This window comes from Rhizobium sp. NZLR8, from assembly GCF_019685025.1.
In the GTDB taxonomy this organism is placed as follows: Bacteria; Pseudomonadota; Alphaproteobacteria; order Rhizobiales; family Rhizobiaceae; genus Rhizobium.
This window is the reverse complement of the sequence record NZ_JABDVY010000014.1, coordinates 115,042-170,984: the sequence shown is the minus strand read 5'-3', so window position 1 is coordinate 170,984 and position 55,943 is coordinate 115,042. Positions and strand designations below refer to the sequence as shown.

The 55,943-nt window shown below is 60.3% G+C and carries 53 protein-coding genes and 1 tRNA gene (1 of these 54 running past the window's edge); 29 read left to right on the top strand and 25 right to left on the bottom strand.

The features are described 5' to 3' along the window. The first annotated feature begins 7 nt into the window (after positions 1-7). From tpiA to HJB89_RS26145, 4 genes are all read left to right on the top strand, one after another. On the top strand, positions 8-778 hold the full coding sequence (gene tpiA / locus HJB89_RS26160) for a triose-phosphate isomerase (RefSeq protein WP_207580540.1): 771 nt from the start codon (positions 8-10) through the stop codon (positions 776-778). Between the two features lie 119 nt (positions 779-897). Beyond that, complete coding sequence (gene secG, locus HJB89_RS26155) at positions 898-1,389, top strand: preprotein translocase subunit SecG (protein WP_221116011.1); 492 nt, start codon at positions 898-900, stop codon at positions 1,387-1,389. Positions 1,390-1,533: 144 nt separating this feature from the next. After that, positions 1,534-3,162 carry a CTP synthase gene (locus HJB89_RS26150; protein WP_221132639.1) on the top strand — a complete coding sequence of 543 codons (1,629 nt, stop codon included), beginning with the start codon at positions 1,534-1,536 and terminating at the stop codon, positions 3,160-3,162. Positions 3,163-3,236: 74 nt separating this feature from the next. Then, positions 3,237-3,707, top strand: a complete 471-nt coding sequence (locus tag HJB89_RS26145) for an SRPBCC family protein (protein WP_221150761.1) — start codon at positions 3,237-3,239, stop codon at positions 3,705-3,707. A gap of 41 nt (positions 3,708-3,748) precedes the next feature. Here the strand turns inward: HJB89_RS26145 and HJB89_RS26140 are convergent, their stop codons facing one another. After that, positions 3,749-4,837, bottom strand: coding sequence for a citrate synthase/methylcitrate synthase (locus HJB89_RS26140; protein WP_221150758.1), 1,089 nt, complete (start codon positions 4,835-4,837; stop codon positions 3,749-3,751). Between the two features lie 84 nt (positions 4,838-4,921). On the opposite strand from HJB89_RS26140, the gene HJB89_RS26135 reads away from it, so the two are divergent. The 5 genes from HJB89_RS26135 (at position 4,922) to HJB89_RS26115 (ending at position 11,506) form a co-directional block, all read left to right on the top strand. Then, positions 4,922-6,067 carry a citrate synthase gene (locus HJB89_RS26135; RefSeq protein WP_221150757.1) on the top strand — a complete coding sequence of 382 codons (1,146 nt, stop codon included), beginning with the start codon at positions 4,922-4,924 and terminating at the stop codon, positions 6,065-6,067. Positions 6,068-6,198: 131 nt separating this feature from the next. Continuing rightward, a complete protein-coding gene (locus tag HJB89_RS26130) occupies positions 6,199-6,717 on the top strand; it encodes a FecR domain-containing protein (RefSeq protein WP_207580536.1) in 519 nt (172 codons plus the stop codon). A gap of 3 nt (positions 6,718-6,720) precedes the next feature. Then, positions 6,721-8,577 carry a CHASE2 domain-containing protein gene (locus tag HJB89_RS26125; protein ID WP_221150756.1) on the top strand — a complete coding sequence of 619 codons (1,857 nt, stop codon included), beginning with the start codon at positions 6,721-6,723 and terminating at the stop codon, positions 8,575-8,577. A gap of 97 nt (positions 8,578-8,674) precedes the next feature. Next, positions 8,675-10,690: a DEAD/DEAH box helicase gene (locus tag HJB89_RS26120; RefSeq protein WP_221150755.1), complete on the top strand. Its 2,016-nt coding sequence runs from the start codon at positions 8,675-8,677 to the stop codon at positions 10,688-10,690. A gap of 147 nt (positions 10,691-10,837) precedes the next feature. After that, a complete protein-coding gene (locus tag HJB89_RS26115; protein ID WP_221150754.1) occupies positions 10,838-11,506 on the top strand; it encodes a methyltransferase in 669 nt (222 codons plus the stop codon). Between the two features lie 10 nt (positions 11,507-11,516). On the opposite strand, the gene glp is transcribed toward HJB89_RS26115, so the two are convergent. From glp to HJB89_RS26090, 5 genes are read right to left on the bottom strand one after another with little or no spacing between them, the layout of a single operon-like run. Further along, positions 11,517-12,740: a gephyrin-like molybdotransferase Glp gene (gene glp, locus HJB89_RS26110; protein ID WP_221150753.1), complete on the bottom strand. Its 1,224-nt coding sequence runs from the start codon at positions 12,738-12,740 to the stop codon at positions 11,517-11,519. After that, entirely contained in the window at positions 12,737-13,234 is a 498-nt protein-coding gene (moaC, locus tag HJB89_RS26105) for a cyclic pyranopterin monophosphate synthase MoaC (protein ID WP_221132633.1), read from the bottom strand. Before moaC ends, glp begins: the two co-directional genes overlap by 4 nt. Position 13,235: 1 nt before the next feature. Beyond that, on the bottom strand, positions 13,236-14,048 hold the full coding sequence (gene trpC / locus HJB89_RS26100; RefSeq protein ID WP_221150752.1) for an indole-3-glycerol phosphate synthase TrpC: 813 nt from the start codon (positions 14,046-14,048) through the stop codon (positions 13,236-13,238). Between the two features lie 10 nt (positions 14,049-14,058). After that, positions 14,059-15,075, bottom strand: a complete 1,017-nt coding sequence (gene trpD / locus HJB89_RS26095) for an anthranilate phosphoribosyltransferase (protein WP_207580529.1) — start codon at positions 15,073-15,075, stop codon at positions 14,059-14,061. A 9-nt stretch (positions 15,076-15,084) separates the two neighbouring features. Beyond that, on the bottom strand, positions 15,085-16,977 hold the full coding sequence (locus HJB89_RS26090; protein ID WP_221150751.1) for a peptidylprolyl isomerase: 1,893 nt from the start codon (positions 16,975-16,977) through the stop codon (positions 15,085-15,087). A 219-nt stretch (positions 16,978-17,196) separates the two neighbouring features. Here HJB89_RS26090 and HJB89_RS26085 point away from each other — a divergent pair, with 219 nt between their 5' ends. Beyond that, a complete protein-coding gene (locus HJB89_RS26085) occupies positions 17,197-17,478 on the top strand; it encodes a hypothetical protein (RefSeq protein ID WP_026188395.1) in 282 nt (93 codons plus the stop codon). A 73-nt stretch (positions 17,479-17,551) separates the two neighbouring features. Here the strand turns inward: HJB89_RS26085 and HJB89_RS26080 are convergent, their stop codons facing one another. Both HJB89_RS26080 and HJB89_RS26075 read right to left on the bottom strand, forming a co-directional pair. Then, positions 17,552-17,806, bottom strand: coding sequence for a GlsB/YeaQ/YmgE family stress response membrane protein (locus HJB89_RS26080; RefSeq protein WP_207580527.1), 255 nt, complete (start codon positions 17,804-17,806; stop codon positions 17,552-17,554). Positions 17,807-18,352: 546 nt separating this feature from the next. After that, positions 18,353-18,490, bottom strand: a complete 138-nt coding sequence (locus HJB89_RS26075) for a hypothetical protein (RefSeq protein ID WP_207580526.1) — start codon at positions 18,488-18,490, stop codon at positions 18,353-18,355. A gap of 87 nt (positions 18,491-18,577) precedes the next feature. Between HJB89_RS26075 and HJB89_RS26070 the strand changes: the two genes are divergently transcribed. The 3 genes from HJB89_RS26070 to HJB89_RS26060 all read left to right on the top strand — a co-directional run bounded on the left by HJB89_RS26070 (position 18,578) and on the right by HJB89_RS26060 (position 21,058). Then, a complete protein-coding gene (locus tag HJB89_RS26070) occupies positions 18,578-18,733 on the top strand; it encodes a hypothetical protein (protein ID WP_018495827.1) in 156 nt (51 codons plus the stop codon). Positions 18,734-19,236: 503 nt separating this feature from the next. Then, on the top strand, positions 19,237-20,109 hold the full coding sequence (locus tag HJB89_RS26065; protein ID WP_207580524.1) for a transglutaminase family protein: 873 nt from the start codon (positions 19,237-19,239) through the stop codon (positions 20,107-20,109). A 106-nt stretch (positions 20,110-20,215) separates the two neighbouring features. Beyond that, complete coding sequence (locus tag HJB89_RS26060; protein ID WP_207580523.1) at positions 20,216-21,058, top strand: transglutaminase family protein; 843 nt, start codon at positions 20,216-20,218, stop codon at positions 21,056-21,058. Here the strand turns inward: HJB89_RS26060 and HJB89_RS26055 are convergent. Both HJB89_RS26055 and HJB89_RS26050 read right to left on the bottom strand, forming a co-directional pair. Continuing rightward, on the bottom strand, positions 21,045-21,269 hold the full coding sequence (locus tag HJB89_RS26055; protein ID WP_207580522.1) for an alkylphosphonate utilization protein: 225 nt from the start codon (positions 21,267-21,269) through the stop codon (positions 21,045-21,047). The two genes, HJB89_RS26060 and HJB89_RS26055, sit on opposite strands and share 14 nt — an antisense overlap. A gap of 119 nt (positions 21,270-21,388) precedes the next feature. Continuing rightward, entirely contained in the window at positions 21,389-22,282 is an 894-nt protein-coding gene (locus tag HJB89_RS26050) for a LysR family transcriptional regulator (RefSeq protein ID WP_221116005.1), read from the bottom strand. Between the two features lie 132 nt (positions 22,283-22,414). Here HJB89_RS26050 and HJB89_RS26045 point away from each other — a divergent pair, with 132 nt between their 5' ends. Together HJB89_RS26045 and HJB89_RS26040 are read left to right on the top strand one after the other, a co-directional pair. After that, complete coding sequence (locus HJB89_RS26045; protein ID WP_221116004.1) at positions 22,415-23,851, top strand: MFS transporter; 1,437 nt, start codon at positions 22,415-22,417, stop codon at positions 23,849-23,851. A 569-nt stretch (positions 23,852-24,420) separates the two neighbouring features. Further along, positions 24,421-25,515, top strand: a complete 1,095-nt coding sequence (locus HJB89_RS26040; protein ID WP_221150750.1) for a site-specific integrase — start codon at positions 24,421-24,423, stop codon at positions 25,513-25,515. A 30-nt stretch (positions 25,516-25,545) separates the two neighbouring features. Here the strand turns inward: HJB89_RS26040 and HJB89_RS26035 are convergent, their stop codons facing one another. The 7 genes from HJB89_RS26035 to HJB89_RS26005 form a co-directional block, all read right to left on the bottom strand. Beyond that, positions 25,546-27,402 carry a nuclease-related domain-containing DEAD/DEAH box helicase gene (locus tag HJB89_RS26035; RefSeq protein WP_259672131.1) on the bottom strand — a complete coding sequence of 619 codons (1,857 nt, stop codon included), beginning with the start codon at positions 27,400-27,402 and terminating at the stop codon, positions 25,546-25,548. 112 nt (positions 27,403-27,514) lie between these two features. Next, complete coding sequence (locus HJB89_RS26030) at positions 27,515-28,693, bottom strand: GIY-YIG nuclease family protein (protein WP_221150749.1); 1,179 nt, start codon at positions 28,691-28,693, stop codon at positions 27,515-27,517. Continuing rightward, a complete protein-coding gene (locus HJB89_RS26025; RefSeq protein ID WP_221150748.1) occupies positions 28,686-30,755 on the bottom strand; it encodes a DEAD/DEAH box helicase in 2,070 nt (689 codons plus the stop codon). The genes HJB89_RS26030 and HJB89_RS26025 overlap by 8 nt, the downstream gene beginning before the upstream one ends. A gap of 3 nt (positions 30,756-30,758) precedes the next feature. Next, positions 30,759-33,536 (bottom strand): DNA methyltransferase, encoded by a 2,778-nt coding sequence (locus tag HJB89_RS26020; protein ID WP_221150747.1) that lies wholly within the window; start codon positions 33,534-33,536, stop codon positions 30,759-30,761. 192 nt (positions 33,537-33,728) lie between these two features. Further along, positions 33,729-34,328 carry a hypothetical protein gene (locus tag HJB89_RS26015; protein ID WP_221150746.1) on the bottom strand — a complete coding sequence of 200 codons (600 nt, stop codon included), beginning with the start codon at positions 34,326-34,328 and terminating at the stop codon, positions 33,729-33,731. Next, the gene (locus HJB89_RS26010) at positions 34,325-35,500 is read right to left on the bottom strand and encodes a relaxase/mobilization nuclease domain-containing protein (RefSeq protein WP_221150745.1); all 1,176 of its coding nucleotides are present in this window, start codon (positions 35,498-35,500) and stop codon (positions 34,325-34,327) included. Before HJB89_RS26010 ends, HJB89_RS26015 begins: the two co-directional genes overlap by 4 nt. After that, on the bottom strand, positions 35,497-35,820 hold the full coding sequence (locus tag HJB89_RS26005; RefSeq protein ID WP_221150744.1) for a plasmid mobilization protein: 324 nt from the start codon (positions 35,818-35,820) through the stop codon (positions 35,497-35,499). The genes HJB89_RS26010 and HJB89_RS26005 overlap by 4 nt, the downstream gene beginning before the upstream one ends. Before the next feature lie 764 nt (positions 35,821-36,584). Between HJB89_RS26005 and tnpB the strand changes: the two genes are divergently transcribed. From tnpB to HJB89_RS25990, 3 genes are read left to right on the top strand one after another with little or no spacing between them, the layout of a single operon-like run. After that, positions 36,585-36,725, top strand: coding sequence for an IS66 family insertion sequence element accessory protein TnpB (gene tnpB / locus HJB89_RS33845; protein ID WP_221150743.1), 141 nt, complete (start codon positions 36,585-36,587; stop codon positions 36,723-36,725). A gap of 60 nt (positions 36,726-36,785) precedes the next feature. Beyond that, positions 36,786-37,727: a patatin-like phospholipase family protein gene (locus tag HJB89_RS25995; protein WP_221150742.1), complete on the top strand. Its 942-nt coding sequence runs from the start codon at positions 36,786-36,788 to the stop codon at positions 37,725-37,727. Positions 37,728-37,739: 12 nt separating this feature from the next. Further along, a complete protein-coding gene (locus HJB89_RS25990; protein ID WP_221150741.1) occupies positions 37,740-38,624 on the top strand; it encodes a nucleotidyltransferase in 885 nt (294 codons plus the stop codon). Positions 38,625-38,824: 200 nt separating this feature from the next. Here the strand turns inward: HJB89_RS25990 and HJB89_RS25985 are convergent, their stop codons facing one another. The 5 genes from HJB89_RS25985 to HJB89_RS25965 form a co-directional block, all read right to left on the bottom strand. After that, on the bottom strand, positions 38,825-39,175 hold the full coding sequence (locus HJB89_RS25985) for a hypothetical protein (RefSeq protein ID WP_221150740.1): 351 nt from the start codon (positions 39,173-39,175) through the stop codon (positions 38,825-38,827). A gap of 346 nt (positions 39,176-39,521) precedes the next feature. Further along, the gene (locus tag HJB89_RS25980; RefSeq protein ID WP_221150739.1) at positions 39,522-40,589 is read right to left on the bottom strand and encodes a hypothetical protein; all 1,068 of its coding nucleotides are present in this window, start codon (positions 40,587-40,589) and stop codon (positions 39,522-39,524) included. Positions 40,590-41,085: 496 nt separating this feature from the next. Then, positions 41,086-41,175: transfer RNA gene (locus HJB89_RS25975), tRNA-Ser, on the bottom strand. A gap of 193 nt (positions 41,176-41,368) precedes the next feature. Further along, positions 41,369-42,544: a GGDEF domain-containing protein gene (locus HJB89_RS25970; protein WP_221116003.1), complete on the bottom strand. Its 1,176-nt coding sequence runs from the start codon at positions 42,542-42,544 to the stop codon at positions 41,369-41,371. Between the two features lie 207 nt (positions 42,545-42,751). After that, positions 42,752-42,955 (bottom strand): hypothetical protein, encoded by a 204-nt coding sequence (locus tag HJB89_RS25965; RefSeq protein ID WP_207580518.1) that lies wholly within the window; start codon positions 42,953-42,955, stop codon positions 42,752-42,754. Between the two features lie 413 nt (positions 42,956-43,368). Between HJB89_RS25965 and HJB89_RS25960 the strand changes: the two genes are divergently transcribed. The 4 genes from HJB89_RS25960 to HJB89_RS25945 all read left to right on the top strand — a co-directional run bounded on the left by HJB89_RS25960 (position 43,369) and on the right by HJB89_RS25945 (position 47,684). Then, entirely contained in the window at positions 43,369-44,463 is a 1,095-nt protein-coding gene (locus HJB89_RS25960) for a septal ring lytic transglycosylase RlpA family protein (RefSeq protein WP_221116002.1), read from the top strand. A gap of 185 nt (positions 44,464-44,648) precedes the next feature. Continuing rightward, complete coding sequence (locus tag HJB89_RS25955) at positions 44,649-45,806, top strand: D-alanyl-D-alanine carboxypeptidase family protein (protein ID WP_221116001.1); 1,158 nt, start codon at positions 44,649-44,651, stop codon at positions 45,804-45,806. 147 nt (positions 45,807-45,953) lie between these two features. Next, a complete protein-coding gene (tmk, locus tag HJB89_RS25950) occupies positions 45,954-46,634 on the top strand; it encodes a dTMP kinase (RefSeq protein ID WP_207580515.1) in 681 nt (226 codons plus the stop codon). A gap of 24 nt (positions 46,635-46,658) precedes the next feature. Next, entirely contained in the window at positions 46,659-47,684 is a 1,026-nt protein-coding gene (locus HJB89_RS25945) for a DNA polymerase III subunit delta' (protein ID WP_207580514.1), read from the top strand. 22 nt (positions 47,685-47,706) lie between these two features. Here the strand turns inward: HJB89_RS25945 and HJB89_RS25940 are convergent, their stop codons facing one another. Beyond that, the gene (locus tag HJB89_RS25940) at positions 47,707-48,495 is read right to left on the bottom strand and encodes a sulfite exporter TauE/SafE family protein (protein ID WP_207580513.1); all 789 of its coding nucleotides are present in this window, start codon (positions 48,493-48,495) and stop codon (positions 47,707-47,709) included. A 234-nt stretch (positions 48,496-48,729) separates the two neighbouring features. Here HJB89_RS25940 and metG point away from each other — a divergent pair, with 234 nt between their 5' ends. The 3 genes from metG to HJB89_RS25925 are packed head-to-tail and all read left to right on the top strand — an operon-like array spanning position 48,730 to position 51,895. Continuing rightward, the gene (gene metG, locus HJB89_RS25935) at positions 48,730-50,280 is read left to right on the top strand and encodes a methionine--tRNA ligase (protein ID WP_221150738.1); all 1,551 of its coding nucleotides are present in this window, start codon (positions 48,730-48,732) and stop codon (positions 50,278-50,280) included. A gap of 4 nt (positions 50,281-50,284) precedes the next feature. Then, entirely contained in the window at positions 50,285-51,067 is a 783-nt protein-coding gene (locus HJB89_RS25930) for a TatD family hydrolase (protein WP_221150737.1), read from the top strand. 3 nt (positions 51,068-51,070) lie between these two features. Further along, positions 51,071-51,895 (top strand): MBL fold metallo-hydrolase, encoded by an 825-nt coding sequence (locus HJB89_RS25925; protein WP_221115997.1) that lies wholly within the window; start codon positions 51,071-51,073, stop codon positions 51,893-51,895. A gap of 95 nt (positions 51,896-51,990) precedes the next feature. Here HJB89_RS25925 and HJB89_RS25920 read toward each other — a convergent pair whose 3' ends face one another. Continuing rightward, on the bottom strand, positions 51,991-52,596 hold the full coding sequence (locus HJB89_RS25920; RefSeq protein WP_207580509.1) for a TerC family protein: 606 nt from the start codon (positions 52,594-52,596) through the stop codon (positions 51,991-51,993). 254 nt (positions 52,597-52,850) lie between these two features. Here HJB89_RS25920 and HJB89_RS25915 point away from each other — a divergent pair, with 254 nt between their 5' ends. After that, on the top strand, positions 52,851-53,531 hold the full coding sequence (locus HJB89_RS25915; protein WP_221132628.1) for a hypothetical protein: 681 nt from the start codon (positions 52,851-52,853) through the stop codon (positions 53,529-53,531). A gap of 78 nt (positions 53,532-53,609) precedes the next feature. Next, positions 53,610-53,990, top strand: a complete 381-nt coding sequence (locus HJB89_RS25910; protein WP_207580507.1) for a hypothetical protein — start codon at positions 53,610-53,612, stop codon at positions 53,988-53,990. A 66-nt stretch (positions 53,991-54,056) separates the two neighbouring features. On the opposite strand, the gene HJB89_RS25905 is transcribed toward HJB89_RS25910, so the two are convergent. Further along, on the bottom strand, positions 54,057-54,545 hold the full coding sequence (locus tag HJB89_RS25905) for a PAS domain-containing protein (RefSeq protein WP_207580506.1): 489 nt from the start codon (positions 54,543-54,545) through the stop codon (positions 54,057-54,059). Positions 54,546-54,821: 276 nt separating this feature from the next. Here HJB89_RS25905 and HJB89_RS25900 point away from each other — a divergent pair, with 276 nt between their 5' ends. Further along, a complete protein-coding gene (locus HJB89_RS25900) occupies positions 54,822-55,514 on the top strand; it encodes a DUF599 domain-containing protein (protein ID WP_207580505.1) in 693 nt (230 codons plus the stop codon). Positions 55,515-55,592: 78 nt separating this feature from the next. Further along, positions 55,593-55,943 carry the start of a LysR family transcriptional regulator gene (locus tag HJB89_RS25895; protein WP_207580504.1) on the top strand. It continues 564 nt past the right edge of the window, so 351 of the gene's 915 nt are visible here — the first part of the coding sequence; its start codon is at positions 55,593-55,595; its stop codon lies off the right edge, out of view.

Here is a 55,943-nt window from a genome sequence, read left to right as displayed (position 1 = left end):
GGCTGGCATGACACCTGACGTGCGCCCGCTCGTGGCGGGAAACTGGAAAATGAATGGCATGCGTGCCTCCCTGGATCAGATCAAGACGATCGCCGAGGGTGTTTCCTCGCCGCTGGCCGACAAGGTCGAAGCGCTGATCTGCCCGCCGACGACGCTGCTTTACGTGGCGACGGCGCTCTGCACCGACAGCCCGCTGGCGATCGGCGCCCAGGACTGCCATCAGAACCCGTCAGGCGCGCATACCGGCGACATCTCGGCCGAGATGATTGCCGATTGTTTCGGCACGTATGTCATCGTCGGCCACTCCGAGCGGCGCACCGACCATGCTGAAACGGATCATCTGGTCCGCGCCAAGGCGGAGGCTGCCTTCGCCGCCGGGCTGACGGCGATCATCTGCATCGGCGAGACGGCGGATGAACGCCGGACCGGCCAGGCGCTCGACGTCATCAAGCGTCAGCTTTCCGCCTCGGTTCCGGACGGCGCCATCGCCGAGAGCACGGTCATCGCCTACGAGCCGATCTGGGCGATTGGCACCGGTGTGACGCCGACATCAGGCGATGTCGAAAAGGCGCATGCCTTCATGCGCGCCGAGCTAGTGGCCCGCTTCGGCGATGAAGGCCGCAAGATGCGCCTTCTCTACGGCGGCTCGGTCAAGCCGGCCAATGCCGGCGAGCTGATGGGCATCGCCAATGTCGACGGTGCGCTGATCGGCGGGGCGAGCTTGAAAGCAGCCGACTTCCTCGCCATCTACCGGGCCTATGAGGCGCTGCTCGCCTGAGGCATTGTGAATTCCCAAGTTTATTCCGGGCCGAAGGGCTTGGAATAGATCAAAGCCTCATGTAAAGAGCCGCCAGAATTCTTACTTATGTCCGTCTCCAGGCGGGCAGGACTGGACCCATGCAGACCGTATTGATTGTCATTCATCTCATGATCGTGCTCGCGCTCGTCGGCGTCGTGCTCATCCAGCGCTCTGAAGGCGGCGGCCTCGGCATCGGCGGCGGTTCGGGCTTCATGTCGGCCCGCGGCACGGCCAATGCGCTGACGCGCACCACCGCGATCTTGGCGACGCTGTTCTTCCTGACCTCGCTCGGCCTCGGGATACTGACGCGTTACCAAGGCCGTCCGAGCGATATTCTGGACCGCATTCCGGCAACGGGCGGGCAGGGCAACGGCATTCTCGATTCGCTCGGCGGCGGTGCGAAGGCGCCGGCAGGTCAGCCGGCCGGCAACGGCGTTCCGAGCAGCGGGGCGGCAACGCCTGCCGCACCAGCGCCGGCAACTCAGGCTCCGGCAGCGCAGGCCCCCGCGGCTACCGCACCTTCCACGACGGCTCCGGCCGCAACCGCGCCGGCACCGGCTCAGCCCGCCGGCGTCCCGACGGGACAGTAAGCCGGTCTTCGACATAAACCGCCGGCAGGCCCTCGGGTCTGCCGGTTTTCTTTTGTTCAGATTCCTTCGCCACGCTTCGAAAATTCCGGAAAAGAATTTTTGGGGCTGGTGGAATCGTTTTTGAAAAGGTATCCGGTGAATCCCATGGCGCGATACGTATTCATCACTGGCGGCGTGGTTTCCTCTCTCGGAAAAGGAATTGCGGCCGCGGCTCTCGGAGCGTTGCTACAGGCCCGTGGATATCGGGTCCGGCTTCGCAAGCTCGACCCCTATCTGAACGTGGACCCGGGCACGATGAGCCCGACCCAGCACGGCGAGGTCTTCGTCACCGACGACGGCGCGGAAACCGATCTCGATCTCGGCCACTACGAACGCTTCACGGGGCGTTCGGCGACCAAGACCGACAACATCACCACCGGCCGCATCTACAAGAACATCATCGACAAGGAACGGCGCGGCGACTATCTCGGCGCGACGGTGCAGGTCATCCCGCACGTCACCAACGAGATCAAGGATTTCGTCATCGAGGGCAATGACGAATACGACTTCGTCATCTGCGAGATCGGCGGCACGGTCGGCGACATCGAGGCGATGCCCTTCATGGAGGCGATCCGCCAGCTCGGCAACGACCTGCCGCGCGGCACCGCCGTCTACGTCCACCTGACGCTGATGCCCTACATTCCGGCGGCCGGCGAACTGAAGACCAAGCCGACCCAGCATTCGGTGAAGGAATTGCAGGCGCTCGGCATTCATCCCGATATCCTGCTGGTGCGCGCCGACCGCGAAATTCCGGAAGCAGAGCGCCGTAAGCTCTCGCTGTTCTGCAACGTGCGCCCGTCCGCCGTCATCCAGGCGCTCGACGTAGCCAACATCTACGATGTGCCGATCGCCTACCACAAGGAAGGCCTGGACGACGAAGTGCTGGCTGCCTTCGGCATCGAGCCGGCTCCGAAGCCGCGTCTCGACCCGTGGGAAGAGGTCTGCAACCGCATCCGCACGCCGGAGGGCGAGGTGACGATCGCGATCGTCGGCAAATATACCGGCCTCAAAGATGCCTATAAATCGCTGATCGAGGCGCTGCATCACGGCGGCATCGCCAATCGCGTCAAGGTCAAGCTCGAATGGATCGAGTCCGAGGTCTTCGAAAAGGAAGATCCGGCGCCCTATCTCGAAAAGGTGCATGGCATCCTCGTGCCGGGCGGATTCGGCGAACGCGGTTCGGAAGGCAAGATCCACGCAGCCCGCTTCGCCCGCGAACGCAAGGTGCCATATTTCGGCATCTGCTTCGGCATGCAGATGGCCGTCATCGAGGCGGCGCGCAATCTCGCCGACGTATCGGGCGCGTCCTCGACCGAGTTCGGCCCGTCCAAGGAGCCGGTGGTCGGCCTGATGACCGAATGGGTCAAGGGCAACGAGTTGCAGAAGCGCACGGCAGCCGGCGATCTCGGCGGCACGATGCGTCTCGGCGCTTACAAGGCGGCGCTGAAGAAGGGCACGAAGATCGCGGATATCTACGGTTCCACCGATATTTCCGAGCGTCATCGCCACCGCTACGAGGTCAATGTCGACTACAAGGACCGGCTCGAGAGCTGCGGCCTCGTCTTCTCCGGCATGTCGCCGGATGGTGTGCTGCCGGAGACGATCGAATATGCCGATCACCCTTGGTTCATCGGCGTGCAGTATCACCCGGAACTGAAGAGCCGGCCGCTCGACCCGCATCCGCTGTTTGCCAGCTTCATCGAAGCGGCAACGGAACAGAGCCGCCTCGTCTAATCACAATGATGATCCAGATCGCGCGATTTCAGGCGCGATCTGGGCAAGTGCTTGTGGTGCTCTATTTTGCCGGCATGGCCACCCAACGCAGCACGACCGTTTCGCGCTTCATCGCCGCGCCGCCTGAGCGCATCTACCGTGCCTTCCTGGATGCGGAGGCGGTCGCCACCTGGCTTCCGCCCGGTTCGATGCGCGGGATCATCCATGCTTTCAAAGGCAGGGAAGGCGGCGCATTCAGCATGTCGCTCGTCTATCCTGATGACGAGACGTCGCAGCCGGGCAAGACCTCCGACAAGACCGACAGGTTCGAAGGCCGTTTCGCAAGACTCGTGCCTGATGAGCGGATCGTCTGGGCTACAGTCTTCGATTCCGAAGATGAAGGCTTTTCCGGCGAGATGATGGTCAGCACGACATTGTCACCGGTGGATGGTGGCACCGATGTGACGATGGCCTGCGACAACATTCCCTCCGGCATCCGCCTTGAAGACAATGAGGAAGGGTGCCGTTTGACGCCAGACAACCTGGCTGCTTTCGTCGGCGGTTGACGGTTGGTGGCGGGGACACGCCCCGCCGCCCATTTCAGTCTTCAGGCAGCGGCCGGCAGCGGGCCGATATAGACCGATCGCGGGCGAATCAGCCGACCGTCGAGCGCCTGTTCGCGGGCATGCGCCAGCCATCCGACCGTGCGGCCGATCGCGAAGACGCCGGTGAAGGCCTGCCGCGGGAAGCCGAGCGTTTCCAGCAGAAGCGCCGTGTAGAACTCGACATTGACGTCGAGCGGCCGGTTGGGCTTGCGCAGCTTCAGGATCGCCAAGGCGGCCGCTTCCACGGCTTCCGCCAGCGCGCCGCGGGCGCTGTCGACCTGCCCGGTGGCGAGCAGCTGCTTCAGGGCGCCCTTCAGCGCATCGGCACGCGGATCGCGGACGCGGTAGATGCGGTGGCCGAAGCCCATCAGCCGTTCGCCGCGATCAAGCGCTTCGCCTAGCCATAGCCCGGCATTCTCGGCCGTTCCGATCGCGTCCAGCATGTCCAGTACCGGACCGGGCGCGCCGCCATGCAGCGGCCCCTTCAGCGCGCTCAGCGCCGCCAGGACCGAAGAGGTGAGGCCGGCTTGAGTGGAGGCGATGACGCGCGATGCGAAGGTCGAGGCATTGAGGCCATGGTCCGATATCGTCACGAGGTAGGCGTCGAGCGCCGCCGTCTGCTCCCTGGTCGGCAATTTGCCGGTCAGCATGCGCAGGATATCGGCCGCCTGCGGCAGCGAGGCGTCGGGCCTGATCGGTTTTTCGCCGCGCTGCAGGCGCAGAACCGCCGGCAGGAAGACGGCGGGCGCTGCCAGAAGGCTGAGCGCTGTATCGAAATCCTCACCGTCTGGCAGCCGGGCGATCAGTGCCCGCATCGCATCGACCGGGGGCAGGGCGAGCAGGGCGGTATCGGCAGCCTTGATATGATCGAACACCCCAGTTCGGGCTTTCGCCAGCCAGCCGCGCAATTCTGTTTCACCGAAGCTTCGTTCCATCAGCCCGTCGAGCAATAGCGCGGCGACACCTTCATAGGTGCCGTCTAAGACCAGATGATCCAGCGATATGCCGCGGATGACCAGTCGCCCCGCTTCGCCATCCACATCCGAGAGCTGCGTTTCGGCGGCGATGACATCTTCCAAGCCGTTTTTCATAGTGTTTTCTCCTTTACGGCCGGGATGATCCAACCTAGTCTCATTGACGTCAATCTTGACGTAATTGATCAATATGAGGCTCCGATGTCGTGGCTGACCGCCGAGGAGGCGCTACGGGCGCTGAAGACCAAGCCGCAGACGCTCTACGCCAATGTCAGCCGCGGTCGCATCCGTGCCAAGGCCGATCCCACCGACCCACGCCGCAGCCTCTACCAGGCGACCGACGTGCAGCGGCTTGCCGAGCGTCATGCCGGCCGCCGCAAGACCGAAACCGTTGCCGCCGAGGCGATAAAGTGGGGCGATCCGGTTCTCTCGTCGGCAATCTCCACCATTATCAATGGGCGGCTTTCCTATCGCGGACTCGATGCGGCCGTTTTTGCCGAGGCAGCGACGCTGGAGCAGACGGCGGCACTGCTTTGGAACGGTGCGGAAGCGGTGTTCTCCGGCGCCGGCGCCGGGTACGCCGCTCCGTCGCTTCAGGCTGCTTTCCTTGCGCTGGCAGGGCGGGTGACATCGGATCTGCCGTCGCTCGGCCGATCGCAGGCGGCACTTCGCCGCGAGGCGCAGGGAGTCCTCTCCACCGTCGCCGATGCTCTGGCGCCGGGGCCATCGGATCGGCCGCTGCATCTGCGGCTTGCGGAAAGCTGGCAGCGGCCGGATGCTGCCGATTGCCTGCGTCGGGCGCTGGTGCTGCTTGCCGATCACGAACTCAACGCCTCGACTTTTGCGGCGCGGGTCACGGCATCGACGGGTGCCGCGCTTTCGGCCGCCGTGCTTTCCGGACTGGCAACGCTGACCGGGCCACTGCATGGCGCCGCCTGGCAGGGTGTCGACGCCTTGATCGAAGCCGCTGTCACCCTCGGGGCCGAGCAGGCGATCCGCCGCACGCTTGCTCAGGGCCATCGCCTGTCGGCCTTTGGCCATCCGCTCTATCCCGACGGCGATATCAGGGCTATTGCGCTGCTCTCGCATTTTCCCCTGCCGCTGGAATTTGCAGACCTTCGTGATGCGGGCGAAGCAATGGTCGGCGAGAAGGTCAATCTCGATTTCGCGCTTGCCGCGATGGCCGCCGCCTTCGATCTTCCAAAGGAGGCGCCGATCATCATGTTCTCGCTCGCTCGTTCCGCCGGTTGGCTTGCGCATGCGATGGAGCAGATCGACAGCGGCGAATTGATCCGGCCGCGGGCGCGTTATGCCGGACCAGCGCCGGATACCAACACCAGCCGCTAATGCTGGCGATTGTGGCGGTTTGCTTTTTTACCTAGGGAATTATCCGAATTCGGCTATCATGCCTGCCATGGAAGAAGACGGTTGGCGGACGCTTTGGAAAAAGCTGCCCGCACGGTCATGGGGGCCTTTCCATGAATACGAAACTTCGCAGCCTGCTTGCCGCCGCACTCGCTGTCGGCCTCATTCCACATGAGGCGGCCTTTGCGCAGTCTGCCGGCTGCACGATCTCGCGCGACGCCGGCGCCCGCCAGGTGTTCACTTGTCCCGGCGGAGTAAAGATCACGGCGGAGGCCGGCGCCTCCTTCCGCCTAGCCGACCGCAACCGTGACGGCAGCCCCGATTCAGCGTCGCTGCGGCGCAAGGCCATCCTCGTCGATGTCGACAGCAGCCAGCACGCGAGTGGTTTTGAGGTGGTGACGCCGCAGGCGATCGCCGCCGTGCGCGGCACGCAATGGGCCGTCGACGTCGCAGGCGGCAAGACCTCGGTGCTGGTCGTGCGAGGCAGCGTCGCGGTCCGCCGACCGGCTGGCGAGCAGGTGGTGCTGTCGCCGGGCGAGGGCGTCGATGTCAGTGCCGGAACGGAACCCCTCATCGTGCGTCGCTGGCCGGCGCCGCGCGCCGCCGCTCTCCTTGCCCGCCTCGGCCAGTAATCGATGAACCATCGCCTGCAGACGGTGATCGCGCTGTTTTTCGCCGGCCTTTGGGGAGCTGCGCTCGGCTATGCCAATCTCACTGCCGGAAGCGGCCTTCTCGACCGGATGGAGGCCTCGCTCACCGATATCCGCAGCGTTATCGTCGGGGCGAAAACGCCGCCTCCCGGCGTCTCGATCGTCGCCATCGACGACCGCACCGCGGCGTCCCACGGTTACCCCCTTGATCGGGCCACACTTGCGCGCCTTGTCAGCGCAATCAACGCCTTGAAGCCGAAGGCCCTGGCGCTCGACATTCTGCTGGTCGATCCCGGGCCGGAGGAGGGCGATGCGGCGCTGGCTACCGCCCTTGCCCAGGGGCCGAGCGTGATTGCGGCCGCAGCCACCTTCACCAGAAGCAGCCAGCAGGTCACCGATGCCGCCAACGATCCGCTCGCCGCCATCCCCGAGGCAGGTCAGCTTCTGTTGCCGCTTCCCCGCTTTGCCGAGGCCGCCGCCGTCGGCATCGTCAATGTCGCAACCGACCAGACCGGCACGCCGCGGTACATTCCGCTGATCTCACGCGCCGCGGATCGATTGGATCCGGCCTTTCCGCTGCGCGCCGCTTCGGTGGCGCTCGGCGTCGACCCCAGCATCGAACCCGATGCCATCATGCTCGGAAAGCTGCGTATCCCCACCGATATCGGCCAGCGGCTGCCGGTGACCTTCTATGGCGGGCACGGCAGCATCGCCACCTTCAGCGCGGCCGATGGGCTGGATGGCACGCTTTCGGCCGATGCGGTTGCCGGCCGCATCGTCGTCATCGGCTCGACGGTCACCGGCGGCGGCGACGTCTTCCCGACGCCGTTCGATCCGGTTATGCCCGGCGTCGAGGTGATGTCGACGGCGATCACCCATCTCGTCAGCGGCGACGGCATGGTGCGCGACCACCGGATAAGGCTGATCGATGCCGGCATCGCCGTCGGCCTGCCGCTCGTGCTCGTTTCGCTGATTGCCTGGCGACGGAGTGCTATGGGCTATCTCATCATCGTGTTGACGCTGATCGTCTGGGCGCTGCTCAATCTTTCGGCCTTTGCGCATGGTTATTGGCTGAGCGCGGCGCTGCCGATCGCCGCAGCGCTGCCGCCGGCGCTGATCTTCGGTGCAGCCGAACTCTGGCTCGACCGCGGCCGCGCCCGCCATTTTGCCGAGCAGAGCGCGTTGCTGCAGCGCATCGAGGCGCCCGGCCTCGGCGAGTGGCTGGCACGCGATCCAAATTTCCTCGCCGCACCGGTGCGCCAGAACGCTGCCGTCATCTTCATCGATCTCTCGGGTTTCACCGGCCTCAGCGAAAACCTCGGCCCGGTCAAGGTGAGCGAGGTTCTGAGCGGATTCTTCGAACTGGTCGATGAGGAGGCGCGCGCCCACGGCGGCGCCATCACCAGCTTCATGGGCGACGGGGCGATGATCCTGTTCGGCCTGCCGGAGCCTGCCGATGACGATGCCGCCCGGGCCGCTGCCTGCGCCGTCAGCCTGTGTGAGCGCACGCGGGCCTGGCTTGGATCGCACGGAGGCTTCGCGGAGAAGAGGATCGGCTTCAAGGTCGGCGCCCATTGCGGCCCGATCGTCGCCTCGCGCCTTGGCACCGGCGACCGGCAACAGATCACCGCGGCAGGCGACACCATCAACGTCGGTAGCCGCCTGATGGAGGTCGCCGCCCGCCATGGCGTCGAGCTGGCGCTGAGCGCCGAAATCGTCCGCGCGGCCGGCCCCGACAGCGCGTTGCTGCAGGCGGGCCGCATGGAGGGTCCGTTGGAAACGACGCTGCGCGGCCGGGCAAGGCATATCGACGCGTGGCTGTGGCGCAGCCGCACGCTTTGACAATCGCGGCGGGAGCGGCTAGGAACGGCGCAAATACCCGCCGGCTGGCTCCGGCCATGGCGCATTTCGCGCCTGACAGCTCCGAAAGATCGAACTCATGACAGAATTCAACGGCGTCGTTCCGGCGATCGCCAAGGCGTTGCAGAAGCGCGGTTACGCCGAACTCACCCCGGTGCAGAAGGCAATGCTCGATCCGGCGCTCGCCGCTTCCGACGCGCTGGTCTCGGCCCAGACCGGCTCCGGCAAGACCGTCGCCTTCGGCCTGGCGCTGGCACCGACCCTGCTTGAGGGCAGTGAGCGTTTCGGCAATGCCGGCGCGCCGCTGGCGCTCGTCATCGCCCCGACGCGTGAGCTTGCCCTGCAGGTGAAGCGCGAGCTCGACTGGCTGTTTGAGCTGACCGGCGCGGTGATCGCCAGCTGCGTCGGCGGCATGGATATCCGCAGCGAGCGCCGCTCGCTCGAACGCGGCGCCCATATCGTCGTCGGCACGCCCGGCCGCCTCTGCGACCATATCCGCCGCCGGGCGCTCGACATGTCGGAACTGAAGGCCGCCGTCCTTGACGAGGCCGACGAAATGCTGGATCTCGGCTTCCGCGAAGACCTGGAATTCATTCTCGATGCGGCGCCGGATGAACGCCGGACGCTGATGTTTTCGGCAACGGTGCCGGCGGCGATCGCCAAGCTTGCCAAGAGCTACCAGCGCAACGCCGTGCGCATCAGCACCGCGGCTGAGGCAAAGCAGCATATCGACATCGAATATCGCGCGCTCATGGTGGCCCCCAGCGACCGCGAGAACGCGATCATCAACGTGCTGCGTTATTACGAGGCGACCAACGCCATCGTCTTCTGCTCGACGCGCGCCGCCGTCAATCATCTGACCGCGCGCTTCAACAACCGCAATTTCGCCGTGGTGGCGCTTTCCGGCGAGCTGACGCAGAACGAACGCACTCACGCGTTGCAGGCGATGCGCGACGGGCGCGCCCGCGTCTGCATCGCGACCGACGTCGCCGCTCGCGGCATCGACCTGCCGGGCCTCGATCTCGTCATCCATGCCGATCTGCCGACCAATCCGGATACGCTGCTGCACCGCAGCGGCCGCACCGGCCGTGCCGGACGCAAGGGCATCAGCGCTATGATCGTGCCGCTGAATGCACGGCGCAAGGCGGAGCGCTTGCTCGAGAATGCCGGAATTTCGGCTGCCTGGGCGCGGCCGCCGTCGGCCGAGGAGGTCAATGAGCGCGACGACGAGCGGCTGCTCGCCGATCCGATCTTCAGCGAAGCGCCGCAGGAAGAAGAACAGGGGCTGGTACAGCAGCTACTCGCCAGCCACGGAGCCGAAAAGCTAGCCGCCGCCTTCCTGCGCCTCTACCGCACCAATCATTCGGCGCCGGAAGACCTCCTCGAGGTTACCGTGCAGGACGATCGCAGCCGCAAGCGCCGCGACAATGCCGAGCCGTTCGAGCCGGCACAGAGGGGACCGCGCGAGGATTTCGGCGCCAGCGTCTGGTTCTCCGTTTCGGTCGGACGCAAGCAGAATGCCGAGCCGCGCTGGCTGATTCCGATGCTCTGCCGCAACGGCAATGTCACGAAGCGCGAGATCGGTGCGATCAAGATGCAGCCTGAGGAAACCTTTGTGGAGATCGCAGCAGCGAGTGCCGAAAGCTTCCTGGCAGCGATCGGACCGAACAAGGCGCTCGAACGCGGCATCCGTGTGACAAAGCTTTCCGGCACGCCGGATTTCAGCCGGGCGCCGTCGCCAAAGCCCTATGCCGGCAAGTCGTCGCGTGACGAGCGACCGGGCGACACATTCCGCGAGGAACGCCCGAACAACAAGTTCGGCAAGGCTCCGGGCGGCGGATATGCTGCAGCTGACAATAGCGGCCAGCAAAGACAGGACACCAAGCCCTGGAGCAAGAAACCGGGCAAGCCCGGCTTCGATGGCCCGAGATCCGATAAGCCTAAATTTGATGGGCCGAAATTCGACAAGCCAAAATACGACAAGCCGAAATTCGAAGGCGGGAAATCCGAAGGCGCCAAATCCGAACGCCCGAAATATGAAGGCAAGGGCGGCGCCGGGCCGAAGGGCAAGTTTTCGAAGAAGAAGCCCGGCTGATTGCGCCGCAGGCCCTTCGCCGGTTCAGGCGGAGGGCTTTATCTGACGGCTAGCCGCAAGCGGAATTTCTCGACGGCGGCATGCCGCATCTCGCCATGAAGAACTATTGAATCGTTAGTTTTATAGCGGGCCAGGAGCAGGACGACGATGAAACGCTCCGGCATTCCACGTCCCGATCCGGCCGCCTTCATCCAGGCCAATCTGCCAATCTCCCCCGTTCCGGCCATTTCCGAAATCCTGCTCTATATGGCAGGCCCTGCGAGCGGGCTCTGGCGACTTGCCGGCCGGGGAGAAACCGATCCGCCGCCCTACTGGGCTTATCCCTGGGCCGGCGGCGCCGTGCTTGCCCGCCATCTGCTCGATCGCCCCGAGGTGGTCGCGGGGCGCCGCGTCCTCGACCTTGGCGCCGGCTCCGGGCTCGTCGCCATCGCGGCGGCGAAGGCCGGAGCTGCTACGGTCACGGCGGTCGATGTCGATGCCAATGCCATCGCCGCAATCGGTCTCAACGCGGCGATCAACGGCGTGAAGATCGTAGCCGTCGCCGCCGATATCATCGAGGCGCCGCCGCCGGAGGAGACTGATCTCGTCGTTGTCGGCGACCTGTTCTACGATCCCGCACTTGCCTTGCGGGTGATGGATTTCTTGCAGCGTTGCCAAGCGAGCGGCATCGAGGTGCTGATCGGCGATCCCGAGCGCGCTTATCTACCGCAGGGACACCTTAGGCGAATCGCGACCCATGCGGTCGCAGATTTCGGCGCGAGTACGGGGGGCAAGGTGGTGCCGGCAGGCGTCTTTTCACTTGCCGGAGATGGCTGAAAGGCTGCGATTATGCCAGAAGATCCGGCCGCAACAGCATGACCGGGCAGGGCGCTCCAGCCGGTAGCTCCGGTGCATGCGGCGGGCGGATGATCAGGCAATCGGCTTGCGCAAACACCTTCATCATCGACGAATCCTGTTTGTCGAAGGGTTCGGCGAGCCAGTTCCCGGCGGCGGATTTCGAGAGTTTCGCCCTGATATAGTCCTGGCGGTGGTCATTGACGCGCAGCGTGACGGCTGCCTCCACCATTGTCTCGCGCCGCACCGGCGGCAGGGAGGCGAGTTTGCGGATCAGCGGCTCCAGGAAGAGCAGCGAGCAGACGAGGCTCGATACCGGATTGCCGGGCAGGCCGAGCACATGGGTCTCGCCGAAGCTGCCGACCATCAGCGGTTTGCCGGGACGCATGGCGATGCGCCAGAAATCCAGCTGCATGCCGGCCTCGATCAGCGTCGCCTGCACCAGATCGTGGTCGCCGACCGAAGCGCCGCCGAGCGTGACGATGACATCGGCCTCGGCGTCTCGCGCCGCGTCGATCGCCGCGGTGATCCTGGCTTTGTCGTCCGGGACAATGCCGAGATCGAGCACCTCGGCGCCGGCTTTGCGGGCAAGGGCTGCAATACCGAATGTATTGGATGCGATGATCTGCGACGGGCCGGGCGCGCTTCCGGGCGGCAGCAATTCGTCGCCGGTCGCAAGGATGGCGATCAGCGGGCGTTTGAGAATCTCGACATCGGGCCGGTTCATGCCGGCAGCGACCGTCAGCCGCGAGAAATCAAGCACTGTGCCGGCCGACAGCACGGCTTCGCCTTCGGCAAAATCCTGGCCGCGGGGACGCACATGCTGGCCCTGCCGCACAGGAAAATTGGTTCGGATGCCGCCTTCAGTCTTCTCGGCATCCTCCTGCAGAAGGACGCTGTCGGCGCCTGCGGGAACTGGGGCGCCGGTGAAGATGCGGACGGTCTCGCCTTTGCTGACCTCGCCTTGGAAGGCATGGCCGGCGGCGGAGGTGCCGATCAGCTTCAGCAAGGCGCCCGGCTCCGGCGCGTCTTCGCGACGTAGGGCGTAACCATCCATAGCGGAGGAGTTGAAGGGCGGCTGGGTCAGGCCTGCCTTGAGATCGACGGCCAGGACGCGGCCTTCGGCATCGATAAGTGGCAGCGTTTCAGAGGCTTCGACGGGCTTGGCGCGGGACAGGAGACGGTTCTGCGCCTCGGCGACCGGGAGAAGGTTCATCTCGCCTCCGGATGACGGAAATTGCCCGACTTGCCGCCGGATTTTTCGAGCAGCCTGACGCCGCCGATCTCCATTGTCTTGTCGGCGGCCTTGGCCATATCGTAGATCGTAAGGCAGGCGACCGAGACGGCGGTCAACGCCTCCATCTCCACACCGGTCTTGCCGGTCAACTTGGCGGTTGCCGTGACGCGCAGACCAGGCAGGGCGGCGTCTTCCTCGATCTCGACGGTCACCTTCGTCAGCATCAGCGGATGGCAGAGCGGGATGAGATCGGCGGTACGTTTTGCCGCCATGATGCCGGCAAGGCGCGCCGTGCCGATCACATCGCCCTTCTTGGCATTGCCTTGTCGAATGAGCGCGAGTGTTTCCGGCGCCATCTTCACATAGCCCTCGGCCGTGGCGATACGCAGCGTCTCGGCCTTGTCGGAAACGTCGACCATATGCGCCTCGCCGGAGGCATCGATATGCGTTAGGTTAGCCTTTCCGCCGCTCATATCATTCGGCCGCGATGGCGGCTTCGCCAAAGAGCAGCGCGCGGGTGGCGGCCGTCACGTCATCCTTTCGCATCAGGCTTTCGCCGACAAGGAAGGTGCTGATATCGACGGCCTGCAGGCGCTTGCAATCGGCATTGGTGAAGATGCCGCTTTCGCCGATGAGGAGCCGGTCTGCCGGAACCATGGCGGCCAGCGTCTCGCTGACAGTCAGGCTGACCTCGAAAGTACGCAGATTGCGGTTGTTGATGCCGATGAGCGGCGAGGACAGTTTTAGCGCCCGCTCCATCTCCTCGGCGTCGTGGACCTCGACCAGCACGTCCATGCCGAGCGAGAAAGCTTCGTCCTGCAGACGCTCGGCCTCGTCATTAGAAAGCGAGGCCATGATCAGCAGGATGCAGTCAGCACCCCAGGCGCGCGCCTCATGCACCTGATAGGTCTCGAACATGAAATCCTTGCGCAGGGCCGGCAACGCGCAAGCAGCGCGGGCGGCCGTCAGAAATTCCGGCGCACCCTGAAAGCTCGGCGTATCGGTCAGCACGGAAAGGCAGGCCGCGCCACCGGCTTCGTAGGCCTTTGCCAGCGCCGGCGGATCGAAATCCGAGCGGATCAGCCCCTTCGACGGGCTCGCCTTCTTGATCTCGGCGATCAGACCGAAATTGCCGGCGTCACGCTTGGCAGCAAGGGCGCGATGGAAGCCACGCGGGGCGGACTGGCCGGCCTGCATCGCCTTCAGGTCGGCAAGCGACACCGCAGCCTTGGCGGCGGCGATCTCCTCACGCTTGTAAAGTTCGATCTTCTTCAGGATATCGGTCATCGGGGTAATCCTAGTCGATATCGTTGGAAACGGCGATGAGTTTGTCGAGAGCGAGCGCGGTGGCGCCGCTATCGAGCGACTGCGCCGCGAGCGTCATGCCGTCGCGAATCGTTTCGACCTTGCCGGCGATCACCAGCGAGGCGGCGGCATTGGCAAGCGATATATCGCGATAGGCGTTCTTCGCGCCGCTGAGCACCTCGCGAAGCGCTGCGGCGTTGGCGACACCATCGCCGCCCTTGATGTCGGCAAGCACGCTGGGGCTGACGCCGAAATCGGCGGGCGACAGCTCGAAGGTGCGGATCTTGCCGTTTTCGAGTGCGGCTACCTTGGTGATGCCGGTCGTGGTGATCTCATCGAGGCCGTCGCCATGAACCACCCAGACGCATTCGGAGCCGAGATCGCGCATGACTTCCGCAAGCGGCACCAGCCATTGCGGCGAGAAGACCCCCAGCAGCTGGCGGCGGACGCCGGCCGGACTGGAGAGCGGCCCGAGCAGGTTGAAGATGGTGCGGGTGCCGAGTTCGACCCGGGATGGGCCGACATGGCGCATGGCGGAATGATGAAGCTGCGCGAACATGAAGCCGACGCCGGCCTCAGTGATGCAGCGGGAAATGATCTCGGGGCCGACATCGAGCTTGACGCCGAGTGCCGCCAGATTGTCCGCCGCACCCGACTTCGAACTCAGCGCCCGGTTGCCGTGTTTTGCGACGGGGACACCGGCGCCGGCGACGATCAGCGCCGCCAGCGTCGAGATATTGTAGGTGCCGCTGGCATCGCCGCCGGTGCCGACGATGTCGATCGCATCGGCCGGAGCCTCGACGGTCAGCATCTTCGAGCGCATCGCGGTGACGGCGCCGACGATCTCGTCGACGGTTTCGCCACGCACGCGCAGCGCCATCAGGAAGCCGCCGATCTGCGAGGGCGTCGCCTGGCCCGACATCAGGATGTCGAAGGCGGCGCGAGCCTCGTCACGCGTCAGCGGCTCGCGGCTTGCGGCCTTGGCCAGGAACGGCTTCAGATCGGTCATAAAGGCCTCCTAACGAAGCGTCGCCTGTTCGGCGAGCGTCTGGTTGATCTGCGCGCCGTACTGCGTCTGCAGCAGGTTGACCATCTGATCGAGAATATCGTCGCCGGCGGCATTGGCCATGGCGGTGATCTGGGCATCGCGGTTGTTCAGCGCATCGCTGGTCGGCTCGCTGTTGACCTCTGTGACCTTCATCAGGATCTGCATCGACGGATCGGCGCCGACAGCGCTCGCGACCGTATCGATGGGGCCGGAGAAAGCGGCAGTGACGCCGGCGCGGCCAAGCACCGGATCATCGGTTGAGCGGGTGACGCCGCTCTTGCTTTCGACGGCGATGCCGAGCGGCGTTGCGATATCGGCAAGCGCGGTGCCCTTGGCGGCTGCGGCCTTCAATTCGTCGGCCTTCTTGGCAAGTTCGGCTTTCTGCTGTTCCGCCGTCCAGTCCTCGACCGCCTTTTCGCGCACCTCGGCGACCGGGCGCTCGCGGGTCGGCGTGATTTCGCGGACGTTGAACCAGACATAGCCATCATTGCCGATCGGCAGCGGCGGCGCATCGACGGCGACCTCGGTCTTGAAGGCTTCGCCGAGCAGCTGCTGCTTGACGGGAATATCCTTGACCTCTTTGCCGTCCTTGTCTGCGCCGGTCATATCGACGGCGTCGACGGCCACGGCCTTCAGCTTCAACTGGCCGGCGATATCCTCGAGCGTGGCGCCGCCGGCGCGCAGATCCTCGATGCGGTCATGAACGTTGATCACTTCCTGAGAGGCATTGGAAAGCGCCAGCTGCTTGCGGATGTCCTCCTTCACCTCGTCGAAATTCTTGGTCGTTTCCAGCTTGATGTTGGTGATGCGCAGGATGACGGAACCGAAGGAGCCCTCGACCACAGGTGTCGTGCCGCCATCGCGCGAAACCGCGAAGGCCGCATCGGCAACAGCCTGGTCGGGAACCTTGTCCTTGGTGAACTCGCCGAGCAGTACGTCGCTTGCCGTCTTGCCCTGGTCGGAGACCAGTTGATCGAAGCTGGTGCCGCCCTTCAGGGCCGTTTCGGCGGCGGTGGCAAGATCCTTGCTGGTGAAGGTCAGCTGTTCGATGGTGCGGCTTTCCGGCGTGCGGTAGGTATCCTTGCTCTTGTCGAAGGCTTCGTGGATCTGGTCGTCGGCGACCGTCGCTGCGTCAGCGATATCGGCGGGCTGCAGCTTGAGATAGACGAGCTTGCGGTACTCAGGCGCCTGGTAGCGTTGCTTCACACCCTCGAACCACGCCGCCAGCACGTCGTCGGCAGGCGCCTTGATCGGCTCGATATTGGCGTTGGTGAGCAGCAGATAGTCGACGCTGCGGCTTTCACCGCCATAGAGCTTCAGGGCGTCGACCAGCGTCTTCGGAGCGGTAAAGCCGTTCGAGATGGCATCGACGACCTGGCTGCGGACGGCGACCTTGCTGCGCTCCTTGATGTAATCATCCTGGCGGATATTGGCATTGCGCAGGCGCGAGATGAAGAGTTCACGGTCGAACTTGCCGTTGACAGCCTTGAATGCAGGATCATCGGCGATCAACTGGGCGAGGCGATCTTCAGACAGCCCGAGGTTCATGTCTTCGGCAAGCTGATCGAGCGAGGCGCCGGCGACGAGCTGGGCCAGCACCTGCTGCTCGACGCCGAAGGCGCGGGCCTGTTCCGGCGTGAGGCGCGTGCCGAACTGCTGGCTGAGGCTTGCCACCTGGCGCTGATAGGCGAGGTGGAATTCGTTGACGTCCACATGCTGATCGCCGACGGTCACGACCGTGGTGCTGTTGCTGCCGGTAATCAGCGACCGGGAGACGCCCCAGATGCCGAAGGACGCGACCAGCAGAAGCATCAGCAGCTTGGCGACCCAGGTCTGAGCGGCTCTTCTCAGGATATGGAACATAGAAACGCAAACCTCGCAGTATCATTAACCCGCGCGCGGGCGGACATTTGACGTTCCTTAGAACAAACGCGACAGGAAATGAAGGGTTTGTCGCGCGAAAAGCTGCGCCGGGCGGCGGCGGCGGCGTGGCGGCTCTGCGGCGAACAAAAGATCGGTTGCGGCGGAACCTTTCGGGCCGCCATTTCGTTGAAGCCGCATCCCATGAAACAGGAGCAGACCATGGCTGAATTGAAAACCGCTTCCGCCGAATCCACCGCTGCGCGGGTCAAGGCCGATATCGCAGCAGACGATCTGTCGGCGCAGGTCGCGGCCCTTCGCAACGATCTCTCCCGGCTGACGGAAAGCGTGGTCGCGCTCGGCCAGGGGGCAAAGTCGGCGGTGACCGACGAGGCATCGCTGATGACGGAACAGCTGCGCGACAAGGTTCGTGAAGAACCGCTGATGGCGCTCGCGGTGACGGCAGGCATTGCCTATGTTTTCGGCCTGCTGAGCCGCCGCTAGAAAGAATTCAGGACAATGAAAAGCCGGGCGCAATGATAGCCCGGCTTTCGATGTTTGAAGGCTAGCGCGACCTTCAGCGGCGGATGACGCGCCCGATGAAAATCAGGATGCAGGCACCGATAAAGCCGGTGATCAGATAACCCAGCCAACCTGCAAGCGGCTGGATGTGCAACAGACCCAGGATCCAGTTGGCGACGATGGCGCCGACGATGCCGAGCAATATGTTCATGAGCAAGCCCATGCTGCTGCTCATGACCTTTTCCGCCAGCCATCCGGCGATGCCACCGATGATGATGGCTGCAATCCAACCCACGCCTGCGTTTTCCATGATTATCTCCCTCCTGGCAAAACGAGTCACAGAATGCACGAATCGAAGGGAAGTTCCACTCCCAGTTACGAGATTGCTCGCGCGTTCAGCAGCTTATGTGACTTACGGCTGCAGCATGGTAACAGGGGACTCCAACGCGTGGATAGCAATCTGAAACAAGAGGCCAGCAATGGCAAGTATTGCAAATCCCACCGGCATGATCAGGCTTTTGCTAAACATCGTTCCTCTCCCCTTTGCATAAAGCATAAGCGGAAGTGGACGGCGCGCAAGGATATTGTTAATGGATAGTTAAACGTGACATTTAACTAAAATTAAATACATTCGATAATGGTTTAAATGCTTGTATAAATTGAAACGTTTCTTGTCTAATATTTAGGGGTGCACTGACGGATAAGCTGCGTTTATTGTGCCAACCTTAATCTCCGTCGTGTCGTCGGTGCTATGAACGTCTGAAGTCCCTCGCATCAAAATAATTCATGCAACGCGTTTTAGCGCTTTGTTTTAATGCATGGGGTTCTGCCGGCACCGCTACACACCTCCGGGCGATTATGTCCGGTGAACGACGAGCATGAAGACGAGGAAGGACGCTGTCGCGACGGTCGCGGCGAAGGCAATCTGATAATCCATGTCGTTGATCCCGGTTGGATGGCTTCTGTAAACGCCGCTCGCGCCATAGAGTTCCATATGCGATCCGCACCGAAGGCCGGCGGATTGATTTTGGCAGGAAATGCATCATCTTTCCCTGATCGCCACTCCATCTGGGGAAACTCGATGTCAAAAGCTGCAATCGCCATCGCCTGCATCTGCCTGCTCACGCTTTCCGGCTGCGGCAATACCGCATACGGGCTGAAGAAGGATGGGCAGGAGGCGAGCCACGCCATGGACAATGCGACACATCGGGTGCTTTCGGCAGGTGCCAAGAAGTGAGACGCGCGCCAATATTCTCGCGGCAGGCGAAGAAGGGTCAACGGCGAAAAAAGCCCGCCTGGGGTGAGGCGGGCTTGCAATAACAGGGAGAATGGACGGATAGACGCCGTCTCGGCTAATGAAGCATTTCCTTAAGCGTATGGCTTTACGTCATTCGACGTAACCGCCACCGTGGCGACAGCGATGCGTTCAAGTCTAATCCAATCAGAAGTTGCCCCAGTTCTGGGCGCGGGCACGGGCGCGAATAATCCGGTATTCGCGACCGCCATAGAGCGAGCCGATTGTCAGCAGAAGCGTCAGAACGTCCCAGATGATATGCATTTTATCCTCTTAGGTTGGACGGCTCTGCCGTCGATCGCTTGATGTAGAATAGCAATTTTTCGAATGTGCTTATATGACAAGAAATCGGGATGAGCGGCGAAGCGGCGAGGGCGCCTCCGTAGAGGAAGAGCGGCGTCGCCGTCTTGGAGCAAGGAAGTGAAAAGATTACCGGACGGCGGCCGATGACGATTTTTTCCGTCCGCCACATCACGTCCTATCGGTACGTCAGGGCGGTCGATTTCGGCGAGCATCGCCTGATGTTCCGGCCGCGCGACAGTTTTGACCAGCGGCTGATCGAAGCGTCGTTGACGATATATCCTAAGGAAAGTCATGTGCGCTGGATCCACGATGTTTTCGGCAATTGCGTGGCGCTCATCGATTTTTCGAGGCCGGCGTCCGAGCTTCGTTTCGAAACCTGGATCACGCTCGATCACACACCCCAGGTCGCCCTTGATCTCAAGGTAGACGACCAGGCCCTGACCTATCCATTCTCCTACGACAAGGACGAAATTGCCGATCTGACGCCGGCGATGCAGCGCCATTATCCCGACCCCAACGACGATGTCGGACGCTGGGCGCGCCAGTTCGTGCGGCAGGGACGTCCGACAGAGACCGGGCATCTGCTGATGACGCTCTGTTATGCCATTCGGGAAAGCTTCGTCTATGCGCGCCGGATGGAGCACGGAACGCAGACGCCGCAGCAGACTTTGCAGCTTCGCTCCGGCACCTGCCGGGATTTCGCGCTGCTGATGATGGAGGCGGCACGCGTCCTCGGCCTCGCGGCGCGGTTTGTCACGGGTTATGTCTATGTTCCCGATCGCGACGGCTCCACCGTGCTCGGCGGCGGTTCCACCCATGCGTGGTGCCAGATTTATCTTCCGGGCGCCGGCTGGACGGAGTTCGATCCGACCAATGGGATCGTCGGCAACCGCGATCTCATTCGTGTCGCCGTTGCCCGCGATCCGCGCCAGGCAGTCCCGTTGAGCGGCAGCTATGATGGGGATGGGACGGATTTCGACAGCATGACGGTGCAGGTCAACGTCACCACGAAGTAATATCGGACATCCCGAGTTTTGCGGCGACAGCCGCGGCTGCGGGAACCGGGCAGCGCGATCCACGTTGCATAGTCACGCCACCTATGTGGGACACAAGGAAGCCACAATGAAGATACGCGCCGGGTTTCATTTGGGCTATGAATGTACGCAGCCGACACCGATGCTGCTCGTCCTCAATATTCATCCCTCCCGTCGCGCCGATCTTCTCAGCGAGCAGGTGCTGACATTCGACCAGCCGATCGAGGCCTGGGGCTATACCGATGTGTTCGGCAATGCCTGCAGCCGGATCGTCGCCCCGCCAGGCCTTACAACGATTTCCACGGAATTCGAGATCTATGACAGCGGGCAACCGGACATAGTTCCCGACGATGCCATCCAACATGCGATCAATGACCTGCCGGACGATGTGCTCGTCTTCCTGCTCGGCAGCCGCTATTGCGACACCGACAGGCTTGGCGATTTTGCCTGGGCAACATTCTCGTCGACGCCGCTCGGCTGGGCGCGCGTCCAGGCGATCTGCGATTTCGTTCATGACCACATCACCTTCGACTACCAGAAGGCCGATTTGCTGCGAACCGCGCATGGCGGCTTCACCGACAAGGCCGGCGTCTGCCGCGACTTTGCCCACCTCGCCATCGCGCTTTGCCGATGCATGAATATCCCAGCCCGATACTGCACCGGTTATCTCGGCGATATCGGTGTCCCGATCGATCCCAATCCAATGGATTTCAGCGCCTGGTTCGAGGTTTTTCTCGGCGGCCACTGGCATACGGTCGATGCCCGCCACAATAGGCCGCGCATCGGCAGGATACTGATGGGGACCGGCCGCGACGCCACCGACGTCGCGATGTCGACGGCCTTCGGCCCGGCAACGCTCTCCCGCTTCGAGGTGATCACCGAGGAAGTGCCGCAGGACGGGGCGGGCGAGGCCGATCCTATGCCTTCTTGAGGAATTCCGTTTTCAACACCAGACCCTTGACCTGCTTGGTGTTGCACTCGATCTCGCCGAGATTGGAGGTCAGGCGAATGCCCTTGACCAGCGTTCCGCGCTTCAGCGTCTCGGAGGTTCCCTTGACCTTGAGGTCCTTGATCAGCGTCACGGAATCGCCATCGTGAAGCTGGCTTCCGTTGCTGTCCTTTACGATGATGTCGTCGGCCATGATGTTTCCGCCTGATAATTCGCCTGATGATCTTGGGCGCGGGAAATCACGTCTACAAGGGATAGTCAACCATTGCGAACGGATCGATCACTCGCCGGTCAGTTCGACGTGGCCGCCGATCACCCCGCCGCGCAAGCGTCCCGAACGCAGCCGCGCAGCCAGCGATGGGCCGGATCGGCATCCATCCGGGGATGCCACAGCAGTGAAACGGTGATCTCAGGGGTCGGAACCGGCAGGGGAAAACTGTGCATCCCCTGGCGCAAAGCTCCGGTGTGCCGTTCCGGCACGCTGGCGATCAAATCCGACGCGCGGGCGAGAGCCAGCGCGGTGGAAAAACCGCCGACGATGGTGGCAATCTGCCGTTCCAGCCCGAGCGCATCAAGGGCTTCATCGATCGCGCCCTTGTCGAGCCCGCGCCGCGAGACATGGATGTGCCGGCCGGCCGCATATCGGGAGGGTGTGACATCGTCCCGGCAAAGCGCATGCCCCGTTCGAACGACCCCGATGAAGCGGTCGCGGAACAGGGCCTGCGCCCGCACCTCCGGGCCCATCGTGTCGCCGACGACACCGGTTTCCAGGTCGACGCTTCCGTCGCGCAATGGGGCGCTGTCCTTGTCTGGCTTCTGCACGAAACGCAGCCGCACGCCGGGCGCATCACCACCGAGGCGGGCGATAAGATCGGGTCCGAAGCTCTCGGCGAAGCCCTCGCTGGCGCGCAGCGTGAACGTTCGGACCAGGCGTTGAAGGTCGAGCGCCTCGGCAGGGCGCAGGACCGTTTGCGCCTCCTCGACGATCCGGCCGACCCGTTCGCGCAGTTCGAGCGCCCGGGGCGTGGGGACGAGGCCGCGGCCGGCGCGCACCAGCAGCGGATCGCCCGTCGTTTCGCGCAATCGCGCCAGCGCCCGGCTCATCGCCGACGGGCTGAGCCGCAGCCTTTGGGCCGCACGCGCAACGCTGCCTTCGGCAAGCAGCACATCCAGGGTGACAAGCAGGTTGAGATCGGGTGTCGACATACATCCGATATAACACTGTTTGATGTGGCGCCAAACGCATCAATACAATGCAAATGCTGCGCGTTTCGCCATATCGGCCGGAGCGTTATGTTTCCTTCGCTCCGTTTCGGGAGCAGTAACGAGGAGTTCACGGTGAAGCCGATCATTGCAGAGCCAGGCGAGGCCGGTGTCGAACGCACATATTCTGTCCGTTGGGCACTCACCAGTCTTTCCCTCTCCATGTTGTTGCCATCGCTCGGCACCAGCATCGCCAATGTCGGCCTGCCGAGCCTGGCGCGGGCGTTCAACGCCTCCTTCCAGGACGTCCAGTGGATCGTGCTCGCCTATCTCCTTGCCATCACCACGCTGATCGTCAGCGTCGGGCGGCTCGGCGATATTACCGGCCGCCGCCGGCTGCTGCTCATCGGCATCCTGCTCTTCACGCTGGCCTCGGTCGTCTGCGGCCTTGCACCGACGCTGTGGCTGATGATTGCGGCGCGCGCGCTACAGGGTCTGGGCGCGGCCATCATGATGGCCCTCACCATGGCATTTGTCGGTGATACGGTGCCGAAGGCGAGGACCGGGAGCGCCATGGGGCTGCTCGGAACGATGTCGGCGGTCGGCACGGCTCTTGGGCCGTCGCTCGGCGGGCTCATGATCGCCTCTTTCGGCTGGCCGGCAATCTTCCTCGTCAACGTACCGCTCGGCATTGCGACCTTCGTTCTCGCCTATCGTTATCTGCCGGACGAGATCGGCGGACAGAAGAAGAAGGATCGGGCCGGCTTCGATACATTGGGCACGCTACTGCTTGCCCTGACGCTTTCGGCCTATGCGCTGGCAATGACGGTCGGGCATGGCAGCTTTGGCCTGTTGAACCTGGCACTGCTGCTCGCCGCCGGCTTCGGCGCCGCTCTCTTTGTCTTCGCCGAGGTCAGAACGGCATCGCCGCTGATCCAGGTGGCGCTATTCCGCAATCGCGTGCTCACCGCCAGTCTGGTGATGAACGCGCTCGTTTCGACGGTCATGATGGCGACGCTGGTGGTCGCGCCCTTCTATCTCTCCCGTGCGCTCGGGCTCAACGAAGCGCTGGTCGGAGCCGTCATGTCGATCGGTCCCGTCATCTCCATCCTCAGCGGTGTCCCGGCCGGTCGCCTGGTCGATCGTCTGGACGCGCCCTTCGTCATTGCCGCAGGGCTCGTCGCCATGGCCGCCGGTTCCATCGCTCTCGCCGTGCTGCCCGGAATCGCCGGCTACATCACCGCCATCGCTGTGCTGACGCCTGGCTATCAGCTGTTCCAGGCAGCCAACAACACGGCTGTTATGGCGGATGTCCGCGCCGACCAGCGCGGCGTCATCTCCGGCGTGCTCCACCTGTCGCGCAATCTCGGGCTGATCACCGGCGCATCCGTCATGGGAGCCGTGTTCGCGTACGGATCGGCAGCATCCGAGATCGCCGCGGCGCGTCCCGAGGCCGTGCATTCAGGCATGCAGATCACCTTCGCTGTCGCAGCGGCATTGATCGCTACGGCGCTTGCCATCGCGGCGGCGACCTACCGGCGCCGAACCAATTCCGATTTAACTATGCAATAAGCGATCGAAACTTAGACCAAGGTCCGATCGATCCCGGACTTCGTGCCCATGGCAACTCACGGTCACCGTAATAGATTTTGCGGCATTGGTGGAGTTGCGGGGTTTTGCGGTGACGAAGATTTTCGTTTTGGGAATGATACTGATGCCGGTTATCTTCTGGGGTTCTGTTGGCCTCTGGGTCTACTCGCTGTTTTCGTGAGTGGGGCGGCGTCTTCAGCTGCCGGTCACGCTATATCCAGGCGGTAAATCCCTTTAATCGGGTCGCACCGCGACCCTACAAAACATCTCGGACACGCCCTCCGGCATTGTAAGAGCTATTGCCGGCCGTCAGCTTGCAAGCTTTTCCAGCAATCTATGATTTCAGGCCGGATGGACCGTCATTCTGAGATCATGCGAGGGAGTAAAAATCCTGCCGACTGGCGGTATGGCGGAAGAGGTGGGATTCGAACCCACGGTACGGTCTCCCGCACGCCGGTTTTCAAGACCTGTGTGATTATGTTGATTAACTTGCATATTTCGGCGTTTTCCGTGTAATGTTGCAGCACTGTTGCAGAAAATGAGAAATTCCGATGGCAAGCATAACAAAACGCGCAGGCAAATGGACTGTGACGGCACGGCTCCCGGACACGTTCAAGGGGCCATTTAAGTCCCGCTCGATCTCAAACACGTTCAAGAGCAAGCGTGATGCTCAAGTATGGATTGACGCGACGGAGTCCGCAATGCGGCTCGGGACATGGAAAGACCCTCGGCTCGATCCAAAGCCTGGCACATCCAAAGGATATTTCGATCGTCCCTTCAGAGACGCTATCACGGACTACAGGGACAAGGTGACACCAAGGAAAAAAGGTGCCGCCCAGGAGTCGGATATGTTGAGCATGTTCGCTCGTGAAGACTTCGCGGCGAAGACCGTTAGAGAACTGAGTTCTGATGATTTTGTAGAGTACCGGGATAGACGACTGGAAGAGTTTTCGAACAGCACGGTGCGCAATAACCTCAACACCCTGAGCTCCGTTTATCGATGGCTCATTCATGAAAAAAAGGTGCCGGCGGAAAATCCGATAGCCGAGATGCGAAACTTTCAGTTCGGGATACCGCAGCCAAAAGGTCATCGCGAGCGTCGCCTAAGGCCTGGCGAGGAAGAGAAAATTTGGGAACAGCTCACGGGCGACACGCCGCAAAACAGACAATGGGCTTGCCTGTTCCCGCTGTTGCTAGACACGGGTATGCGTGTCGGCGAGGCGGACAGCATCCTGGCAGGATGGGTCAATCTCTCCAAAGGTTTCATCAGAATACCGAAGACGAAGAATGGCGAGGCGCGAAACGTCGCCTTATCAGACCGCGCATATGAAGCTTTGGCACTTCTGGCGGAAGGTGAACCTGACGACGCAGAACTGTTCAAGTTCACCAAGGATTCGCGGGACCACGAATGGCAGAAAATAAGGGAGGCTGCTGGCTGCCCTGATCTTCGCATCCACGACCTGCGGCACGAAGCTCTCAGTCGAATGTCCGCAAGGGGCGCTGACCTTAAAACTCTGATGCGTCAGTCAGGACACAAGACGGTGGCGGTTCTGATGAAGTATCTGAATCCCACTGATGAAGAACATCGCGAGAAGCTTTTTGGCAAATCGGAGGGTGGCAGCGGCAACGACCGCGTGGCAGCCTAGTCCCGCGGGAATAGGTCATTAATAGCCAGCTTAGGTTCGGCCGTTGTACACCGAAGGTGATTTACTCGATGCATTTAAGGCGGCAACCCGACGATGAGTGGGAAATGCCTTGCCATACTCAGCCAGCTCCGGGGCTGAGCAGATCACAGTCAGCCAGCTTCCCTCCTGGCTCCGCTTGAGCCGTGTGAGACCGGCATACACAAGTGCTAGGCTCTGCGCATGTGAGGCGTTGGTAACGTAGACGACTAACAGCCGCGCCTCCCAACCCTTGAAGCTGTGGAGGGTCGTCGCCTTTATCCGCGCATCACCCATGAAGAATCCCATTTTCTTACGGCGATGGTCATCTCCGAACGTATCAACGGCTTTGATGTTTTGATCGGAGAGCCGTTGAACCGCCTTACCGCCTGATACCATATCGCCAGCTAGAAGGGTTATATCCGCATTAGCCAGCCCCAGCTTTCCAGTGTGTTGCATCAACTTGATGATTTCGTGGGAACACACTTCATCGCCGTCCTGAGGTTCGCATTGTACCCAACTGAGATGGCTGGGATATAGATCGAACGAGCCTTGCTCCGGTTCGGGCAGATCGATTCTCTCGGCTGGCAGGAATGTCTCAGCGAACTTGCGGGCCAATCCCATGACGTCAGGGGGAAGGCGATAGCTCGCGCTAAGTTGAGCCCATCGGCCGCCAAAACCTGCGCCTTTCATGACGTCGTCGGTCCAGGCCTCCACGGTTCCGTAGATATCCTGAGTTGCGTCGGCTACGAGTAGCATCTCGCCCTTTTGCTTGCATGACTGGCGCAACACGTCCCACCATAGTGGGAGGTAATCCTGACCCTCATCTACCAGGATTGCATCGTAGCGTTTCGCATCGGGAGTTTGCGAAGCTTCCAGCGTCAACATAGGCAACGTGACGTCCATGTGCTTTTTCTGTGATTGCTTCTCGTCCTCTGTCCAGAGGGCATCGTACCGATCATCGAAGCCTGCTCCGTAGCACGTGTGCTTACACCACAAATGGAAGTGCGTGAGTTCGACGTTTCTGATGTTCTGAGGATTATTCAGCCCCCGCACGATGATATCCCGGAGGTAGTGCCATAGTGTAATGTTGAAGGTGACAATCAGCACCTCCTTGCCCTCATTCGCCAGCTTTGCCGCACGCGCTCCGAGAACAAGGGACTTTCCCGAGCCGGCAGGGCCTTTAATCCGGCGGTACCCCGTTTCGGTACGAGTATCCGCAAGGTTCTGCTGGTTGCGATCGAGCATAAGCGGAAGCCGCTGGGTGGCGGCAAAGTCGGGCTCGACAAGCCAACCCCTTAGATCGTCGGCCAGCTTCCCGGACATGACGAAAGAGGATTTGCGCGCCGACTCTGGGAAAATTTTGTGGAGGTTGCCCGACGACACGGCCTCTGCACCACTGGTCGGTTGATAGCGCGCAAACTTTTTCTCCTCGCCAGTTGGCAACCAAGGGTGCATCAGGTTTTCTACCCGGCCGATACTTGCGAACGGAAAAATCACGCCGGCTGTGATAGTCGCCCAACCACTCTTCGCGCCAAGCCTTGGGCAATAGAGATCGTAGATTTCTTTCCTATAAAGATTTACTTTGGTCACGGGGTTCTGTGACTGAATGCTGAACTCTACGCCGTCTCTGCTGGCCCAGAGCGCATGTCCACGGCCAGCCTTTTTTGTGAAATAATGCATGGAATCGAGGTTCCAGTCTTTGACCTCGAAAACAGCAATGCCGACATCTGGATTTAGCAGGACGAAATCTGGCCTTAACCCGTTCAAATGCGGCTGCACGTAAATCTCCCATTCGGGCGACAGCTGCTGCATGAAGAGATCGAGAACGGCTTGCTCGCCTGGCGTAAGGGGCTGGCGCAACCTAGCCATATCCTTGAGAGGCGGATGGATAATCCTAGAGTGTTGCAAACCAGTCCTCATCATATCAGACATGCTCCGGACATATTGACCGGCGAGCTACGAGGAAACTACGCGGTAACGTCTACACGGGACGAACAAGCTGCGCACTTTTAGGGTCATACTCAACCTCTGTAATTGACCCATCCTTCACCTTCGCCACGACCTCGTCGATCACGTGCAACGGCACCAGATACCATTCCTTCGGCTTTACTGGATTTCCGAAACGGTCATGAATCGTGAGATCGAGGCGCGCGGGCGAGAGCACCCGATGCAGCACGTTTTCGAGCCGGCTACGGTTGATGTTGAATAGCTTGTAGGTCGCCACCACTTCGACGTCGGCAAGCAGATAGGTCGAGTCCAGTGCCGCCTGCGCGATGCGGGATTCGACGGTGCCTCCGGTTACGCCGACCTTGTGGATGAGGTCACGGTGGGCGGCGACGTCGGGATGATCCGACCTGCTGCGCAGCACATAGATGGTGCCGCTCTCCAGGTCGGCGTCTACCGCCGCACTGCCGAACAATGGTCCGGCGCTGGGGTCGGTAATTCGGCGGCCTGCATCGTCCTTGTAGAGCGCCCTCTGGAGGGACCTGCGTAAAAGGTTGCTCTCGGTGCCGTTGGAATAGATGACCCGAAGCCTTGCGTCGTATTCGCCGTTTGGCGCTTTGATGGTTTCACCCATGTCCGCGACATAAGCGATCTGCCCGCCCAATATGAAGAACTCGCCTTTCCTGATGGTAGCATCTTCGCCAAAGAGACGTGTCTCGCGGGCCGCTCTGTCGAGGTCCTCCTTAACCCGGGCAAACAACGGTTTGAACGTTTCAAAGTCTACACAGGGCGTGCGGTCGGCGACCTCCTCGGCAGCGCGGACCTCTGCGCGGGGCCTCACATGTGTCAGCTCGGTGAGGTCTACGTCGCCTAGTGGCTCGATGCCGAGCTCGGCCAACAGAGCGTCATCGTCCATCTCGTCGTCGTTGCTGGCATCCGGCGGGGTCGCCAGCAAGCCGTAGCGGTCGAAACCCTCTAGCAGTGTGCGGCAGTCTTCCTGCGCGCGTAAGCGGTCGAGACGCACCGCGTAGAGGCGCTCAAAGATATCGCGTTCATCGCCATGTTGGGGTACACGGCCCTGTTCCTCGCGGAACCGGACGATGTCTTCAAAGCCTGCGATTATGCGTTCTTCTCGCGCCGTTCTTGCGCTCTGCTTCTTCGCCTCCGGTACTGCGCCGAGTTCGGCGAGCAGGTCGTCGTCTGAGATATCAACCATTCTTCTGCTGCTCTACGTGACGCTTCAACGCGACCACGCCTTCCGCCATACGTTTTTCCCATGCGTCGGCCGACGTGATATCAGGCGTGCGGCCGCGCTCCTGAAGAAATTTTCTGGCGCGCAACGCCAGATCGCGCGCTTCCTCGTAGGGAATGCTGATCTTCTTGGCCGCGATCACCGCTGCAACTTGTTTCAGGGTCTGTTCGCTCATGGATTTCGCCAGGATGGCATAGGCGGCCTCGAACGGGTTTATCCTGTCGATCATGTCGATGTCGAGGTTGCGCACATCCATGGCGAATTTCCGAACACCGTCGATCAGTGCCGATCCCCCCGTCAATTGCCCAGAGGTCTCCAGCTCGGCTGCGACGGCTTTCGCCTTTTGAGTGAGGTTCAAGGCGGCGATGGCATGCTGCCGAATTGCCTCCTGATCGATATCGCTGAGGTCTGGATAGCGATCCTTGACGATCTTGCCCATGCGGACCTGCGTCAGTTCCTCGGGCACGGTCTCGTCATCGAATAAGCCTTTCTCCAAGGCAGGCTTATCCTGAACGAACGCCGTGATGACCTCGTTGAGGTCTTCCTGGCAAATGCGCTTGGCCTCATTGCTCTGCGGTGTGACGAGCCCGTTGATTTCGAAATGAAACTGGCCGGTTGTCTCGTTGAAACCGACATTCGTGCCCTTGGGGTCGTAGCCGCCCTCGCCATAGTCGAAATCTGGCAAGGCCTCGCTCTCGGCGCTCTTCGGCGTAAAGTTGAATCGGGGCGCAAGCACCTGTTCCATCAGCAGGCTGGCGGCAATCGCTTTGAGTGTGTCGTTGATCGCATCAACAACAGCCTCCTCACTGGCATCCGGCTCGGCGATCAGGTTAGTAAACCGCGCCGACGTTTTGCCAGGGGCATCTCGGGTCGCACGGCCAATGATCTGGATGATCTCAGTCAAACTGGCGCGGTAGCCGACCGTCAGTGCATGCTCGCACCAAATCCAGTCGAAACCTTCCTTGGCCATGCCGAGAGCAATGATGATGTCGATATGATCGCGGTCGTTTTTGTGCTTGGGGTCCTTCAATGCCGAGACGACCTTATCGCGCCGTGCCGAATCATCATCGACCAAGTCGGCAATCTTGATGAGACGTCCGTCAGGCAGCCGCACTAGGTGGAATCCCGTCTTGGGGTCTTCGCCCTCCCAGGTGCCGAGAGCGTCCATGATCTCATTGACTTCCTTCACCTTGTCCTTCGTGCTCTCCCGTGAGTTGACGTTGGGGATGTGCACGATGGTCTTGAGGGCGGGATCGAGGACCTTGGTGATGGCATCGAGATATCGGCCGCTGTAGAAGAAATACCCGATATCCAGAGACTTCAGGTGGTCGTAGCCATTGAGCTGTTCGTAATAGGTGTAGGTCACGGTGACGAATTTGGACTCGTCCTGGGGGGCAAGCACCGCTTCGGCGTCGCCGCGAAAATAAGACCCCGTCATCGCGACGAGATGGACGCGGTCACGGGACAGAAACTGTCCTAGCTGCGCGCCGAGCTTGTTGTCAGGGTTCGAACTGACATGATGAAATTCATCGACCGCAATCAGGCAATCATCGAAGGCCTCGATCCCGAGGTCCTCGACGGCAAAACGGAAGGTCGCATGGGTGCAGACCAGAACTCGATCCTCGCTCTCAAGGAACTGGCCGACAGCCTTGACCTTGGATTTTGCGACGGACGTGTTCTCGATGCCAGCGACGTTGCACAGGTTCCATTGCGGCTTCACCGTCCAGTCAGCCCAAAATCCATAGTTTGATAGTGGCTCATCGGCAAAGCTGCCACCGATCGACCGCTCGGGAACCACGATGATCGCCTTACGAACATTCTGGTTATGTAGCTTGTCGAGCGCGATGAACATCAGCGCTCGTGATTTACCCGAAGCTGGCGGTGACTTGATCAGCAGGTATTGTTCGCCGCGGTGTTCATAAGCGCGCTCCTGCATGGTGCGCATGCCGAGTTCATTGGCCTTTGTCGAAGCACCTGTTCCAGCTGTGCGCATAGAAACCGAAGGAATGGTCTTTGTCGTGGTCATGGTTCAGGCCGCGCCTTTCCGGTTCGATTTCTTCGGTGCCTTATCGGCAGTCATCTTGGTGTAGAGCTCGAACAGCTTTTCCAGCCGTTCTGTATCGTTGCGGAAGCGACGTCCGATATAGATACGCTCAATAACCTCGTCGTTGCGATCGTGGGCGGCGCGGAGATTGGCCGGCATAGTGTCTGGGTCATAGAGATCGGCGATGGTCGCTGGGAAATGCTCCTCGCGCGCCAATAGGATATCCTCGGCGCATCGCGTGAGGTCCGCCTTGTTCTTTTCGGTGAGAGATGGCAGCGGGAAGGTATTCCAGCCAAGAGCATTTGAATATCGATAACGAGTTTCAAGTTTCCCACATACAGTCGCAACCCAAACGAGGTGTAGTTTCGATACCACCAATGCAAGATTCCACAACGGATTATCGTAAATACCAAACAAGAGATCACTGATGATGACGTTGCTATCCAGTAGGTCGGCAGGCAAATATGGCCTCCGTTCCGAGGAAACACGGGCAACTGCAATCGTCCACTTTTGCCCGCTTCCTTGGATTTGTAAAAAACGGTGCGCTCCGCCCGAGAAAGTTCTCGTTGACTTCGCTGTACTTTGTAGGCGCGCCTCTCGTACTTTTCGAATTCGGTCCGCAACAAACGGTATATTCTGTGCTACTTCGGCCTGTTCGTCTTCAATCCAAAGACATCCTCGTGTTTTACCGCCGATCAACTCGTCAGAACCCAGATATCTACGGGTAAACGGTGCCGCTTCGGGAAGCTCACGCGAGATGTGCCGCAAATCTTCTGGTGCCAGCACGAGATTACCCCCGTCAGTTGGCATATTGCCCCTGATCATTGTTCCGCGTTCGTCGGGCGACGTGAACGAAGGCGTGACGATAATGTTCGGGCCAAATACAAGATACGGATTAATATTAGAACCCAAGCGAACCCGAACGTCACCAAAGTCGTCTTGCTCATAGAGACGCGCATCACGAGATGGCCTGCCTAGCCCCACAACCGCCACAGTAACGCCGGCATTGTTACTTGCGAGATTTGACCATTTGAAGGAAGCGTGTGCAAAGTGAATAGATTGTCCAGTTGCGAAGACGATTGGCCAAAGGATAGAGACCTGTTCTCCTTGACATATGGAATTGGTCGTCACGAATGCGCAGCTGGAACTTGAATGGCTTGAATACCAAGCGGCCTTCACGAACCAACATGCGACATAGTCGAGCGATTTCCACGACGTGGTGTAGCTCTCGAAAACCGCCCGAACATCATCCTTCTGCTCTTCAGTCTGGCGAGCACTGCCGACATACGGAGGGTTCCCACAAATGTATGTCTCTCCTCCTTGGTTCACAAAGTCGATCTCTGGCTGATCAAGGGGCATGTGAAACAGATCGTCGGATTGAATTTTTAAACCGATCCCTGTCGGTGGACAAACACTGAGCCAGTCGAGCCTTAGCGCATTGCCGCAGACAATCCAGTTCTCAGCGTCGAGCGGCAGGAACTCTGCCAAAGCCTCCTTTTGGCCACGATAAAGAACATCGCACTGGTACTCGGCAATAATAAGGGCAAGACGCGCAACCTCAGCGGGGAAATCACGGAACTCGATCCCTCGAAAGTTCGTAAGGGGAATATCCGTTCGCCGATCCGGTTCACCCCGTTGCCAATTAATTTTGGCCTCTATCTCTCGCATCTGCTTGTAAGCGATCACAAGAAAATTTCCGGAACCACAGGCAGGATCAAAGACCCTGATGCTAGCCATGCGGGTGCGCAGGTTCAGAAGCTTGCGAGCATTATCCCCCGCCTCTGCCAGCTTTTCGCGTAGGTCGTCAAGGAACAGAGGATTCAGAACCTTCAGGATATTCGGTACACTCGTATAGTGCATACCAAGAGCGCCACGCTCGTCGTCGTCAGCGACGGCTTGAATCATAGACCCAAAGATGTCGGGGTTGATTAGCTTCCAGTTCAGGCTTCCGATATGGAGAAGGTAGGACCTTGCAATCTTGCTAAACCGTGGCACCTCCGTGCTGCCGGAGAAGAGCCCCCCGTTGACGTAAGGAAAACCGTTCGCCCACCTCGGAAGGTTCGCATTGACGCGATCCGCGGTCTTCGTGTTCATCGCCCTGAACAGGCTGCTGATTACCTCGTGCGTGTTGGATGAGTCGCGTTCGCTCATCTGGTCGACGGTGGACGTGAACACGCCTTCGCCGTTGAAGATATCGGTGTCCTCTGCGAAAAAGCAGAAGATCAACCGCGCCATGAAATGGTTCATGTCTGGACGGCGCGCTGCCGTCGCCCAGTCGGGGTTGTCCTTGAGAAGCTCGATATAGAGTTTGTTCAGGCGACCGGTGGCACGGATGTCGAACGAACTCTCGCGGATTTGCTTAACCGTGGTGATCCCCGCCAGCGGCAGGAAGAACCCGAAATGATCCGGAAACTTCGGAAAGGCGCAGGCTATGGTCTCGCCGCTCGCGACGTCTTCGGCCTCGAATGAGACGCCATCGGTCGCGAGGATGAACTTAGCTTTGTTCGACGCAGTCTTAGGGCTGTTACGCAGCGCCACGAGCGTTTCGCCGACCTTGCCCTCGGCGCAGGTCGCAATGTGGATGTTGCTCTTTTGCAGTACGCCGCCCGCCACGTCAGACGAATTCGCCGACGCTGTGCGCAGCCTTTTTATGGTGGTTTCCTTGTTGCCAAAGGCGGCCAGGAAGGCGAACGGAAACTCCGCGGCGTCAAACGGCTGATTGGCGAGTTCGGATACGGCTTCCTCGATTTCGACCGCATTCATGCGACGTCTTCCCCCATGCCCTGCTTTTGTCCTGATCCCACTGCAAAATGGACCGGAGATTGTTGGGACGATCAATAGCGGATGGGGGTTGAGTCGTCATCGGTCAATCGGAGTCTTCCACTCCATCGTGCACCGTTCGCTGATGTTGGCAGTCGAGCGGAGTGTCATGTTGCGGAACATGCAAAGAGGAACTCAGGGTTCCCGTGTGTTTGGATCACCGTCGGGGCTGAGAGTTTCGACTATTACACCCGGCTTGCGGCCGCCATCGCTCTTCAGGTCTTCAAACCAGCGAACCGTCGAATTCAGGACTCTGACATCTGTAATCTCGTCTTGCTCTCCAGGCACATAACAGCGAACAAGGTCGGACCAACGTTCCCAAGTCTGAACATGATCCAGCCAGTCCAGCGACGCCTCGGGAACGCGCTTTCGCAGCTCGACCAATGCATCACGCCTTAGGACACCGCCCTGCCGGATATGATCGAACAAGACTGAATAAGGTACCTGCCCTAGCGACAGGACCAAATCCAGGTACCGGACGGGAACCTCCAGCCGCCGCGCCATGTCTGCCCGACCCAGCGCCGCCGGCGACAGCCGCGGTGGTGAATAAGGCACATAGGCAGGCGCTGGAATCGATAGGGGCATGCGACCGAACACCATTGTGAAGAGGGCGAGCAATTGCATAGCTGCCGATGCCGCAGGATCGACACTGGGGGCGCGCTTCGCGGTGATGAACCGCGCCCGCAGCCTGTCGAAGCAATTCCGCTTTCTGTTCTTGTGTCTGGGGTTTTTCATGGCTGCGTCCTCCTTCTTAAATCATACGTCGCTGATGAGGGCGTCGATATCTCGGCCGGCACGATCATTTTTGGCTGTTGCTTGAGTTCTTGAATTCTTCGCGTCAGACGCTGCGCGGGTGGCTCAAAAATCGATCTCATCCACGCCGCCATTTCCAGGGCACGTCGAAGGAGATCATCGAGGTCCAGCTTTCCAAGCCGATGCAGGAACAACTGTTCCCGGCGAAGACGTCGCGCTATCGACGTGACAGACGATCGAGCCGATCCCCGACGATCTTCAGCGCCTCTGCCTGTCTGTGCTGAGCGTCCAGGATGAGCTTCAGCAGGTCCACCAGTTGGGCGATGCGATCCGGGCCATCTGGAGTGTCCAGGAGCGACAGGAGAGGCAGGAGCCGTTCGGTGTTCCTCTCCACCGACGACAGGGTTTGAGATGCGGAAATTATTTCCGTCATGACTATGGTTCTCCATGAATTTTGAGAATTCGCCGCGGCGGATGCCAACGGCACGGTAGCCTGCTGCCACGAATGTTCCAGACGACATGACAAGGATCGGCCCCTTGTCGCCGTTCTCTATCCGAAGACCCTGCCTCGCAAGCTCGTGTGCAAAGGCTTTGCCGCTTGCGGCGAATGCTTGTTTCAGTTTCGTTCTGTCGAATTTCGGTGTTGTCCGCTCCGCCCTTTTGCGGGCGATGTCCGAAAACCCTTCGACCTTACGCTGCCGACGATCCGCCCGGGTTGGCTGGATGGTTTCATGGTGTTCCTGCTCGTAGCGGCGAGCGAGGTCTTCCAGCCGGGCGTAGTCGTTCCTGCAATCGAGCACACGCAGCGTTGTCGGATCGACCTCGGCAATTGCGATGTGAAAATGTGATCTGCCTTTCTTCACATGACGCACGACAAGACGCGGGCGGTCGGCACCGATGCGGAACTCGGCATCAACAGATTGTAAGAACTCGGTCAACTGCGCGGGCGTCATCTCGCGCTCTGGTGACACAGAGAGATGGCGGACGCTGTATCGGCATCTTTTCACGCTTGCGAGCGCCTGAGCATCGTCCAGAGCATGCCGGTCGCCTGCGAGGACTTCTATTCTCTCGTTCTCATGGACTTTCCTAAGTAGATGATGAGCGAGATAGCCGATGCCGCCTTTTCGGGAGATGCGGGTGGTCTGGACTATCATGACATGATGTCCCTGAGACGGTCGCGCAAAGTGTCGATGCCCGAAAGGGTATTGGATAGGTCTGCATCGTGCCCGGCAAGCTTTCCTGAATTCGCGCGCCTAACCATCTGGTTCAGGTTGCCGCCAATTCTGCCAAGCTCCGCGAGAGTGCAGGTCAGCAAAGTGATGTGGGTTGCGTCAAATGTTCGGGCGGGCATTCGCACACCGAACGCGGCACGGCGCATCATTTCGGAAATCGAAAGACCTCGACCTTTCGCGAGTTCTTCGATTTTCGACATTTCATCAATGCTGGCACGGATACGAATGATACGGTCACGCATGCGTCTGTTTCCATTCTGCCCCGATCAGGGGATAGGGGTTCACGGGGAGTTTTCCCCTGACCAGCGCCGTGCCATGTGGGCACAAGGCATTGCTGGCTATTCCCCTTTGGCTTTCTCAGAATGGTGTGCTCGCGTGTTCACCGGCGCAAATGGCATCTTTCGAAATTCGAAGTTTTGGATGCCTCAGAACGGGCATCGCTTGCGAGGCCCCGGACAAAGATGAGCATATTGGAGAAGTCAGCATAGCGCCGTCAACGACGGGACTTCGGGAATTCGCGCGTGAGGAAATCGGGACTAAGGCTGCCGCAGGAGGTCGCCCTGTCGCGATCCGGGATCGACCGCCGCCGATTTCGAGCTCAATTTTGGAGACACCTCGAACATCGAAATGATGACTTCGAAAGTCGAACTGTTCATATCGAAATTCGAAACGATCCGTTCTGCTTTCGACCCAATATGTGGCAATCGACGCGACGATTTGTGCCGATCAGGGCACCAGAAGTGGCAAAATTTCGTCACGTACTTGTACGTGACGCTTGCAAAGCTCTCGATCTGTTCGAGTTTCGACATTATCGTTTCGAGTTTCGAGGTATTCGCCTCGAAAGTCGAATCATCTGCAGGCTGCAGAGAGAATAGCCGTCAAGGTCCGGCGCGGCGGGTGGTGCGGGTGCAGGCGCTCACGCTGTTGATTTTGCACAAGGGTCATGACGGATTGACGCCTTGGGCGAAGAACGAGCTGCACAAGGACCGTTCACCAGCACGGTTTCGTGTTCCGGTCTCGCAAGGCAAACTGCCTGAAGCTGATCTACTGGGATGGCTCCGATATTGTCCTGGCCTACAAGAGGCTCGCTGGAAGAGCACAGGTCGTGAAGGTAAACCGACCTGCAGTCAGCTGTGGATCACTTTAACAACCGGAGGACGTGTCATCTTAATTCATGTAAATCTGTCGGCATAGCAAGGTGGGTGCCATGAGCGATGCTGTCGAAGCAGTAAAACCATACCGCATTCTCAGCCTCGACGGCGGAGGAGCAAAGGGATTTTACACTCTTGGCGTTCTGGCGGAAATCGAAGGACTTATCGGTTGCAGTCTATGTGAGAAGTTCGACCTTGTTTTCGGCACCAGCACTGGCGCGATTATTGCTGCGATGATCTCACTTGGCATGTCGGTCGACGAAATACACAAACACTACAAGGCCTTTGTTCCCGAGGTAATGCGGCTGAAAAAGCCAGCCGCGAAGTCTGCCAAGCTTGCTGAACTATCAGAGGCAATCTTTAAAGATGCCAAGTTTGATGCCGTGAAGATTGCCGTGGGCATCGTGACCACCAATTGGGTCATCGAGAGGCCGATGATTTTCAAAGGAAGTGTCGAGCAGGCTCATGGAAGAAAGGGAACGTTCCTCCCTGGGTTCGGCGTCACCATCGGGGATGCGGTTCAGGCCTCGTGTTCAGCCGTCCCGTTTTTCTCCCCTAAAACCGTCACCAAGGGCAATGGTGATGAAGTCCAGCTGGTAGACGGTGGATACTGTGCCAATAACCCCACGCTTTACGCGATTGCCGATGCCACGCGGGCGCTGAACATCGCCCACAAGGATTTACGGGTTGTGAGTGTGGGGGTCGGAGTCTATCCAAGCCCGAAGCCCCCGCTCTTCAGCATAATGTATTGGGCAAAGTACCTCCAGAGCGTCATGCTCCTGCAGAAGACCCTTGAAATCAACACGCAGTCCATGGACCAGCTCCGCGTCATCATGTTCAAGGACGTGCCCACTATCCGCATCAGCGACACCTTCGAGCAACCGGAAATGGCGACCGACCTGTTCGAGCACGACCTCAAAAAGCTGAATATTCTCCGGCAGCGGGGCCGCGAGTCGTTTGCCAAGAATGAAACGCTTCTCAGGGAATTTCTCCTCTAACGGGATTTGCGAATGGCTATCAACGAGAACCAGCTCGAAACATGGTCTGCGCTTGGCAGCGTCCAGCAGTCAGCGGCGACCTACAAGACCATCAGCGGTGTCTTGAACGATATGGAATCCCCGTACTACTCGAAACTGTTCGATACGTTCCTGCAGGGGTCGTACGGCAACGACACCAATATCTATGCCGACAGCGACGTCGATACGGTCATCCGGCTCACCTCTGTTTTCTATACCAACATCAGCTCCCTTGGTGAGGCGGACAAGGCCAATTACAACCAGAAGCGCTCACCCGCCGAATATTCCCTTGGCAAGTTTAAGGAAGAGGTTTCCGGCTGGCTGACCAAGAAGTTCGGCAACGGCGTGAAGGCTGGCACCAAGGCAATCTACATCCCGGGTAGCGGCTCACGGCGGGATGCGGACGTGCTTCCCTGCGCCCAGCATCGTCACTATTGGACCTATCCGACCTACGGCGAGCCAACTTATCGGGAGGGCATCGTCTTTTGGAAGAGTGACGGCACCGAGATTGTCAATTACCCGAAACAGCATTCAGCGAACTGCACGACTAAGCACCAGAATACCGGAAGCTATTTCAAGCCGACCGTCCGCATCTTCAAGAACATCCGAAACCGGATGATTGCCGGTGGGTCACTGCAAGCGGGGATAGCTCCTTCATATTATCTCGAAGGCCTGCTTTCAAACGTGCCTAATGAGTTTTTCGGCCGCTCGTACCAGCAGACCATCACTAACTGCATCAATTATATCTCAATTGCCGACACCAAGGAATTTACCTGCGCGAACGGTGTGCACTACCTTCTTCGAGACGGCCACGACGTCTGTTGGTCACCGGCAAATTTTGCATCGTTCATGTACGCACTTAAAAACTTCTGGGGCTGACCAGCATGACTTTCATGCTGGGGTCTAGGACAGCGCCAATGAGCATCCCTACTTTGGTTATAAGGAGAATGCGGTTTCCGTGGTCGCCAGATGGGGTGCAACGCCTGAAATGATGTCGGGTCCATTCGAGAGGTTCATGTGTGTCTGACGGTGCGCAATCTTCCTCCGGGACACCATCCCGAACCTTGGACGAAGGTGTTCTATTCACCGTCGAACGGTACAGCGTGTAAGCGCCACATTGTTCCGGTCTTTGGGTCACGAATATATCCTGACCGGATGGCTTCAGCTTGCCCGTCCAGCTTCCCCTTCTGCCAAACAGCGTCTTTCAACAATGCCATTGAGCTGAAGGTCAGCAGAAATCTGGCGTCGTCATAGTCCTGCGAGTTCCCGACCATGTAGTGCAGAACATATCTATTATTTTCTCTTAGTTTTGGATCATCCATCCGGGCAATCGCGTCCAAGCGGTTGAGCTTCCAGGTGCCGTCCGCCTCGGCAATGACTCCTGCTACCTCCACGGCTATTGTATCGAGTGCCTCACCTGACGAATTCATATGCTGTTCCTCTAAATTGGGCGCATTCAAATGTTAGCGCCATTATCGAATGGTCTTGTCGGCAGAAGCGTCGGTCAAGGTTAATCTCGATATGCGGTGGCTCAGGCGAGGCCGTCTGACATGGTCGGCGACAGAGAATGATGCTCGACCCATCCCAGACAAGTTTGGCAGGGCGGATTCCGCTGTTCTCTTCGGTACTGGACCAAGGGCGACTGCGGGGGACGCTCTCCAATATCCACGCCCGCATGTTGGCCTTGCAATACCAGCGGATGTATAACCTCGAGTCGGAGAAGGAAGCCTCCAAGGACCCGGCCCCTGACGGGGCCACTTGTAGTCTATACCTGTGTTATCCATCTGTTTCAGAACGGTTTTCAGGCTGTTTTGCAACTGTGTCGAATGTTGCCTGCATCACCCGCGAAAGCGTATCCTCGTGCTCCTCCGCGACGATGAACGAATCGTGCACCGGAAGTGCCACGATGCCTTTCCGATACATCTCCACGAGAACCTGACGGCAGATTTCAGAATCGATATTCTGGAGCGACATGCCGATGCCGCTGTGGAAGTAGGATTTGATTTCTGGGTGCCGTGTCGTGATATCGAGGATAAGCCATTCTGCGGTGTCGCGATCAACGCCCAGGTTCTTTTCAATCGCGCCGCGGGCTTCCTTGAAGTCCTGAGTGTTCAGGAGGGTATTGAACGCTTTCTTGACGACATCGCGATCCCATCCGGGAATAGTGTAGGCATCTCCCTCTAGGTGCCGCCCGGCAATGCCATAGAGCAGGCGAGGATGGATTTGCTGATAGTCGAGTTCGACCGTGCGGTGTCCGTCGATGGTGAGGTGCTGCCGATGCGTCTTTCGGCACGATTGCCACCACCCGCCATAGAACCGTCCGCCGCGGTCCCATCCGCCTTTATAGACCCGGTACAGGGATGTCATTCCGGGGAACACCGAATAGCCGTCGAGGCGGATCGCATTACCGTCCCGAATGGCTGCGGGAACATCGAGGCCGATGTCGGCTTCTGCAAGGCTGCGGTTGATCTTCGCCAGCATGGCGCGATCGCGCCGCGTCCTGTCATTGTCACGGTAGTCGATCAAGCGCCCCTCGGCGTCTTTCAATCGGATGACCTCGCCGACTTCGTGGCGCAGGTCCGGCAATGCGACCTCGGCAAGCCATGGAGCGGCCCTGTAGCTCGATTGGATGCCGGTCGAGCGGCCCGCTGGCTGTAGGTCGTAGTCGACCAGAATCCCAGCGTCCAGAAGGGCATCGATCGCCGGCACGACGTTATAGTAGGTGAAATCGGGATCGCGGTAGCGCCGTGTCTCATGCCACCAGCCATTGCGGCGGGAACAGGAGACGCGAAGCTGGGGGAAATGATGCGCAGTGTGAACGGCATCGACTGCGACGGCGATCATCGCCCGCACGTTCTTCGCCGACCCCTCAAGCGGAAGGTCCAGGCACTTGGAAAACTCATACTCGTTGCAACGCCAAGATAGACGAAGGGCGCGATCGCGATCCCTGCCTTGCCACACCTCTTCTACGAGGGAGCGGGGCTTCCAAATTTGTTGACGCCGCTGGGCGAGCGCGTTCCGGGACTTGGCTGGGGTATCTCCCAGCCCGCGGGTCACCGGCTAAAGTGACGGGGCTTTACTGCAGTCTCACTGTCGGTCAACATGAACTCGCTCCTAAAAGACCGCCTGAGGGTTCCAGCCCATCGATGGCGGTTTTTTCATGCTCAGCGCGTTTTTCGCAAGGGTCAAGCGCCGATTCCAGCCTGCAACAGCGAATCGGGCATTCTGCAACACGTCTGCAGTTGCAGCATTGTTGCAGAATATGTTGACAATGTTGCGGAGGCCTTGGGAATTGCGGAAAATGCGTCGACCGATTTTGATAAATACTATCATAAGCTTGTGGCGGAAGAGGTGGGATTCGAACCCACGGTACGGTCTCCCGCACGCCGGTTTTCAAGACCGGTTCCTTAAACCACTCGGACACTCTTCCATCTGATTGAAAGGTTAAGAAATCACATTTCGTTGATTTCTTCCAACCGGCTGTTAGTGCCGGTTTGCGACCCAATCACTCGATGGCTGGGTTTTAGCAGCTTTGATCGCAGCGTCAACTTGCTCTGTAGCATATGCCGGCATTCCGCTATGGCGTGCCAGTCAGTCTGAGCGTGACCGAGCTCCAGTGTTTGTCAGCCTGCGCGGGCCGATCGCAGTTCCAGTGCAGGGGTGCTATTGGTCAACCCGATGCCGGTGAACAACTCCACCCGGTTGCGACCGTTATTTTTGGCACTGTAAAGCGCCTGATCCGCACGCTTCTGGACGTCCTGTTCCGTGAGGCCCGCTTCCCACAGCGCCACACCTGCGCTGACGGTCAGTGAGACCTGTTTTCCGTCGAAGACGAGACTCAAGGCGTTGACCGCCTCACGTATCTGCTCCGCGAGTGCGAAAGCAGAGGCCTCGGTTTCGCCGCGAAGGAAGAGGCTGAACTCCTCGCCGCCCAGCCGACCAAAGACGCTGGACTGGGGTATGCTGTCAGCAATCGTCCGAGCAACATTTACGAGAACAACATCACCTTTGTCGTGTCCGAACCGATCGTTCACACTCTTGAAAAAGTCGATATCGATAAGGACGAATGCGTCTCCGGGTCCGAGGCCTTTAGGAAGCGAATTGAAGAAATGCTGCCGGTTGGGAACGCCGGTCAGCATATCGGTATTGGCAAGTCTGGTTAGCTTCTCTTCGGCTCGTTCCTGCACGAGCACGAGCACGAATAGAGCCACTGCGAAATGACAGATGATCAGCAAAAAGAATGCGTAGCGCGGGGGAAGAGGCGCATCGTTGGGAAAGATGAAACCGACCACGACCAACGCGGAGAGAGACGTCGCTACAAAAATAGCCGCGGAAAGACCGAGCCGCGCGGTCAGACGCTCGTCGAAGAAGTCGCGGGCGATCACGAACCCTGACAAGGCAAGCAGAATGGCGGCGTTGCCGTTGAACACGGATGCTCTGAGCCCGTTGTCCAAATACCACGGCGTGATCGCGGCACTCAGCGTCAGAACGACGGGCAGGAGCAACGGCCACCAGTCTCGAAGAGAGCTATGACGCCGGCTGAGGCCGAAAAGACCCACCGCCATCAGCCCGTAACCATTGGCGCCAAGCGAAAAACTCCAGAATGTTCTGGCATCATTGGACATGTGAAGGCGCTCATCCAGACCGGCGAGCGTTGAGGCGATCGCGAGCAAGGAGAAACCGACGGCAAGTACGCCGAGCCCTGGCGTCGCTCCAGAACGCCATCTCACGTAAAAGAAGCAGATTGCCCCCACGATGAAGGAAGACTTGTGTAGAAGAAGGACTGTCGCAAGATCCATTGCCGGAACCCGATATGAGATGAGAAGCGGGGTTGGAATAGCGGCTAAAATCTACGTTTCGATGAACGCCGCGCGACAATCCAACGGAAGAAAGCGCTGTTCTTTCAGATACTGCCGGCAAGCTTTGGACGCCGGTGGGAGTTTGCGTTTGGCGCATATCTCGTTGCCGCTGCAAGCTCTGTGTGAATTGCGCCGGAGACATCAGATCTAACGTCCGTCAGATCCGAGGCCCTTTGGACCGTTGAGTTGGTTCATATCCTCGCAAAGAGATCGAACTGCCGCCATCGTCACCGCGAGTGCCGACATCAGGATTGCGATGTCGTTGTCTTGATCTGGCTGAGAAAGCGCGCGAGACCGGGCATGCAACTGCTGGCTGACCGTCTCGAGCTGCATAATGATTTCATCGTTCATGGTGATCCTCCAAAGGCATAAACCTTCAAAGCCGGTGGCGGACATTTCGTTCCCGCGCAGTTGCGGAGGGTCAATATGAGACACTGCGTGTGCATAGCGTCATATCGCCGACAGCGTCTCAATATAAAGCTTTTCGAGCGTTTTGAAGCGGCCGAATGTTTACCATATTCACCGCATCGGCACGGGAATTTCAGGCCTCTTTGCGGCAGCGGAAGGGCGGGGCGGCAAGGCTCGCGTTAGTGATTTATAAACCATAATCATTAGAATTGTCGCTATCGCTGCGAAATCGTTCGTAAATTTGCCACGAACTTAGCAAGATTAAATCCTCGTTAGGCGGGTGGGGATAAGGCGTTATTGGCCCAGTATGGGGCAAAGTTCCTTAACCATAACGATCGTTGAGCGGCGTGGGGCATATGACATTGGGATACGGGGCGGCGTCTTTCGCAACGACAGCACGGTGGCTGGCGGTATCGGCGATGTGTGCGACGGTTGCGGCGTGCGGCACGACGCAGGCGGTGCCGAAGAAGAAATCCCACGGCAAAGAATATTTCTCCGAATCCGAATATGGCGTGAAGGCGAGCCCGCGGGTCGCCACCGGCAACAATATCCCCAAGGGCGGCGGCCGCTATATCGTCGGCAACCCTTACGAGGTGAAGGGCAAGTGGTATTATCCGAAGGAAGACTTTGCCTATAGCAAAGTCGGCGTCGCTTCCTGGTATGGCTCGGCTTTTCATGGGCGCCTGACGGCGAACGGCGAAGTCTACGACCAGATGCATCTTTCCGCGGCGCATCCGACTTTCCCATTGCCGAGCTATGCGCGCGTCACCAATCTCGAAAGCGGTTCCTCCGTCATCGTGCGCGTCAACGATCGCGGCCCCTATCACGAGGGCCGCATTATCGACCTTTCGAACAAAACAGCCGACATGCTGGATCTGCAGCACAGCGGCACCGGCAAGGTGCGCGTGCAATATGTCGGTCGCGCCCGCATGGACGGACACGACATGCCCTATCTGATGGCCTCCTACGCGCCGAAGGGCAGCCGTATTCCCGGCGTCAATCCGGAAGGTCAGATCGCAACCGGCGTGATGGTCGCCTCCAACAACCGCAAGATCACCCGCGACCAGTTGCAGAGTTCGGAAGATTACGAGACGCCGGCCAACGTGCCGGTACCGATGTCGGCGACCTCCTATGCCGGCTCGACGCCGAGCGCGCGCTATAATGCGGCACCCGCTCTTGCTCCGGGTGCGCATATTCTGGTGGCGCCGCCGGCACCGTCCGTCAACAATGCCCCGCAGGCCTTCGACCAGATGGTCGTGCTGCCGGAGATTGGTCCCATGCCCTACGAACGGCCGCTTGGCTCTCTCGCGCTCGGTTACCAGAACGAGGACGTGAAGACGGTAACCGTCGATCTCGCCTTCGACGCGGTGATGGTGCGCAACGACGGGCTGACGCAGGAGTCGATCCTTGCTTCGGCCAAGCGCCAGCAGGCCAAATTCGCCGCGCGCTGAGCGCGGCAATTGCATCGGATTTCCTCTCGCTCTAACTTCCTCACGACACGCCGCTCGATCGATGGAAACTGTTGATGCTGAAGCCTGTGCTTTGCCTGTTAGAGCGGTTCAGCTTCCCATCGAAGCGCCGAACCGCTCTAACCTTTTCGCTACGCACTTTTGCTGGAATTGCTCTGGCATGCCTTATGCCGTTCATCACCGGGGCGCTTGCGGCCGATAGCGGTGCTGCCGGTTTCGTCACCAAGGCGACGCAGGCCTATATGATCGAGGCCGCCACCGGCACGGTGCTTCTCGCCAAAAACGAAGACCAGGGCTTTTCGCCGGCTTCGCTCGCCAAGCTGATGACGATGGATCTCGTCTTCGAGGCGGTGACAAAGGGCCAGATCACGTTCGATACCGAATATCCGGTTTCCGAGTATGCCTGGAGAACCGGTGGCGCTCCGTCGAGGACGGCAACGATGTTTGCCAGCCTTAAATCGCGCGTGCGCGTCGAGGATCTGATCAAGGGCATCGCCATCCAGGGCGCCAATGACAGCTGCATCATCCTCGCCGAAGGCATGGCTGGAAGCGAGCAGCAATTTGCCGTGTCGATGACGCGGCGCGCCCGTGAGCTTGGCATGGAGAAGGCCGAGTTCGGCAATTCCACCGGCCTTCCCGATGGAAAGAGCAAGGTGACGGCGCGCGAGATGGTCACGCTGGCCACGGCCCTGCAGCAATCCTATCCGAAGCTCTATCCCTATTTCGCGCAGCCGGATTTCGAGTGGAACAAGATCTTCCAGCGCAACCGCAATCCACTGCTCGGGCTCGATCTCGGCGCCGACGGGCTGGCCACCGGCTTTACCGAGGGGGAGGGTTACTCGATCGTCGCGTCGGTTGAGCGCGACGGCAGGCGGCTGTTTCTGGCGCTTGCCGGAATCGCTTCCGACAAGGAGCGGACGGAGGAGGCCAAGCGGGTGCTCGAATGGGGGCTGACCGCCTTCGAGAGCCGGCAGATCTTCGCCGACAAGGAAGTGATTGGAGCCGCCAGCGTCTATGGCGGCACGGCGCGCACCGTCGATCTCATCGCCAAGGCGCCGGTCAGCGTCTACATTCCGATCAGCAATCCCGACAGGCTGTCGGCACGCATCGTCTATCGTTGGCCGCTGACGGCGCCGGTGACGGCGAATACCCAGGCAGGCACGCTCAGGATTCTCGCGGGCAGCCGGCTGCTCAGGGAAGTGCCGCTCTACACCATGCAGGCGGTCGGTGAGGGTTCGCTCAGCAGCCGGGCGGTTGATGCCATGCTGGAACTCGGCGAATCGCTGTTTTTCTCCTGGCTCTGGGACAAGTCCGCGCCCGGCTGAACGCCTGGGCTTGAACACCCGGCATTCTGATACAATTTGCCGGGAAAGGTGAATATGTCGCCGCGGCGAAAGGTTTTCCTCCCTGATATCTTCGGATAGATAGAAGAGATGGAGCGCGCGCGGCGCCCGGAATGCGGGAAGTTGTCATTGTCATCCGGTACGGGATTATTCGTTACGTTTGAAGGCGGGGAAGGCGCTGGGAAATCCACGCAGATCCGCCGCCTCGCCGAGGCACTGAAGGGCGAAGGTCGCGACGTGCTGATGACGCGCGAACCCGGCGGATCGCCGGGTGCCGAGGCCGTACGCCACGTGCTGCTGTCAGGGGCTGCCGAAGCCTTCGGCACGCGGATGGAGGCGATCCTGTTTGCAGCGGCGCGAAACGACCATGTCGAAGAGGTGATCCGGCCCGCACTTGCCACCGGCAAGATCGTGCTCTGCGACCGCTTTATTGACTCCTCCCGCGTCTACCAGGGCATCACCGGCAATCTCGAGCCCGATTTCATCGAAACCCTGCAGCGCATCGCCATCAACGGCGTGATACCGGATTGCACAGTGATCCTCGATATCCCCGCCAAAATCGGGCTGGAGCGGGCGCAGAAGCGCGCCGCCGCCGACGCTCCCGACCGCTTCGAGAAAGAGCGCCTCGAAACGCACGAGAAACGGCGCGAAGCCTTTCTCGATATCGCCGCCCGCGAGCCGGAGCGCTGTCACGTGATCAACGCCATGCAGGGCGAAGAGGCGATCGCCGCCGAGATTCTGGCGATCGTCCGGCAGCTCATGTCGCCTGCGGACCGTGCCCGAACGCCGGAAGCCGCCCATCATGAGTGAAGCCCGTTATGAGTGAAGCCCGTTATGAGTGAAGACCGGCCCGGACTGCTCGACGGCGCCATTTGGCCGGGGGAAAATACCAGGCTGTTCGGCCATGAGGAGGCGGAAGCCTTCCTTGCGCAATCCTATCGGTCCGGCAAGGGCCACCACGCCATCCTGATCGAGGGGCCGGAAGGCATCGGCAAGGCGACGCTCGCCTTCCGCTTCGCCAATCACGTGCTCTCGCATCCCGATCCCGAGAGGGCGCCGGAGACGATCGGCGATCCGGATCCAGCCTCTCCCGTCAGCCGGCAGATCGCCTCCGGCGCCTCGCATAATCTCTTGCATCTTGCCCGGCCGGTGGACGAAAAGACCGGCAAGGTGAAGTCGTCGATCACCGTCGACGAAGTGCGCCGCGCCGGCAAATTCTTCTCGCAGACATCAGGCACCGGCAACTGGCGGATCGTCATCATCGATCCGGCGGACGACATGAACCGCAATGCGGCCAACGCCATCCTGAAGATCCTGGAGGAACCGCCGAAGCGGGCGCTGTTTCTGGTGCTCTCGCATGCGCCTGGACGATTGCTGCCGACGATCCGCTCGCGCTGCCTGCCGCTGAAACTGGCGCCACTGGCCGACGATGCGCTCATGGCGGCGCTTGCCCATCTCGGCATGTCAGGCGAGGGTGGGGCGGTGCTTTCGGCCGCCAAGGGCAGCGTCGGCGAGGCGCTGAAACTGTTGAATTACGGCGGCGGCGAGATTATCGCCGCCTACGACGAGATGCTGGCGGCCGAAGGAGCGACGGCCCGCAAGGCCATGCATCGGCTGGCCGACGCGCTTTCGGGCAGGGAAAGTGACACGATCTTCGATTTCTTCGTCAGCCATGTCGGCGACGACATCATGAACCGGGCGCGCGTAGCGGCAGGCGAGGGACAGATCGCAGCTGCGGAACGGCTGGCGCGGCTCTATTCCGAGATCACCGAGCGGCTCACCATTTCGGATGCCTACAACCTCGACCGCAAACAGACGATCATCAGCATTCTCGCCGACATCAAGCAGCCGGGCCGCTAACCTTGGGATGCCGATGCTCCGGTCAGCCGGTCAACAGCTTCCAGGCGACGACGGCGAGTGTCAAGGCAAGGACGATGCGGATGGTGCGTTCGTGCAACTTCGGCGCCAGCAAGCTGCCGATGATGATGCCGGGGATAGAGCCGATGAGCAGGGCAAACAGCATCGGCCAGTCGATTTCGCCGATCAACCAATAGCCCGTGCCGCCGATCAGGGTCAGCGGAACCGCATGGACGATATCGGACCCGACGATCTCGCGCACGTCAAGCCTGGGATAAAGGACCAGCAGGATCGTCACACCCAGCGCGCCGGCACCGACGGAAGTCAGGGTGACGAGGACGCCGAGAAAGAACCCGAGAACGACGGTGAGGGCAAGGATTGTTCGCGGCTGCGGCGGCGTGCGATCGCCGAAGGCGCGCCGCGCCAGTTCAAGTATCTGGGCTCGGAAGATCAGCATGATCGCGGTCATGACAAGAAGCCAGCCAAGTGCCGAGGTGATCGTGTTGGTGACGCCGATACTTTTGCGGTCGACGCCTGCCAGCAGCCAGAGCATCAGCAAGGCGGCCGGCACGCTGCCGATCGCGAGGCTGCCGACGATCTTCCAGTTGACGCGCCCGTGCATGCCGTGAACGGCGGTGCCGGCGGTCTTGGTGATCGCCGCATAGAGAAGATCGGTGCCGACGGCGGTTGCGGGATGGACGCCGAAGAGCAGCACCAGCAACGGTGTCATCAGCGAACCGCCACCAACGCCGGTGATGCCGACGAGTGCGCCGACAAACAGGCCCGAAAGTGAATAGAGAGGTTCGAATGTCAATCAAGCGCCTCCGACGGCGCGCAGCCACGACAAACCGGATAGATGAAAACTGGCACTTCGTTCTGTCCCGCCCTCTTTTCCATGACGGGTAGATTGCGGCAGAAGCTGAGTCAAGTTCACCACGCCAACGTCCCCGAAATCATTGGCGGCGGTAAAACTTGATGTTTCGCTTGACGGTGACATGCGCTAAGAGCGGCTGACCATTTTTATAGACTTAGCCGGACATTGGCCGCCATGACAGACAAGACACCCTTCTACATCACCACCGCGATTTCCTACCCCAATGGCAAGCCGCATATCGGCCATGCCTATGAGCTGATCGCGACGGATGCGATGGCGCGCTACCAGCGCCTTGACGGTAAGGACGTGTTCTTCCTGACCGGCACCGACGAACACGGGCAGAAGATGCAGCAGACGGCGCGCGCAGAAGGGATCACCGCGCAGGCGCTCGCCGATCGCAATTCGGGCGAATTCCAGGCAATGGCCACGCTGCTCAATGCCTCGAACGATGACTTCATCCGCACCACGCAGGAGCGTCATCACGAGACATCGCGCAACATCTGGAACCTGATGGCCGACAATGGCGACATCTACAAGGACAGCTATGCCGGCTGGTATTCGGTGCGCGACGAGGCCTATTACCAGGAAAACGAGACGGAGCTGCGCGCCGACGGCGTGCGTTACGGGCCGCAGGGCACGCCGGTCGAGTGGGTGGAAGAGGCAAGTTATTTCTTCAAGCTCTCCGAATATCAGCAGAAGCTGCTTGCCCACTACGAGGCAAATCCCGACTTCATCGGCCCGGCCGAGCGCCGCAACGAGGTGATCTCCTTCGTCAAGTCTGGCCTCAAGGACCTCTCAGTTTCGCGCACGACCTTCGACTGGGGCATCAAGGTGCCGAACGATCCCGCCCATGTCATGTATGTCTGGGTCGACGCGCTGACCAACTACATCACCGCGACCGGCTATATCGAGGACAAGAACGGTCCGTTGGCAAAATACTGGCCGGCCGACGTGCACATTATCGGCAAGGACATCATCCGCTTCCACGCGGTCTACTGGCCGGCCTTCCTGATGTCGGCGAAATTGCCGCTGCCGAAGCGGGTCTTTGCCCATGGCTTCCTGCTCAACAAGGGTGAGAAGATGTCGAAGTCGCTCGGCAACGTCGTCGATCCCGTCAATCTGGTGAACCGTTTCGGCCTCGACCCGGTGCGCTACTTCTTCCTGCGCGAAGTGTCCTTCGGCCAGGACGGCAGTTATAGCGAAGAGGCGATCGGCATCCGCATCAATTCGGACCTCGCCAACGGCATCGGCAATCTCGCCAGCCGCTCGCTGTCGATGATCGTCAAGAACTGCGACGGCAAGATCCCCGAATGCGGGCCGCTGACCGACGAGGACAAGGCAATGCTGGCGCAGGCCGACGCGCTGCATGCCTCGACACGCGACGACATGGGCAAGCAGCAGATCCACCGGGCGCTCGCCTCGATCATTTCGGTCGTTTCCGAAACCGACCGTTATTTCGCCGGGCAGGCGCCGTGGGCGCTGAAGAAGACCGATCCCGAGCGTATGGGCACGGTGCTCTATGTCACAGCCGAAGTCGTACGCCAGATCGCCATCCTGCTACAGCCATTCATGCCTGATTCATCAGGCAAGTTGCTCGATCTCGTCGCGGCATCGGAAGACAAGCGCGACTTCGCTGCTCTCGGGCAAGCCGGCCGTCTCGTTGCCGGAACGCCGCTCGAAGCGCCGACGCCGGTCTTCCCGCGCTACGTGGCTCCGGAGGCTTGAGGCCGTGCTGATCGATACGCATTGCCACCTTGATTTCGCCGACTTCGAGGCGGAGCGTGACGAAATCGTTGCGCGCGCCCACCAGGCCGGTGTTAAGCAGATGGTGACGATCTCGACGCGGGTGCGCAAGCTCGACGGGCTGCTGGCAATCACCGAAAAATATCCATCGGTGTTCTGCTCGGTCGGTACGCATCCGAACAATGCCGACGAAGAGCTGGATATCCAGACGGAAGAGCTGGTGCGGCTTGCCAATGCCCATGAGAAGGTGGTGGCGATCGGCGAGGCCGGTCTCGACTATTTCTACGACACGCAGAACCCCGAGGACCAGCAGACCGGCTTCCTGCGCCATATCGCGGCGGCGCGCGAGACGCAGCTGCCGCTCGTCATCCACAGCCGCAGCGCCGATAAGGACATGGCAGCGATCCTGACCGAGGAAACGGGGAAGGGGGCGTTCCCCTTCATCCTGCACTGCTTCTCGGCAGGCCCGGAACTGGCACGGACCGGCGTCGAACTCGGCGGCTATGTTTCCTTTTCCGGCATCCTGACCTTCCCGAAGTCGGAAGAGCTGCGCGCGATCGCCAAGACAATCCCGCAGGATCGGCTGCTGGTGGAAACCGACGCGCCGTATCTGGCGCCGAAGCGCTGGCGGGGCAAGCGCAACGAACCGTCCTATGTCGTCAACACCGCCGAGGTGCTCGCCGAGACGATCGGCCTTTCCTACGCAGAGGTCGCACGGATCACAACGGAGAACGCTTTGCGCCTGTTTACGAAGATGCCGAGGGTCTAGCGCGTGCTCTACCGGCGGCGCTTCACCATTCTCGGCTGTTCGTCGTCACCCGGCGTGCCACGTATTACCGGCGACTGGGGCGCCTGCAATCCCGACAATCCGAAGAACCGGCGCACGCGCGCCGCCTTCATGGTGCAGCAATTTGCGCCGGATGGCGGTGTCACCACCGTCGTCGTCGACACCGGACCGGATTTTCGCGAGCAGATGATCAGGGCGGGGGCCGACCATGTCGATGCCGTGCTCTACAGCCATCCACATGCAGACCATATTCATGGCATCGACGATCTGCGGGGCTATTTTCACAACACCCGCCGCCGGGTGCCGATCTTTGCAGACCAATATACGATGGACAGGCTGCGGGAGGCCTTCGGCTATTGCCTGGAAACGCCGCCGGGCAGCAATTATCCGCCGATCGTGCTGCCCATTGTCATCGAAAACCTCGACGAACCCGTCGAAATCCGCGGCCCCGGCGGCAAGATACAGTTTCATCCGCATATCCAGCAGCACGGCGATATTCATTCGCTCGGTTTCCGTATCGGCGATGTGGCTTATTGCAGCGATATCAGCGATTTTCCGCCGCAGACCGTCGACAAGCTTCACAATCTCGATGTGCTGATCATCGACGCACTGCAGTATACCTACCATCCGAGCCACCTGTCGCTGGAACAGTCGCTCGACTGGATCGGCCGGCTGAAGCCGAAACGGGCGATCCTCACGCATATGCACACGCCGCTCGACTACGACACGGTGATGGCTGAAACGCCAGACCACGTGGTGCCGGCCTATGACCAGATGAGTTTCGAAATCGAAGTGAGGATCGGGGCTTGAGCCCCGCCTCCAGAGCACGCTGCCGGGACTGAACACCTCGAACAGAATTCAGATTTCAGGCCGGTCCGGCCTAAAATCATTCTGCTCCAGGGCCACTATACGTAGGGCATAACCTCGACGGCGCCGCGATAAATCATGTCGAGCGAAACGTAGAGAATGATAAGCAAGCCGACATAGGCGATCCAGCGGTGATTGTTGAGCAACCGGGCGATCAGGTTGGCAGCGATGCCCATCAACGCGATCGACAGGGCAAGACCGATGACCAGCACGCTCGGGTGTTCGCGCGCGGCACCGGCAACGGCGAGCACGTTGTCGAGCGACATCGAGACGTCGGCGATGACGATCTGGGTCGCCGCCTGAAAGAAGGTCTTTCTCGGCGCGCCTTCGGCACTCGCCGCATCGTGATTGTCGCCATGGCCGGCACGAATCTCGCGCCACATCTTCCAGCAGACCCACAGGAGCAGCAGGCCGCCGGCAAGCAGCAGGCCCACAACCGCCAGCAAATAGACCGCGACGCTGGCAAAGAGAATACGCAGGACGGTCGCTGCCAGAATGCCGACGATGATCGCCTTGCGGCGTTGCGTGGCCTCGAGGCCGGCAGCGGCAAGACCGATAACCACGGCGTTGTCGCCGGCGAGAACGAGGTCGATAGCAATGACCTGCAGCAAAGCCGTGAGACCGGCTGCCGTAAAGATGTCCATATGAATTATCCCCGATGCGTCAAGAGCCGTGCTAGCGTCTCGAAGGTTTGACGTCAACCGCTACAGCGCTTGGAATTGCGGCGGCGCCGGACAACGATCCTCGATGCCAAAACGTTCCTCATTTCGATATCGGGGAGCCGCCATTTACATCCTCCGCATTCGCTTGGAACATTCCTGTCGTCCACCTGTTTTTCTGAACAGGAAACCAGCCGGCGGATCGACGGCGTGGGTCTATGCATCGAGAGGACAATCCCATGAGCAGCATTTATAACGATACCAATCCGGCCTTCTCAGGCCCGACAGGGGGCGGCAGCCTCACCGCATTTTTCGACAGCCGCTCGGAAGCCGAATCCGCCGTGTCTCGTCTTGAGGACGCGGGTGTGCCGGTTGCCAGAATCAGGTTGATGCCGGGATATCAGGCGGATGGAAAAACCGCCGGCACGATGGGCGACGACCGCAGCGGTTTCTTCGACGCGCTGGCGGACTTCTTCTTTCCCGATGAGGATCGTGCGGTATACGCAGAAGGGCTGCGGCGAGGCGGCTTCCTCGTCCAGGTCAATGATATCGATGACGCGCTCTATGAGACCGTCCACGACATTCTCGACGACGAGGGCAGCATCGATATGGATGACCGGGCGGACCTCTGGTCGTTAGAGGACCGGCAGCAAGGCGCATCCAATACCGGTTTTGCCGGCCAGTCCTCTGGCGGCAAAGCGTCAGAAGACCTCGCTGTGTCCGAAAGTGCCTTCGAGGCGTCGGCTTCTGATGATGCACGCCCGGTCGCAATGCGCGACAGCGCGCATGGAAGCGCCAAGGTGCGTGCCTACACATTGAGCGGCAGGGATGCCGCGCCGTCGGAAGATGCCAATAGCCAATCGCAAACCCAGTCGCAAGGCGGATCCAACCAGAGCCAGGGTTTCCGACGCGACCACTGATGAGTACCTGCCGTAACCCACGGCCCGGTGGCGATGCCGGGCCCTATTTTCTCTCGCCTGTCATTGGAGGACATGTCCATGCAATCATCCATCAACCGGGACGGCCACCTTCCGCTCGACCCCGATGAACTGATCGCCGAAGGTGAGCCGCCGTTTGCGGATGCCGCCGCCGAGACCGCGCGTGAAAAAGCCGATCAGGACCTGAACGCCCTGCGGCAGGAGCTAAGGCTGCTGCGGGTCCGAATATCCGCGCTGCGCGAGGATGCCGAAGCGGCACTCAAAGCCAAGGCCACGTCGGTCGATGCAAACGCCCATGTTCAGCTCGGCGACTACCCTTGGGCAAAGCTAGCCGCGGCGATCGGCGCGACCTTCGTTGCCGCCAGGCTGGTTCGGCGCCTGCCGTTCGACGTGCTGCTTGCGGGCTCTGCCGGCCATGCCTGGGAGGCGAGGCGGCGGTGACCGGCTGAGGGACGAGCGGTCAGCGCGGCAAGAGCAGACCCATCGACACCATGGCTTGGAAGGAAGTCAATGAAGCGGTACAACGTCCGAAGGCATCGGCTTGGCAAGCTCTTTCAGAATCGCTTCAAGCGCATCGGCCGTCGTCTGCAGGCCGGATGACTGCGCGATTTTCAGCGCTTCCCTGCAGTGAGCATACAATTCGTCTTGCTGGACGTGATCAGTCGTCCGAAATACGATGCCCGCATACTGCGATGGGTTTCCGGCTTGATCCCGGAAGCAGCGGCCGAAAGCGGCCACGGCCACCATTTGCCCGCTTCCATCAAATACCCGATAGTCATGGCGGTAGGGATCTCCTGTCATCACAGAGTCTGAAATCGCCTTGGCCACGGATGGCTTGTCGTCCGGGTGAATCCTGTCGAGGTATTTTATGATCGGCAGCCCCGAGATGGTCTGCTCCGGATCAAGCCCAAAGAGGTTTGCCAGCGCCGAATCCGCATAAACCGTGTCGGTCGCCAAGTCCCACGTGAAGATGCCAGGCTCTTCGGCAAGGTCCATTCCGTATCCCCAGTCTGACCGCCAGCGCTGCCGGTTGACCACGTCACGCGGCTGGTGCCACTCAATCTTAGTCGCCTTTCGACCGGACGCAATATCGACTTTTTTGATCTTCCTCGTGCACGAGGCCCGAGACTGCCATAGAAGCTCGCGACGCGCCGCTGGTAGCGCCTTGGCGCTTGTGCGCACCGAAGGAACCCGGGGACGACGATAGACGCTTGGAGCCGCCGTTCCCTCGAAGTAGTGTCTGGAAAAACGCCATTCAGTTCGGGGGACACCATGGATTTTTTGAACGTCGCGGCGATCGTATTCTTCCTTCTCGTCTGGATGGCACTCGAGCCTTTGATGGCAATGGGATGGCCGCGGCGGAACGACAGTCTTTCCGTCGACATGGTGCGCATTCGCGCGGCCTGGATGCGCGAGGTGCTGACTCGAGACAACAACTTCATCGGCGACGCGGCGATCCTCGGGCACACGATCAATTCGGCATCCTTCTTCGGATCGGCCAACCTCATCGTCATCGTCGGGCTCAGCGGTGCGTTGTTCATGGAGCCGAATTACGGATCGGGCGGCGGGCTGATCGCGATGTTTGCGGCGCAGGATCCCGCCTGGTTCTTCCAATGCAAGGTGCTCTTGATCATGGCGACGCTGTTGCGCGGCCTGTCCGATTTCATATGGGCGGTCCGGCAGATCAACTATTGCCTTGCGGCGATCGGGGCGAGCCCGTCGCGCGATGAAGACAGGGACATCGTCAGCTGGACGAACGCCCTGACCCTGGTCTTGAACCCGGCTCTTCGATCGTTCAGCGTCGGCGTCCGATCCTACTACTTCACCGTCGCTGCCGCATTCTGGTTCATTGGGCCAATACCCTTCCTTGTCGCGACCGTCCTCAGCGTCGGCGTTTTGATCTGGCGGCAATCCTGGTCGGATGCTGCAAAGGGGATCATGGCCATACGCAAACTGCTGGATTAGGATTGCCTGCGGTTCAGGGCAACGTCATAGTCTGCTGGCCGATGATGAGCAGAAGCGCTATCTTGCGGGCGGTGGCCAATGGATCGTTTCGAAGCGATGCGCATATTGCTGGCCGTTGTCGACGCCGGAAGCATCTCGGCCGGCAGCAGGAGGCTGAACGCGCCTTTGCCCAGCGTCAGCCGCAAGGTAACCGACCTTGAACGCCATCTTGGCGCAAACCTCATTGTCCGCACCAGCCGCAATCTTCAGCTCACCGATGCCGGCCGCGACTATGTCGACGCCGCCCGAAAGATCATAGCGGATCTCGAGGAGGCGGAGCGAAGGGCGTCCGGCGAATACCAGACGCCCAGAGGCGTGCTCACGATCACGATGCCGATCGAATATGGGAACCGGTACGTGCTGCCCGTTGCGCTCGGTTTCATGGACAGA

What these genes read in the sequence shown, in the direction of transcription:
- HJB89_RS26035 (WP_259672131.1), bottom strand. Translation starts at nt 27,402, where the DNA reads ATGGCTAGGTTGCGCCAGCCCCTTACGCCAGGCGAGCAAGCCGTTCTC.
- HJB89_RS25985 (WP_221150740.1), bottom strand. Translation starts at nt 39,175, where the DNA reads ATGAATTCGTCAGGTGAGGCACTCGATACAATAGCCGTGGAGGTAGCA.
- HJB89_RS26060 (WP_207580523.1), top strand. Translation starts at nt 20,216, where the DNA reads ATGAAGATACGCGCCGGGTTTCATTTGGGCTATGAATGTACGCAGCCG.
- HJB89_RS25945 (WP_207580514.1), top strand. Translation starts at nt 46,659, where the DNA reads ATGAGTGAAGACCGGCCCGGACTGCTCGACGGCGCCATTTGGCCGGGG.
- HJB89_RS26070 (WP_018495827.1), top strand. Translation starts at nt 18,578, where the DNA reads ATGTCAAAAGCTGCAATCGCCATCGCCTGCATCTGCCTGCTCACGCTT.
- HJB89_RS26090 (WP_221150751.1), bottom strand. Translation starts at nt 16,977, where the DNA reads ATGTTCCATATCCTGAGAAGAGCCGCTCAGACCTGGGTCGCCAAGCTG.
- HJB89_RS25990 (WP_221150741.1), top strand. Translation starts at nt 37,740, where the DNA reads ATGGCTATCAACGAGAACCAGCTCGAAACATGGTCTGCGCTTGGCAGC.
- HJB89_RS26020 (WP_221150747.1), bottom strand. Translation starts at nt 33,536, where the DNA reads ATGAATGCGGTCGAAATCGAGGAAGCCGTATCCGAACTCGCCAATCAG.
- HJB89_RS25910 (WP_207580507.1), top strand. Translation starts at nt 53,610, where the DNA reads ATGCAATCATCCATCAACCGGGACGGCCACCTTCCGCTCGACCCCGAT.
- tpiA (WP_207580540.1), top strand. Translation starts at nt 8, where the DNA reads ATGACACCTGACGTGCGCCCGCTCGTGGCGGGAAACTGGAAAATGAAT.
- HJB89_RS26130 (WP_207580536.1), top strand. Translation starts at nt 6,199, where the DNA reads ATGAATACGAAACTTCGCAGCCTGCTTGCCGCCGCACTCGCTGTCGGC.
- HJB89_RS26010 (WP_221150745.1), bottom strand. Translation starts at nt 35,500, where the DNA reads ATGATAGTCCAGACCACCCGCATCTCCCGAAAAGGCGGCATCGGCTAT.
- HJB89_RS25920 (WP_207580509.1), bottom strand. Translation starts at nt 52,596, where the DNA reads ATGGACATCTTTACGGCAGCCGGTCTCACGGCTTTGCTGCAGGTCATT.
- HJB89_RS26145 (WP_221150761.1), top strand. Translation starts at nt 3,237, where the DNA reads ATGGCCACCCAACGCAGCACGACCGTTTCGCGCTTCATCGCCGCGCCG.
- HJB89_RS26085 (WP_026188395.1), top strand. Translation starts at nt 17,197, where the DNA reads ATGGCTGAATTGAAAACCGCTTCCGCCGAATCCACCGCTGCGCGGGTC.
- HJB89_RS26065 (WP_207580524.1), top strand. Translation starts at nt 19,237, where the DNA reads ATGACGATTTTTTCCGTCCGCCACATCACGTCCTATCGGTACGTCAGG.
- HJB89_RS25960 (WP_221116002.1), top strand. Translation starts at nt 43,369, where the DNA reads ATGACATTGGGATACGGGGCGGCGTCTTTCGCAACGACAGCACGGTGG.
- HJB89_RS25995 (WP_221150742.1), top strand. Translation starts at nt 36,786, where the DNA reads ATGAGCGATGCTGTCGAAGCAGTAAAACCATACCGCATTCTCAGCCTC.
- trpC (WP_221150752.1), bottom strand. Translation starts at nt 14,048, where the DNA reads ATGACCGATATCCTGAAGAAGATCGAACTTTACAAGCGTGAGGAGATC.
- HJB89_RS26040 (WP_221150750.1), top strand. Translation starts at nt 24,421, where the DNA reads ATGGCAAGCATAACAAAACGCGCAGGCAAATGGACTGTGACGGCACGG.
- HJB89_RS26120 (WP_221150755.1), top strand. Translation starts at nt 8,675, where the DNA reads ATGACAGAATTCAACGGCGTCGTTCCGGCGATCGCCAAGGCGTTGCAG.
- HJB89_RS25980 (WP_221150739.1), bottom strand. Translation starts at nt 40,589, where the DNA reads ATGATCGCCGTCGCAGTCGATGCCGTTCACACTGCGCATCATTTCCCC.
- HJB89_RS26075 (WP_207580526.1), bottom strand. Translation starts at nt 18,490, where the DNA reads ATGGAACTCTATGGCGCGAGCGGCGTTTACAGAAGCCATCCAACCGGG.
- moaC (WP_221132633.1), bottom strand. Translation starts at nt 13,234, where the DNA reads ATGAGCGGCGGAAAGGCTAACCTAACGCATATCGATGCCTCCGGCGAG.
- HJB89_RS26015 (WP_221150746.1), bottom strand. Translation starts at nt 34,328, where the DNA reads ATGAAAAACCCCAGACACAAGAACAGAAAGCGGAATTGCTTCGACAGG.
- HJB89_RS26080 (WP_207580527.1), bottom strand. Translation starts at nt 17,806, where the DNA reads ATGGAAAACGCAGGCGTGGGTTGGATTGCAGCCATCATCATCGGTGGC.
- HJB89_RS26025 (WP_221150748.1), bottom strand. Translation starts at nt 30,755, where the DNA reads ATGACCACGACAAAGACCATTCCTTCGGTTTCTATGCGCACAGCTGGA.
- HJB89_RS26140 (WP_221150758.1), bottom strand. Translation starts at nt 4,837, where the DNA reads ATGAAAAACGGCTTGGAAGATGTCATCGCCGCCGAAACGCAGCTCTCG.
- HJB89_RS26150 (WP_221132639.1), top strand. Translation starts at nt 1,534, where the DNA reads ATGGCGCGATACGTATTCATCACTGGCGGCGTGGTTTCCTCTCTCGGA.
- trpD (WP_207580529.1), bottom strand. Translation starts at nt 15,075, where the DNA reads ATGACCGATCTGAAGCCGTTCCTGGCCAAGGCCGCAAGCCGCGAGCCG.
- HJB89_RS25970 (WP_221116003.1), bottom strand. Translation starts at nt 42,544, where the DNA reads ATGGATCTTGCGACAGTCCTTCTTCTACACAAGTCTTCCTTCATCGTG.
- HJB89_RS25915 (WP_221132628.1), top strand. Translation starts at nt 52,851, where the DNA reads ATGAGCAGCATTTATAACGATACCAATCCGGCCTTCTCAGGCCCGACA.
- HJB89_RS25905 (WP_207580506.1), bottom strand. Translation starts at nt 54,545, where the DNA reads ATGGACCTTGCCGAAGAGCCTGGCATCTTCACGTGGGACTTGGCGACC.
- HJB89_RS26005 (WP_221150744.1), bottom strand. Translation starts at nt 35,820, where the DNA reads ATGCGTGACCGTATCATTCGTATCCGTGCCAGCATTGATGAAATGTCG.
- HJB89_RS26135 (WP_221150757.1), top strand. Translation starts at nt 4,922, where the DNA reads ATGTCGTGGCTGACCGCCGAGGAGGCGCTACGGGCGCTGAAGACCAAG.
- HJB89_RS26050 (WP_221116005.1), bottom strand. Translation starts at nt 22,282, where the DNA reads ATGTCGACACCCGATCTCAACCTGCTTGTCACCCTGGATGTGCTGCTT.
- secG (WP_221116011.1), top strand. Translation starts at nt 898, where the DNA reads ATGCAGACCGTATTGATTGTCATTCATCTCATGATCGTGCTCGCGCTC.
- HJB89_RS25965 (WP_207580518.1), bottom strand. Translation starts at nt 42,955, where the DNA reads ATGAACGATGAAATCATTATGCAGCTCGAGACGGTCAGCCAGCAGTTG.
- HJB89_RS25900 (WP_207580505.1), top strand. Translation starts at nt 54,822, where the DNA reads ATGGATTTTTTGAACGTCGCGGCGATCGTATTCTTCCTTCTCGTCTGG.
- glp (WP_221150753.1), bottom strand. Translation starts at nt 12,740, where the DNA reads ATGAACCTTCTCCCGGTCGCCGAGGCGCAGAACCGTCTCCTGTCCCGC.
- HJB89_RS26115 (WP_221150754.1), top strand. Translation starts at nt 10,838, where the DNA reads ATGAAACGCTCCGGCATTCCACGTCCCGATCCGGCCGCCTTCATCCAG.
- metG (WP_221150738.1), top strand. Translation starts at nt 48,730, where the DNA reads ATGACAGACAAGACACCCTTCTACATCACCACCGCGATTTCCTACCCC.
- HJB89_RS26030 (WP_221150749.1), bottom strand. Translation starts at nt 28,693, where the DNA reads ATGGTTGATATCTCAGACGACGACCTGCTCGCCGAACTCGGCGCAGTA.
- HJB89_RS26125 (WP_221150756.1), top strand. Translation starts at nt 6,721, where the DNA reads ATGAACCATCGCCTGCAGACGGTGATCGCGCTGTTTTTCGCCGGCCTT.
- HJB89_RS25955 (WP_221116001.1), top strand. Translation starts at nt 44,649, where the DNA reads ATGCCGTTCATCACCGGGGCGCTTGCGGCCGATAGCGGTGCTGCCGGT.
- HJB89_RS26055 (WP_207580522.1), bottom strand. Translation starts at nt 21,269, where the DNA reads ATGGCCGACGACATCATCGTAAAGGACAGCAACGGAAGCCAGCTTCAC.